Raw genomic sequence first — 55243 nt, forward strand, 5'->3', positions numbered from 1 at the left:
CTTTTGCCAAACCGCCTAAAGCTCAGTAAATTCAGCAAAGTTCAGGGTTTTGGGGGTTAGAGGCATGCTCATCTCTTCAGAGGTCTATCCCGGATCCCTAGCTTAGGGCAGCGCCGAAGAACTCCACCGCTTCTGCCAACACGTCCAAAAAGCGATCCACCTCCGCCAACGTGTTGTACAGGTAAACACTGGCTCGGGCAGTGGATTGTACTCCCAAATAGCGATGGAGGGGTTGAGTGCAGTGGTGCCCCGCTCGAACGGCAATGCCTTGCTCATCCAGCAAAGTAGACAGGTCATGGGGATGGACAGCCTCCACCGAAAAGCTGACCAGCCCTGCCCGTCGCGCCGGATCCTTGGGGCCATAAACCGTAATACCCGCTATGTGCTGGATCCCGTCCAACAGGTGGGCAATCAACCTTTGTTCATGGGCATGAACCCGCTCCAGACCGATCTGGCTCAAGTAATCTACGGCTGCCCCCAGCCCCACCGCCTGGGCAATCGCCGGCGTACCGGCTTCAAATTTGTGGGGGATATCCGCATAGGTGGCGTGATCCCAGTACACATCGGCGATCATCTCTCCCCCACCCAAAAAAGGGGGCATCGCTCGCAGCAGCTCCCGCCTGCCGTAGAGGACGCCAATCCCCGTTGGGCCACACATCTTGTGCCCCGAAAAGGCCAACCAATCGCAATCCAGCGCCTGGACATCCACAGGCATGTGGGGCACGCTCTGGCAGGCATCCAGCAAAACCTTGGCTCCGTAACGATGGGCCAGTTCAGTAATCTCCTGAACGGGGTTGATGGATCCCAGCATGTTGGAGACCTGGGTTACCGCCACCAAGCGGGTGCGGTCGCTGAGCAAAGACCGGTAGTGCTCCAGATCCAGCTCTCCCTCTGGCGTGATCTGGATGAACTTGAGGTGGGCTCCCGTCTTCTGGGCCACCCATTGCCACGGGATTAGGTTGCTGTGGTGCTCCATCACCGAGAGGACGATCTCATCCCCCCGCTCCAGATGGCTCAAGCCCCAACTGTAGGCCACCAGATTGATGGCTTCGCTGGCATTGCGGGTGTAGATGATCTCCTGAGGAGAAGGCGCGTTCACAAACCGAGCGATCTTTTCCCGCGCTCCCTCATAGGCATCTGTGGCTTCGTTGCTCAGCGTATGGACCCCACGATGCACGTTGGCGTTGCAGTGTCGATAGTAATGATCCATCGCCTGCATAACCGCCAGTGGCTTTTGAGAAGTGGCGGCATTGTCAAAGTAGATTAGCGGGTGGCCGTTGACCTGGCGCTGCAAAATCGGAAAATCTGACCGCACCTGGGCAGCCAGATCGAAAGAATGGTCAAGCTTGAGAGAAGAAAGGGGGGATACCGCCATGGTCTGCGCAAAAAGCCTGCTTCCCTCAGTATGACATCGCTTCCGGCCAGCCTTCGGCAAACCCATCCGCCCAATCCCTTCCAGCATCCAGGGATCCCTTCCTCCCTGACCTGAAAGCGAAGCTTGTCACAAAATGTAACTTTGTGTTAAGTTTGGTTACAGCAACCAATACGAGGTATTAGCAATGCAATCGTCTCCCAGAATCCCTTCTCGTCTGGACTCCGCTTCTGTTGCCCAGTACTACGACACCACCAACGACTGGATTCCGGGCTGGACAGAGCAAGCGGAGCGTTGGAATGGACGCTTGGCCATGTTGGGCTTGGTGATCAGCATTGCTACAGAAGCGGTGCTGGGCCACAGTGTTTTTGCCAGCACTCTCGCCCAGTGGCTAGGTCTGCAATAACCTGCAATAATTTGTCGAAGAACTTTTCGGTAGAGCCACATTGGACATCTCACAGACTTTCTCTTCGGCTTTGAGATGTTACAGCTCTACCCTTTTTGGGAGCTTTTTCACCCTTCAATCCCTATCTCGACAGTCCGATGATGCTTGACAATCCCTTCCTCCCCTACATTGCCGTCATGGTGGCCGGGCTGGTGGCCGCTGTTGTGATTGGTTCGATGGCTTTCTTCAACTCCAAGCGCCCTGCTGGCTGGGAAGGCGCCGGTCGCCCGCGGTATGTGCCGCAGTACGGTCAAGATGGCGATACCCCGCCGGAGTGGGAGATTGGCTGGACGGAGAAGGCCGAGCGATGGAACGGACGGCTGGCCATGCTGGGGTTTGCCATAAGTGTTGTGGTAGAGGCCATTGTGGGCCACAGTGTGTTTGCCTCTGCACTGGGGATCCACTGATCCAAGTTGAAAGCTGTCCGGCGCCCAGTCGTCTCGAGGAAATAAAGGCGGAAGCTATGGAAGCCTGCTTTTTCCTCATGCGTGCTCTTTGTCTTTGCCGTGCAGTACTACCTCGCTTATCTCCTGGAAAGGCTGTACCCAAAGATCGGTGCCTCCTCCATTCGGTTGGTGTCTAGCCATCTGTTGCCTGTCTAATATGATTCTCAAAGGTGAGACGTGCTGGAAGCTCAGAAAGGTTCATAGGGATACCCACAAGCTTGAGTGTCTTGAAAAATAGATGGAAGTTATCTACCTTGTCACAGCGGAAGTAACAATCAGAGCTCTTTGTTGACCTAGACCCTGAGATAAACTCCAGGCGGAATACGTAACCATCCTCACTATCAATGCACAGCTTAATCTCTTTGATAGCCTGGATCCTAAATAACAATCGCTCTGAAGAACCGAAATCCTCGACTCTAACGTACTCCCTACTTATGGCAACGCATCCAAATGAAACCTCTTGTCCACGCTCAATTGCTTCTCTCATGCCTTTCCAGCGCGTGGAGCAAATGTAGCTGGCTACATACCTCATCAAAGGCAAAGACGGGGAAGATATAGATACGACAGGATTTCCTTGGCAATTGATGTAGTAGCTGTAGTATGGGTAGCATTCTGATTTGACAAAACCGACACTCTTCTTTCTGAAGTCCACGTTCACTGAGACAATTTCGTTATACCTATAGGCAAGTCTGTTCTGCTTTCCTAGGATGTCACGATAGATGTCATGATAAATGAAGCCATTGCTCAAAATAACAACCCTAGATTTATAGGGTTGATTTGAGTACCAATAGTACCAAAGAAGCATCGATAAACCACCCAACAATCCAGAAAAAGCCATAGCAATAGGAGGTATGCCACTGGCCAAAGTGCTAGGGATCCATGTCCCTAAGGCAGAAAGTATTGCCGATAGAACTGCGAAGATAGGAAGTCCAATAAGTAGCAATGTAGATAAAGATACCGACACAACACGCATCAGCAAAGTAAAAGGGCTCCATTTCTCGATTGGCGTTTCTTCTGTTGTTACGAGGTATCCCAGTGACTTATCCCGTACCAGCTTTGTCTCGGCCTCTAATAACATCACTTATCCCCCCTCACTTCTTGGATAAGCTCCATTGGCAATCTATGCCAAAGTAGTGTTTAGAGACAAACTCATAATCTATTCTGTTTCACCACTGGATAATCTTTTTCTGAACGGCTGTCATACACATGGCAACGCGAGCATTGATCTCATCCTCAGAGCCGAAAATATCCAACTTTTCTTTGAGCCTCTGGATACAGTTTTGTACGGTCTTCTTGCTGGTGTGAATGCGATCGGCAATGGCTTGGTCGGTGAGGGCTTCTTTGCAGAGCAAATTCAAGACCTCAATTTCTCGTTCCGTCAGCTTCGTAAGACCGCGCAACTCCCGCGGCATGCGCAATTCTCCATTCAGGGCGCTTTTGGCCCCCTCCAAAAACACGGTGCGCCGTTCCATTTTGTTGACCGCGGCAAACCCACCCTGGTGTTTGCTGATCAGGCCCACCAATGGAGTTAGCAGCAGCGGCTCGCTGGAATAGGCCATCACATTCAAGGTGGGGTAGTTCTCAAAGATATGGCGCAGGAACTCTAGGCCAGGCTCGGCAGACTGCTCTCCGCTGGTTTGACCGTAGAGCAGATCGGCTACAACCAAGTCTGGTTGTTCCCGCTGCAGGCGCAGGATGGCGTCCATGGGATTGGTGACCGTAATGCACTGAGCATCGGCTGCAATCCGTTGCAGCCACTCACAGTTGTTCTGGGCCACCTCTGGATGATCTTCGACGATCAAAAACTTGAGCGGGGCAGTGGCGCTTTCAACCTCGGGCATCAATCCACTCCTCTAGTCCAGCCTTGCAGTTTATCCTCTGCCGGGCGGGCTTGACTGAAAACTGAAATAGGTTCACCAGCAAAGCTCCCAGCAGGTTACCCTAGTGTAGCCTCAGGTAGGGGCTTAGAGGTGAGCCTGGGGGGGTGGGAAAGGACAGGTTAGGCTAGAGGGTGACGTCGACTGGATCTTAACTGTGGTACCCCTGCAAGATCGCAACCCAACCACCCGCACAGCCTATGTCACTTATGCCCTGGTGATCGTTAACATCTTAATTTTTCTGTACCAGCTAACCCTGTCGCCACAAGAGCTGGCAGCTTTTTTCCGGGAGTGGGCAGTGGTACCGATAGAGTTGACGGCCAGTTTTCGAGGGGAGATCACCTCTTCGTCGCGTCCAGAATGGGTAACCCTATTCACCTCACAATTTCTGCATGGGGGTTTTCTCCACATTGGCGGGAACATGCTTTTTTTGTGGGTTTTCGGCAACAACGTTGAGGATCGCTTGGGCCATGTGCGCTACCTCATCTTCTACCTGACTTGCGGAGCTTTGGCTGCATTAACGCAGTGGTTTTTCGATATGGGATCCCCCATTCCTTCACTGGGGGCAAGCGGCGCTATTGCTGGCGTATTGGGAGCCTATATTTTGCGTTTTCCACGGGCCGAGATTCTGACCCTGGTGCCCTTGGGTATTTTCATCACAACCCTCTACGTTCCGGCTTGGGTGTTCCTAGGCTTTTGGTTCATCCAGCAAGCTTTCTACGGCATTGCCAGCCTACAGACGCCTACCAATATCGGTATGCAGGGTGGGGGAATTGCTTACTGGGCCCATGCGGGCGGTTTTGTGTTTGGGGCCATTTTGGGGCCGCTGATGGGGTTGTTTTCCGGCAAAAGCCCTTATGACCGCCAAATGACTTGGCAACAACGTGACAGGGATCTGTTTTGATTTGATCAGCTTTGATACTTTCTCAGTCTATTGTTAATCGGATAGCAGCGTGATGGGAGAAAGCCATGGTCAGTCTATCTGCCAAGCCTCTAACTCTGGAAGACTTTCTCCAACAGCCGGAAACTCAGCCCGCCAGCGAGTTCATCAAAGGAGAAATTATCCAGAAGCCCATGCCACAGGGAAAACATAGCCGTCTCCAACTAAAACTGGGTAGCTTCATTAACGAGATGTTGGAGCCTTCTCAACTGGGAATGGCATTTCCAGAGCTGCGCTGCACCTTCGCCGGATATGCGATTGTACCGGATATTTCTGTAATCGCCTGGGATCGGATCCCTGTGGATGAAGATGGCACCATTCAAAATCTCATCCCCTTTTGCCCTGATTGGATGATCGAGATTCTCTCTCCCAATCAAAATCAAATGAAGCTGGTCAAAAAAATCCTGATCGGTTTGGCCCACGGCTGCCAAATGGGATGGGTGGTGGATCCCGAAGAAAGGGTTGTTTTCGCCTACCCTGCCGGGCAGCAGCCGACGGTGCATGAGGATCCCCAAGAGGTGATCCCCACTCCTGCGTTTGCCCAAGGGATCCAACTGACAATCGCAACTTTGTTCGGCTGGATGCAAGTTCAAGCTGGCGAGAGCCACAAGTCCAATGCGGGATAGAAAAAGAGTGGATCTCCTTCCATCCCTCAATTCTCAATTCAAATTCAACATTCAGTTGTTGTAGAGGGCAGGAGCTTGGGCAACCGTCTCACCAGTTTGAGGTAGCTCCTGCCGCAGCAGCGCCACCAAGGCGTTGGTGGATTGGTCGTAGAGGCTGGTCACCAGCTTGGGGTAGAGCCCAATGCCGATGATGGGGATCAACAGGCAGGCGATGATGAACACCTCGCGTGGCTCAGCATCTACCAATTCTTCGTGTTCGGTGAGCTCTTTGTTCTCTGGGCCAAAGAAAATCTGCCGCAACATCGACAGCAGGTAGATGGGGGTCAGGATCACCCCAACTGCTGCCAGGAAAACCACCACCAACCGGAAGGGGAGAGAGTAGGCATCGGTGGTGGCCATGCCGATAAACACCATGATCTCGGCCACAAAGCCGCTCATGCCGGGTAGGGCTAGCGAAGCCAGGGAGCAGGCGGTGAACATGGAGAAGATCTTGGGCATCTTCAGGCCAACGCCGCCCATTTCCTCCAGCTCCAGCGTATGGGTGCGGTCGTAGGTGGCCCCCACCAAAAAGAACAGGCTGGCCCCGATCAGCCCGTGGGAGATCATCTGCAGCATGGCGCCGCTCATGCCGATCTCCGTCAGGGATCCGATACCGATGAGCACGAAGCCCATGTGGCTGATGGAAGAGTAGGCGATCTTCCGTTTCAGGTTGCGCTGGGCAAAAGAGGTGAGGGCGGCAAAGATGATGTTCACCACCCCCAGCACGATCAGCACCGGCGCAAAGTAAAGATGAGCATCCGGCAGCATACCCGCATTCATGCGCATCAGGGCATAGCCCCCCATCTTGAGCAGGATCCCGGCCAGCAACATGTGCACCGGCGCAGTGGCCTCGCCGTGGGCATCGGGCAGCCAAGTGTGCAAGGGGAAAATGGGCAGCTTCACCCCATAGGCAATGAGGAAGGCCCCATACATCAGCAGTTGGAAGGTGAGCGGATAGGTCTTGTGGGCCAGATCCGTCATGTCAAAGCTGATGGGATCCCCGTAGAAGGCCATGGCCAGACCTGCCACCAAGATAAACAGGGAGCTGAGGGCCGTGTAGAGGATGAACTTGGTGGCCGCATAGAGGCGGTTTGCCCCACCCCAAATGGAGAGGAGCAAGTACACCGGGATCAGCTCCAATTCCCACATCAGGAAGAAAAGCAACATGTCCTGCACGGCAAACACCCCGATCTGCCCGCCATACATGGCCAGCATCAAAAAGTAGAAGAGGCGAGGCTTGAGGGTGACCGGCCAAGCGGCCAAGATGGCTAGGGTAGTGATAAACGCCGTGAGCAGGATCAGGGGCATGGAGAGGCCATCAGCCCCCACCGACCAGCTCAAGCCCACCTGGGGTACCCAGGTGTAGCGCTCCAGCAGTTGCAAGCCCGTCTGGCCGGGATCGTAGCCGACATAGAAGCCGGCCAGCAGAATCAGCAGATCCGTGACCGCAATGAACAAAGCAAACCAGCGGATCCGCTCGGCCAACTTTTGTGCGTAGGCGCGGGTACTGGGATCCCCAGCCGGTGCTGGGATCAGGGGAATAAATAGGGCGGCCAACACAGGGTAAGCGATGACCGTGGTCAGCCAAGGAAACTCGTGCAAGCTGGGCAGCGCCATGGATGTAACCTCGCTTGTGCCATACCATCAGGGGGATCCCTGCCGGCTGCAATCCGACAGCCCTTTACCAGAATCGCCCTTCCTTTACCAGAATCGCCCTTGAGTATCTATGCTTAGCAAATCTACAGGATTATCTTAAGGCTCCCTCTCCCTTTGCGTTGGGATCCCTGGGATGGAGCAGATGCATGGGTGGATGTTGTACCCGAAAATCAAAATATAGTCTTCCACTGTTCTCACAAGGTAACCGATCTCATCATGCCTCAGCCCAAACTGATCATCCACGGCGGAGCCGGCAGCGCCCTGGAAGGGGAAAGCAGCCTGGAAAAAGTGAGGGGATCCCTGCAGCAGGTGGTGGAGAGCACCTACGAGCTGCTGTTGGCTGGGCAGAGTGCCGAGGCGGCGGTGATGCATGCCTGCCAGTTGCTGGAGGATGATCCGCTCTACAATGCCGGGACGGGGTCGGTCTTGCAATCGGATGGGCAAATCCGCATGAGCGCCGCTCTCATGAACGGGGCCACCCAGTCTTTTAGCGGGGTGATCAACGTCAGCCGAGTTCAGCATCCCATCCTCATGGCCCAGGCTCTGCAATCAAGCCCGGATCGCGTGGTGGCCGAACAAGGGGCAGCAGAGCTGGCGCGGGAGCTGCAGTTGCCGGTCTATGACCCGGCCACTCTCAAGCGGGTTCAAGAGTGGGTGCAGTTGCGCCAAACCCATCCCCCAACTAGGGTTCTCACTGCTCTGGCCATGGGCACGGTGGGGGCGGTGGCGCTGGATCAACGGGGGCAAATCTGTGCCGGCACCTCCACCGGCGGGCGGGGGTTTGAACGGGTGGGGCGGGTGAGCGATTCGGCCACTCCGGCGGGAACCTATGCCAGTGCGGCGGCGGGGGTCAGTTGTACTGGTGTCGGGGAAGATATTTTGGATGAGAGCTTGGCGGCGCGGATTGTGATTCGAGTGGAAGATGGCCTCAGCCTGAAGGCTGCCATGGCCAAGTCTTTTCAAGAGGCCCGCCAACGTCGCCGCTCCTTTGGGGCCATTGCTCTATCGCGCTCGGGGGAGATTGCCTGGGATACCACCACCGACCTACTGCTGGCCGCCTATCACGATGGGCAGGGGATCGGCTTGACGATCTAAACTTCTAGCCGGGCTTGCGGGATTAGACCTGGACAAGCCTGAGGCGGTTGGATAAGAGTAGGATAAGAGTAGAAATAGTACTTAAACAAACCAAGTCTGCCCCCTGGCGGGCCACTGTAGAGCGTTTATGGCACTTCACGCGGAGTTGCACCGTCATTTGGGCGGTTCGGTTGTCCCCCGAATTCTGTGGCGCTATTTTCACCGCCAGGGATCCCCTGTGGCGGAGCGCTTTCCCACCTATGCCGAGTTTGAGGAGTTCTACACCCGCCCGCGCAACACCCTCGAAGATTACCTGGAGCTGCACACGCTGGTGGAACAGGTGCAGACCCTGGAAACCCTGCCCTATTTTATCTACCGCCTGCTGCGGGGAGCCTATGTCTTTGAGGATCTGGCCTACCTGGAGATTCGCTACACTCCCTACCTACGCACGGATCCCAGCCTGGATGAGGCGGAGCGCCTCAAGCAGATGCGCCAGGTAATCGAGACGGTGGGGCAGGCCAGCCAGCAGCGAGAGTATCCCATCGTCACCACCCAGATCGTCTGTTTGCACTCGCGCTTGCCCAGCCACATCAACCGAGCCATGGTGGAAGCTGCCGCCGAGTCGGAGTATGTGTGTGCCATCGACCTGGCCGGAGGAGACAAGCCCTACGGTGAACGGATGGACGAGTGGATTGAGCTGTTCAAGTATGCGCTGGCCCGGGGCCTGAAAACCACTGCCCACCTGTACGAAACTTTGGATGGCTGCTACCCACAGTTGCTGCCCTATGTCTCGCGGATCGGCCACGGCATTCAGATCCCCCTCCACTATCCAGAATTGCTGCCGGAGCTGGCACGGCGAGGCCAATGCCTAGAAGTTTGTCCCACCACCTATCTAAAAACGGGAACCCTGCCCAGTTTGGAGCCCCTCAAGATTGTCTTTGACCGCTGCTTTGAGGCGGGGGTGGATATCGCCATCTGCACCGACAACGCCGGCTTGCACAATGTACGCCTGCCGTTTGAGTACGAGAACCTGCTGACCCACGACATCATCGATTTCGAGCAGCTCAAACACTGCCAGGAAGCAGCCTTTCGTCACGCTTTTGCCTGGCCCTACAAGGGGCGTCCGGCCTCATTGTTGTCGGAGTTACAGCAGGGGGTATCTGCTTCTTTGGTGGCTCTCTGATCCCCTCAGCGGGACGGAGTCTTTATTCTTCATCCGAGCTTCTTGAGAATAGGGAAGGGATCCACAGCAGAGCCGGGGGCAATTTTCGCAAGGGAAATAACGGCTTGGATCCCTTGCCCAGAGCGATGTTGAGCGGCATCCGAGGGTGGATGAAGCCCAACAGAATCCAATGCTGAGTCTACTGAGCCAAGCATGAAGGTCTATATCAGTGCCGATATTGAAGGGATTGCCGGCATCAGCCATTGGGATGAGGCCACCATCGGCCAGCCGGGTTACGAGGCATTCCGAGAGCAGATGACCCGAGCAGTGATCGCGGCTTGTGAGGGATCCCTGGCTGCCGGAGCCACGCAGATCACAGTCAAAGATGCCCATGACTCAGGGCGAAACCTCATCCCCGAACGGTTGCCGGAGCCGGTGCAACTCATCCGCGGCTGGAGCGGCCACCCCTACTGTATGGTGCAAGAGTTGGATCGCAGTTACGATGCCCTGCTCCTAATCGGCTATCATGCCCGCGCCGGATCTGCTGCCAACCCCCTCGCCCACACCTACACCACCGAAGTTAGCCAAATCCGGCTGAACGGCCAGGCCATCGCCGAGTTTCACCTGGTCAGCCTCACGGCTGCCTATGAGGGAGTCCCAGTTGTGTTTGTAGCCGGAGATGCGGAGGTGTGTGCCGCAGCGAAAGCTTATGACGCCCACATCGAGACGGTGGTCACCCACAAAGGGATAGGCCAGTCGGTCATTACGCCACATCCGCAGCAGGTTCTACAGGCCATCCGCCAAGGTGTAGAGGGATCCCTGAGGCGGCTGTCGGCCTACCGTCCTCGCCCACTGCCGGATCACTTTCAATTGGAAGTGGACTACAAGGATCCCGCTCGGGCCTACCGCAAGTCTTTTTATCCCGGCTGCCGGTGGATTGCCGATTCCACGGTTCGGCTGGAAGTTTCCGAGTGGTTTGAGGTGTTGCGGGCTTTGGAGTTTATCGTGCTCACCTAGCCAGGGATCCAAGCGGCATCTGGATGAGGCGAGCAGCAGCTTCCCTGAGGCTGGTCTCGGAAAGGTCAGACAGCTCAATCCAGGCCCGAAGGCGATTGAAGTTTTGCTGCAGCCCGTGTCGATAGGTGGGGTCGTAGTGCTGCTCTAGCAACTCCTGCACAAACTGCGGCCAGTCTTGGGCGTCGATCAGCTCAAACCAACGCTGCAGGCGGGCCTGGCCAAGACGGGACTTCAGAGGCAGCAATTTTTCCTTCAGCGCTTGGGGGTGAGCAATCCAGTGGGGATAATGGGCGATCAGCCCCTTCACCCGCTCCTCTAGAGGCAACTGCACTTCGACACAGTCGGCTTGGGTAAGGGCTTGCCAAAGGGCAGGCGGCAGATGGAGCTGGCCCACTTTGGCACTCTCAGCCTCCACCCAGACTGGCTTGGCGGGATCCCACTGGAGAAAAACCTGCACCAGTTGACTTTCAAAGCTCTTCTGACTGGGCTGTGGCACCCCCCACTCGGCCCCCAGGAGGGATCCCCGGTGACAGGCCAGCTTTTCCAGATCGAGGACTTGGGATCCCTGTTGGCGCAGATGGTGAAGCAACTGGGTTTTGCCGCTCCCTGTTGGTCCGCAGAGCACTCGGTAGGTAAATTCCTGGGGCAAGATCTGCAGCTGTCGGCGCACCCAGGCCCGGTAGGTTTTGTAGCCACCTTGCAAAACCGTAACCTGCCAGCCCACCTGGGACAACACCAATGCCAAGCTGGCAGAGCGCTGCCCTCCCCGCCAGCAGTAGATTAGGGGCCGGTAATCGCGATCTTTATCGGCAAAATGGGTTTGCAAGTGGCGACTGATGTTCTGGGCCACCAAGCTTGCCCCTCGTTTGCGGGCTGTAAAGGGATCCACCTGCTTGTAGAGCGTGCCCACCTCCGCCCGTTCTGTATCGTAGAGTACAGGCAAGTTGATGGCTCCCGGCCAATGATCCTCTGCGAACTCTGCCGGAGAGCGCACATCGATAATTTCGCTGTAGGTGTGCAGCCAGGGCTCTGCAGTGAAGTGAATCGGAGGAGACACAAACCTGTGGATGGAAATGGCAAGCTAGCGCAATCTTGAACAGTTTCTAGCTTAGCCAACGCTGCTGCTCAAGGAAGCCCAGGGCTAACCCTAGCCTATCCCCTCGCAGGTGGACTTCTCGCTTTTCCAGAAGTTTAGGCAAGGTCTCTGGAACATGCAGGATGCCATTTGCCGCTCTCAAAAAAGTTATAGAGGTTTTCAGGCTCTCCAGGTGCCACCTCAGATAGAAAGGTGAGCTCGGACTTTTTCTTCGTCCATTTGGTCAGTCGGCCCCTCCATGATAAGGGATCCATTTTCCATAAGATAAAAGTAATCGGCTAGGCTTTGGGCAAACTCAAAATACTGCTCCACCAGCAACACCGAAACGCCCCGCTCCTTTTGAATGCGGCTGATGGCTTCTTCGATCTCGATAATGATAGAGGGCTGGATCCCTTCTGTGGGCTCATCCAGGAGCAAAAGTTTGGGCTCCGCCACCAAAGCTCTGGCGATGGCCAGTTGCTGCTGCTGCCCACCGCTCAAATCCCCACCCAGCCGTTTAAGAAAAGAACGCAGAATTGGGAATAGGTCATAGACAAACTCAGGTATGATCCGTTCTCTGTCCGGTGCCGCTTCTAGCCCCACCAGCAGGTTTTCCTCAACCGTTAGGCGGGGAAATATCTCTCGACCTTGGGGTACATAGCCAATACCGGCGCGGGCTCGCCAATTGGGAGGGTAATGGTTGATAGGACGGCCCTCAAAAGCAATTTTGCCTGTGCAGTCTTTCAGAAGTCCCATCAAGGCTTTAAGTGTGGTGGTTTTGCCCATACCATTGCGGCCCAGAAGGCAAACCGCTTGGCCGGGAAAGATCTTAAAAGAGAGATCCTTCACAATTAAACTCTGACCATAGTAAACCCTCAAGTTGGAGACCTCCAGGAGAGGCCCGGATCCATCTCGGGATAAGTTTTGTGTTGCGGTCGCGTTTTCCGTATTCATAGGCCTGCGCATGAGTCGATTAGATACAGAACTATAGCCTCTTTGCTTAGTTTTTCCCCTTGTGGGATCCGAGATAGACCTCAATCACTCTCGGGTCGTTTTTCACATCCTCAAAGGTACCTTCGCACAGCACCGAGCCTTGGTGTAAAACGGTAACCTTGCGGGCAATTTGTCGGACAAACACCATGTCATGTTCGATCACCAAAATGGTGTGGCTTTGGGCTAAGGATTGAATTAACTCTCCTGTAGCTTCTGTTTCTTTGTCCGTCATCCCGGCCACGCATTCATCCAGCAGCAGCAAATCCGGATCTTGAGCAATCACCATGCCGATCTCCAGCCATTGCTTTTCTCCGTGGGAAAGCAGCCCTGCCGGAACCCGATCCTTACGGCTGAGGCCAATGGTTTCCAAAAGAGCATCCGTTTTTTCTCGCAGATGCTTTTTGCCCAATAGGGTGGAAAAAACCCTTTTGTCAGGGTTGAGGGATAGCTCCAAGTTTTCTCGCACGCTCAAGTTTTGATAGACCCGCGGCGTCTGAAACTTGCGCCCAACACCCAAAATCGAGATCTCATGTTCCTTGAGCTTGGTCAGATCTTTTCCTTTAAACAGCACCCGGCCTCGAGTAGGCTTAACCTTGCCCGTCAGCACATCGAGAAACGTAGTCTTGCCTGCCCCATTGGGGCCGATGACCACCCGCAGCTCCCCTTCCTCCAGAGAGAAGTTCAGCCTGTCCAAAGCCTTGAAGCCATCAAAGCTGACGGTGAGATCCTGAGTTTGTAAAATTTGTCGGGTGGCGGTGGGAGCTGCAGTGAGCATAGGGATCACATCCAAGAACGGAAAGGCCAAAGGTCAAACCGGATTCTCAACCCATCAAATAAACCCATCAAATAGGAGAGGAAACTTGGCATCGCTGGCTCACCCATGGGATCCTCTTACCTTAAACTTATATCTTGCACATAACTGACATCCTCAAGAGAAAGCCAGATTTAGGCTGGAGAAGTATTTGCCAAACGCCTGCGCCAAAGCTGAACGGTGACCCAAAGTTGCCTGCCTTGGGTGCGCACCCAACCCACCAGTCCATCCGGCAGCACCAGCACCACCAACAGGAACAATCCCCCCTGGAAAAACAGCCAAATCTCCGGAAAATTTTCGCTCAGCAAGCTCTTGGCAAAGTTGACCAACAGAGCCCCCAGCACTGCCCCCACCAAACTGGCCCGACCGCCCACCGCCACCCAGATCACCATTTCAATGGAAAAGGGAACGGCCATCGCATTGGGGGAGATGATCCCAGTTTGCAAGGTAAACAAAGCTCCGGCAATGCCTGCCAGGGCAGCAGACACGGCAAACACCAGAACTTTAAAGCCGGTGGGATCGTAGCCGGAAAAACGAACCCGCGGCTCGTCATCTCGAATGGCTACCAGGATCCGACCGAATAGGCCGCTGGTCAGCCAACGACAGAGAAGGTAAGCCAAAACCACCGCCAGAACTGTAGTGACATAGACAGCGAAGCGCATCTCGGACGAGTTGACATCCAGGCCAAACAAAGTCTGGAAGTTGGTCAGGCCGTTGGTGCCGTTGATTAAGCGCTGTTGGCCGTTGAAGAAGTTAAAGAAAATAATCGTGGTGGCCTGAGTTAGAATGGAGAAATAAACCCCTCGAATGCGATTTCTCACCACCAAATATCCCAGGGCTGCTGCCACCAAAGCCGGGATCAAGACCACAGCAACAGCCGTAAACGGAAACGAATAAAAGGGATACCAAAACCAGGGCAATTCCGTTACCCCGTAGAGGCTGAAAAACTCCGGTATCTGACCTTCCGGCAATTGCAATTTCAGGTGCATCCCCAGAGCGTAGCCCCCCAAGGCAAAGAACACCCCATGCCCCAGGCTGAGCATGCCGGTATAGCCCCAGATGAGGTCGATCCCCAAAGCTACAATGCTGAGGGCCAGAAACCGCCCCAACAAGTTGAGCCGAAAGCCAGACAGCACAGTTGGGGCCACAAAGATCAAGGCCAGCACCAAAACGATGAGGATCCCGGCCTCCCACAGAAGCTTGCGAGAAGAATTGGGATCCCCACCCGCGGCGGGAGCAGCCACTTCATGATCAGCACGGGGGGAATGAACCAGTTTCATGGGCTTTGTGAGGGAGTAGAAGATGGAGAGTCTGGTCCTAGAGTTTTCGCCAAGCGAGATCATTCCCTAGGCATCCACCATACGACCTTTTTCGGGGAAAAGGCCCCGAGGTCGCACCTGCAAAAAGGCCACGATCAAAGCAAAGACCATCACCTTGGCCATGCTGGTGGTGGCAAAAAAGTTGAGGGTATCGGTCAGGATGGGCACGTTGGAAAAGATCAAAGCCAGCGTCCCTGAGCCGATGACAAAGTTGGCAATCCCGATCCCAAGCGCCGCCACAATACTGCCTAAGAGCTTACCAACACCCCCCACGACGACCACCATAAAGGTATCCACGATGTAGTTCTGGCCGGTGTTCGGCCCCACGGATCCCAGCAGGCTGACCGCCACGCCGGCTACTCCCGCCAGACCCGAACCGATGGCAAAGGTAAGGGCATCCACCTTTTGCGTAGGGATCCCTACACAGGCGCTCATGGCCCGATTCTGGGTAACCGCCCGGATGCGCAGCCCCCAGCGGGTGCGCTGCAAGAAGAAGTACAGCCCTAGGATGCAGAAGACAGTGAGGGCGATGATAAACAGGCGGGTATTGGGCAAAAACAGGCTGCCCACCGGGATCCCACCCCCCAGCCAACGGGGAGCAGTCACATCTTTGTTCTGGGCTCCAAACCAGGGTTGAGTGACTGCTAAAGCATAGGTTTGCGCCAGCACCCGCCCCCCCACCGCTGCAATGGCCGTGGAAAGCACCAGTAGCAGCGCCAGCGTCCACCCTTTGAGGCGCGGCCAATCCGTTCGCCTGGCCAAGAGCCACCAGCCGCCAAAAAAGAGCACCGCGAAGGCCCCCAAGCGGAAAGCCAGCACCCAATTGACGCTGCGCACAAACTGCTGCAGGATCAGGCTCACGCCCCAGGTGGCCAAAAGGGTCTCCAAGGGTCGGCCATACAAAAAGCGGATCACCCCCCGCTCCAGGGCTAGTCCCACCAGAGCCGTGACGGCAAAGGCAGCTACCAAAGCCGGGAAGATATACAGATCCCGCCAGGGATCCCCTAGGGGACGAAAGGCATTTTGAACCACAAAAGTGGTGTAGGCCCCCAACATCATCAGCTCCCCATGGGCCATGTTGATGACCCCCATGAGGCCGAAAACAATGGCCAAGCCCAATGCGGCTATTAGCAAGACGGTGCCGATGCTAATGCCGTTGAACAAGCTGTCCAGGAGCAAGGTCATGGGCAGGGGATCCTCCTTCCAACTAAACTAGGGAGGCTAACCGAGCATCTAGGCGGGATCCCCGACCCTATCCAAACGGCAAGGGATCCCAGCCCTGGCCAGGACTAGCTGACTTTGTAGCGACCGCCCTTGGCCGGATCTGACCAATCGCAGGCAAAGCCCTTGGTCTCTGCCACAAACTGGTTCCAGGGCTGCGGCTCCACGGCATCCGTAGAAAAGATGACATCAAACAAACCGTCAGAGCGCACCTGGCCGATCCGCACATACTTGGTCAGGTGGTGATTGGTGTTCATGGTTACCAAGCCTTCTGGGGCATCAAAGGTCTGGCCATAGGCTGCCTGCCGCACGGCGTCGATTTCCACTGTTCCCGCTTTTTCCACTGCCTGCTTCCAGATGTAAACCATGATGTAGGCGGCTTCCATCGGGTCGTTGGTGACGCGGTTTTGGCCGTATTCTGCCTTGAAAGCTTCCACAAACTTCTTGTTGGCAGGCGTATCCACCGTCATAAAGTAGTTCCAGGCGGCGAAGTGCCCTTCCAAGAATTCGGGGCCGATGGCCTGCACCTCTTCTTCAGCAATGCTGACGGACATGGAAGGATAGCGATCTGGCCCCAGCCCTGCCCCTTTCAACTGTTTGAAAAAGGCCACGTTGCTGTCGCCGTTCAAGCTGTTGTAGATCACACCGCCATTGGGAAGAGCGGCCCGGATCTTGCTGATGATGGGGGTAACTTCTGTGTTGCCCAAAGGCAGATAGTCTTCACCCACCACTTTGCCCCCCAGGGCTTCCAACTGGGCCTTGATGATGGTGTTGGCCGTGCGGGGGAACACATAGTCGGATCCCACCAGGAAGAACTCTTTGCCCTTGTTCTTGAGCAGCCATTCCACCGAAGGCTCGATCTGCTGGTTGGGGGCAGCGCCGGTGTAGAAGATGTTTTTGGAGCACTCTTGTCCTTCGTACTGCACGGGATACCAGAGCAGGTGCTGCTTGGATTCAAACACCGGCAAAACCGCTTTGCGACTGGCCGAAGTCCAGCAGCCGAATACCGTTGCCACCTTGTCCACATCGATCAATTTGGTGGCTTTCTCGGCAAAGGTTGGCCAATCGGAAGCCCCATCCTCGATAATCGGCTCGATCTGCTTGCCCAAAACCCCACCGGCGGCATTGATCTCTTTGATAGCCAGCTTTTCCGCATCCACCACGCTGGTTTCTGAAATGGCCATGGTGCCGCTGAGGGAGTGCAAAATGCCAACGCGAATGGTCTCTCCCTGGGCGTAGGCGGGCACAGACCGCTTCACCCAGATCTGCGGCCCCAGGGCCGCCCCGGCTCCGGCCAGAGCGCCCATTTTCAGCACTTGACGACGATTAAAAGATTGAGCCATCGGTGATCTCCGAAACGAAGTGAGTGCAAAGGGTGTTAAGAAGTCCAGTTGTTGCAGCAGCCCGGCCAACGGGGGGAAGCACCTAGCTCATCACCTCGCCCATGTGTTGAACCTGCCCAACTGCGCTCAGCTGAGGCTTTCACCGAATGCCTTCCCAACGTCAACAGGGGAAAGGCTAATCCTGCAGTCGAGAAAGCGTTGTGCATCCCTGTTGCCTTAACGTGTTCCATCAAACCCATTCGGCCCGGAGAGAATTGTATCGCGGGATACCTTTTCCCAGAATCCGAGCCTGTTCTCGGCTCCCTTTCCCCACAGGCTGTAGGCAAAGGCAGGGATCCCTTGCTGCCGGCATAATAGGGGTTCTGGGGTCGAGAATTAGTTGAGAGTTAACAGCTTATGGTGCAACAGGCTGGCTATGGATCTTGGCGATCCCCGATTACCGCTGACCTGGTGGTGACGGGATCCCTGCGCTTGGGACAGATGGTTTGGGATCAGGGGGATCTCTACTGGACGGAGGGTCGCCCGCAAGAAAAAGGGCGCAATGTGTTGATGCGGCGCTCTGCCGACGGGATCCTGGTGGAGCTGACACCGGCACCTTTCAATGTGCGGACACGGGTGCATGAGTATGGGGGTGGAGCTTATTGGGTGTCGGCAGGGGTAGTGTATTTTTGCAACTTCGCTGACCAACGGCTCTACCGCCTGCTGCCGGGTTCAGATCCCCAGCCCCTGACGGAAGCAGGCCCCTATCGCTATGCAGATGGGGTGGTGGATCGGGCGCGTGGACGCATCCTCTGTGTGCGGGAAGATCACAGCCGCCAGGGAGAGCCGGAAAACAGCCTTGTCTCGATTGACTTAGCAAGTCGATCCCAGCAGATTTTGGCTTCTGGGCACGACTTCTACGCCAGCCCGCGCCTCAGTCCAGACGGCCAGACCTTGGTATGGCTGACCTGGGATCACCCCCAAATGCCCTGGGACGGCACAGAGCTGTGGCGGTCTGAGGTGAACCCTGACGGCAGCTTGGGAGAACCTCAAAAGCTGGCCGGTGGCCCTGCCGAGTCGATCTTCCAGCCCCAGTGGTCACCGCAAGGGGATCTCTACTTTGTTTCCGATTGCAGCGGCTGGTGGAACCTCTATCGCTGGGATCCCCAGGGCCCCATTCCCCTCTGCCCTATGGAAGCAGAGTTTGGAGAGCCGCAGTGGGTGTTTGGCCTGAGCACCTACGGCTTTGCTGGGGATGGGCGCATTCTGGCCTGCTACCAACAGGGGGGTCTGTGCCATTTGGCCTACCTGGATCCCCAGTCGGGGCAACAGGAAGAGATCCCTTTGCCCTACACCGAGATCCACAATCTGCAGGTAAGTGGGGAAAAAGCCGCTTTCCTGGCCGGATCCCCGACGGAAGCCACTGCCTTGGTCTGCCTAGACTTACCCTCCAGCCAAGTGGAGGTGGTGGCCCGTTCCAGCAGCGTGGCGGTGGATCCTGACTATCTGTCGATCCCAGAGCCCATTGTTTTTCCCACCGGTGGCGGCAAGGAAGTGGCCTACGCCTTCTTCTATCCCCCCAAAAACCGAGACTTTGTTGCCCCTGCTGGCGAAAAGCCACCCCTGCTGGTAAAAAGCCACGGCGGGCCCACCGGGGCGACGGCAGCCGTGCTCAACCTGGGGATCCAATACTGGACCAGTCGGGGGATTGCCGTTTTGGATGTGAACTACCGGGGCAGCAGCGGCTACGGACGGGCCTATCGGGATGCTCTCAAAGGCCGGTGGGGCCTGGTAGATGTGGAAGATTGCATTGCCGGAGCTCAATTTTTGGCAGAACAGGGCAAGGTGGACGGGGAACGGCTGCTCATTCAAGGGGGCAGCGCTGGTGGCTATACCACGTTGGCGGCCTTGACCTTCCACAGGGTCTTCCGGGCGGGTGCCAGCTACTACGGGGTGAGCGATCTGGAAGCCCTAGCCCAGGAGACCCACAAGTTCGAGTCTCGCTACTTGGACAGCCTTATTGGCCCCTACCCAGAGCGACGGGATCTCTACCGGGAGCGTTCCCCCATTCATCACCTGGAGGGCCTCAATTGTCCGGTTATCTTCTTCCAAGGGTTGGAAGACGCCATCGTGCCCCCCAATCAGGCGGAGAGGATGGTGGCAGCCCTACGGGCCAAAGGGATCCCGGTGGCCTATGTGCCCTTCGAGGGAGAGCAACACGGCTTTCGCCAGGCGGCCAACATCAAACGGGCCTTGGAGGCAGAGCTTTACTTTTATGCTCAGGTGCTGGGGTTTCCGCTGGCAGAACCTCTTGAGCCGGTTCGGATCGAAAACCTAGACACCTGATGATGACTGCTCAATGGGTCGAATAGAAAGGGATCCCGTCCCATCTATGGCCCATTGTTGCTCCACAACGCTGTCGCGACAGAGCAGCCCCTCTATGATGGACTTACCAGCCAACCCGGATGGAGTCATCGATATTGCTCCGCAACACTGTCGCGACTGCTGGTAAGAGAGCTGGTCATGAGCGTCAGTAGCCCTTCCTTCCGTGAACTGCCCATCTTAGAAAGCGGCGATCGTCTCACCCGCGATGAGTTTGAACGGCGCTATCAAGCCATGCCTCAGCTCAAAAAAGCCGAGCTGATTGAGGGAATTGTTTACGTGGCATCTCCCCTCAGATATCGCCGACATGGCAGACCACACAGCCACATCATGGCCTGGCTGGGAGTTTATGAAGCAGCAACGCCGGGGGTTGAGTCGGCGGGCAATCCAACCGTTCGCCTGGACTTGGACAATGAGCCGCAGCCAGATGCCATATTGCGGATGCACGAATCTTGTGGGGGACAGTCCCGCATTAGCGAGGATGACTACATTGAGGGTGCACCGGAGCTGATTGTGGAGATTGCCGCCAGCACAGCTTCCTACGACCTGCATGATAAGCTGCGGGCCTACCGGCGCAACGGCGTGCGGGAATATCTGGTCTGGCTAACCCAAGAGCAAGCCTTTCGCTGGTATGTCTTCCAGAATGGAGAGTACGTGCTGCAACAGCCCAATGAGTCGGGCGTCTTGTACAGTCGGGTGTTTCCGGGGTTGTGGTTAGCCGTGGACGCGCTGCTGACGGGCAACATGCAGCAGGTGTTGGGTGTGCTGCAAAGGGGAATTGAGTCGGAGGAACACCGAGAGTTTGCAGCGCGGTTGGTAACCAGAGGAGCAGAGGGTGGGGCCTAGGCCATAGGTCTGAGGGACGGGTTTGTGCTCAGAAAGGCCCAGGTTAATGGCTGTGGGCCAACAGGTTGGGCTCGAAGACAGCCATCTCCAACCGAAACGGGATCCCCATGTGGGCCAGCCAGTCCTGCAGGGGATCATCGGCCAGCGCCAGGATCTGTCCTTGGAGGGAAACGTGGGCCGGGCGGTGCCAATTGCCCAGTTGATGAATCACCTGGCCCATCTGGATGGGGTTTTCAGGTTGAATCAAGAGCACCGGTTCGGGTTGGGCTCTGACCCGAATGTGTCGCTGCGCATCCGCATAGAGCAGATCCCCATCGTGAAGATGGGTGCCCCGAGGCAGCATCAACTGGATCTCGGTGCCCCAGTCGCTCACCAGCCGTTGCCGGGATCGCTGGCGGTCGTGCCAAGTGAGGGCAACCACTTCCAATTGGCCGGGGATCCCCTCTGGCGGCTCGTCCAGCAGTTGCGTCACCGTAATGGCCGCGGGCTCCTCTCCCGCAGCATGGGCATCTTCGCTCATGTTAGGGACTCCAGATACTGGCTGAGGTCTTCTTGAAGGCGAGAGAACTCCACCTCAGTGGAAAAGCGCAGCCCTTCCGTTTTCACAGTAACCAAGACCTTGGCTGCGTGGGGGCCAGCCCAGATGTTGGGGTTGCAGAACATCTCCAAGCTGAAATCTTCAGTAGGGTAACGAAACTCAACCGGCTCCTGAGGCTGCTGTCGGGAACGGATCTTGAGTCGCTCCAAGAGGATTTGCAGAGCCTTGTGCCATTGTTGTGCCGCCTCAGGCGAAAGGGAGAAACTGGCCGAGCCGGTTGCGAAGTTGAGGGCAAACTGAGGAAAATGGGTAGTCATGGAGGCCCGTACCGTTCGCGAAGTGTCCTCTGGAGGGCAGCATTGGAAAACAACAGTATCTTACGTCAGCTCTTGCTAATGGGCGTGGGCACAACCACTCTGCTGGCAGAACAGTTGAGAAAGGCTGCCGACGACTTGGTGCAGAAGGGGCAGCTCAACCCAGAAGAGGCATCCAATGTCATCAACAACCTGCTCAACCAGGTGAAAGCCGAGCAGAGCAACTTTGAATCCTATGTTCAGCGGCAGGTGCGCAACGTCCTGCAGGATCTGGGCGTGCCCCGCCAATCGGAAATGGACGAGCTGCGCGGGCGGCTGGATCGGCTGGAGCGGCAGGTGCGCAATTTGGAAAATCAGGTTTACCGCCGGTAGCCGAGCTGAGCCTTCCCCTTTTGCCGGCTTTCCTTTGCCGTTGGGCAGGGTTTTGCCGAACGTTGCGATACCCTGAAGTCCTCTCTGGGAGAATTCATCAAGTTCCTATGTCAAGCGAAGTTTTGACCGTCACAGGCCGAGGGATCCCCCTGCTGGGCAACGACATCGACACCGACCGAATTATTCCGGCCCGCTTTTTGAAGTGCGTCACCTTCGACGGCTTGGGCCAGCACGTGTTTGCCGACGACCGCGCCCAGGATCCCGGCCAACACCCCTTCGATCAACCCCAGTACCAGGGAGCCCAGATCCTTGTGGTCAATGCCAATTTTGGCTGTGGCTCCAGTCGGGAGCATGCGCCCCAAGCGCTGGCCAAGTGGGGGATCCGCGCCCTCATTGGCGAAAGCTTTGCCGAGATCTTCTTCGGCAACTGCTTGGCTCTAGGGATCCCTTGTGTCACGGCACCCCCGGCTGTGATTCAAGCCCTGCAGAAGGCGGTGGCGGAAAATCCCCAGCTCCAGTTGACGCTGGATCTGCCCAACAAACAGGTGCGCTGGGAGGCAAATACCGCTGCTGTGGAGATCCCCCAGGGAGCCTGGCAAATGCTGGTGCAGGGCACCTGGGACGCCACAGGACAACTGCTGGCCGCCCAAGCCCAGATTCAGCAAGTAGCCGCTTCTTTACCCTACGTGCGTTGGCAGCGAGCCCGTTGAGCAATCCTCTCCCCCCTGATACCCATACATGGCTGGGCAGTGCTGACCCAGATTTTCTGGATTTGGCGATCCGGGAGATAGAAGCTGCGGATCCAGAGGCTGCCGTGCAGCGGCTAAAGGAAGCACCTGGCTTGGTATGGGTGTGCAGCCAACGCTCATTTGCTGACCTGGCTGAGGCTTGGCAAGCTGACCCGCCCATTTTTTTACGCCACATCTGCCCCATTCACCAAGAACGGCGGCTGGCTGAGGGATCCCCAGTTGAATTGCGCCTTGATGGGGAAATGTTGGCAGCCATTGACCCCACCCTCAGCTTTTCGGTTCAGACGCGCCTGTTTGGAGAGCCGGCTCTCAAGCCCTTCCAGGTCAATGAAACCCTGGCCGAACAGGTGATGGCAGCGGTGGGATCCCCCCTGGAGGTCAAAGACCCACAGCAGGTGATCTCGGTGGTGATCCTGGCTCAACCGATGGGCATTTGCGCTTGGCTGGGCCTATCCTTGGCTGCCCAGAACCTCTCCAACTGGGCCGGTGGGATCCATCGCTTTCGGCGGGATCCAGAGCAAATCAGCCGCTCCGAGTTTAAGCTGCTGGAGGCCATCCAGGTGTTTCAGATTCCCTTAGTGCCGGGGGGACAGGCTCTGGATCTGGGGGCAGCACCGGGGGGATGGTCGCGCATTTTGCGCCTATATGGCCAGCAGGTCACGGCAGTGGATCCGGGGGACTTGGACGAGCGCCTCAGCCAAGATCCGGGGATCTGCCACCATTGCCTCAGCGCCCAAGCCTACTTGGCCCGTGGCCCAGGCCGGTTTCACCTCATCCTCAACGACATGCGCATGGATGGCCCGGCTTCCGCCCACCTGATGGTGGCTTTTGCTCCCCATCTGGAGCCACAGGGGAGAGCTGTGATGACCCTGAAGCTACCCCGCCAACACCGCCTGCGGGTGCTGCGGCAAAGTCTGGAGATTTTGGGTAGTGCCTTCCCCTTGGTGAGGGCCCGCCACCTGTTTCACAACCGCAGCGAAGTCACCCTCTACTTGGGGATCCCTGCCCCTTAATCTGCCGTTTCCACCACCTGAATCTCCCGGCGGAGCACCATTTCGCGAATGGACTCCAGCAAGCCCATCTCCTCAGGGGAGATTTTGCCGTCGGCCCGGATGGCGCTGACGATTTGATCCACCTCTGTGCGGGTGAGCTTTTTGTCTTCCAGCGCTCGGTCCACCAGCGCTTGCAATTGCGAAAACTCCATAAGGCTCCTCTTGCTTGAACAGGTCTTGTCGCCTCATCTCCTCATCCAAGCTACCCGCCCTGACCCAAATCTCCTGCAAGCGCAAGATTCTCTTCAGGTATCCTAAAGAAAACGTGAAACCCACCGAGAGGAAGACATCATGGCTGGCCCGGATCCCAGGAGCACCGCGCACGATTGCGCCACCCTCTGTCGAGATGGCTGTGTCTTGGGAGAGGACTGCCCCCACCGAGAGGCAGCTCGCCAAGCCGTGGCCTTTGTCATGAGCACCGACTGGGAGACCTTGATGCGGATCGCCGAATCCAAGAACCTACCCAAAAGCTCCCCTCAGGAAGAGATGGATCCCCTGCAGTTTTTGGAGAACTACCGCTTGGGCGGGTAGGCCCCAACTGAGTCTTCTCAAGGGATCCCTGCTGAGGATCCAGGGGTTTTGAGCCATACTGAATTTGGTGGGATCCCTGGATTCTATGGTTTGGCCTTGGATCGTCATCGGGTTAGTCCTCATTTCTGCCGAATTGTTTTTGCCAGAATTGGTTGCCGGCTCGGTGGGGCTGGCGGCGCTCTTGGCGGGGCTTTTGGCTTATTTGGGGCTGCCGATCTGGGTACAATTTGCCAGCTGGATTGGGGCATCGGTGGTGTTGATTATCCTCAGCCGCCGTCTGGTGCCCCATGGATCGGTTCAGGTAGAGGAATCTCGCGAGGCGCGGGCAATCACCCCCATTCCCCCAGGCGAACGGGGGCGGGTTTCTTATCTGGGTTCCACCTGGAACGCCAAGTGCAGCATTCCCAACCTGGAAATCCAAGCCGGGCAGGAGCTCTACGTGGTGGAGCGACAGGGGAATACCCTCATTGTCATGCCGGCCAAGATGCTCAAGTCCTGACCTGGACAAATGTTTGTTTCCCTTGTTGCCTTGAGCGAGGGATCCCTGCTTGGGTGTGCATCAGAGGCGGGGATCTGGCATAATCACAAAAGCTAAGCCGGGATGTAGCGCAGCTTGGTAGCGCATCTGCTTTGGGAGCAGAGGGCCGCAGGTTCAAATCCTGTCATCCCGATCCTGCCTGCGACGGGAATTGAGCCGTTTACGCTATTGACCGAGAGTTTCCCACCTATCCAGAGCCCCGCAGCCAAAACCCGCATCTATCGGCAGGGGTGCAGTCTTTGTCTTGAAGGCGCAAGAAGCAAACTCTTCGATTCTTCGATGCCATGAAAGAAATGGGCGGATCAGGCAGCCAAGCGGGATCCCTTGTAGCCAGGCTGAGGGAAAAAAGAAGCAAGCACAAAAAAGGCAGGGTTGACTTGCCCCTGCCGAGAAGATCGAGAGCTGAGAGCCTGCTCTCCTTGTCGCAATCGTTGCATCAAGGCGCGGTTCCGTTTGTCCAGTTGGCGCTTGCGTGCCGATCCCCCACGACCGCGACGGTTTCTGCCCTGATGGCGAGGAGATTCATGAGATTTCAACAGCATGGGATTCCCCTGATAAACTAAACAGTCCTGCCTGATTCTAAACGAAACCTCAGCAACTGGCCACAAGACTGGCGGCGCAAGCTGCGGCATTTGCGGCTGGGGATAGGCCGTCTTTGTCAATTTATTCGCATCATTCGGCATGGAGGACTCCTTGGGACAGCCAGTCTTTTAGGCGGTGGGTAGCCCGGCAGTCATCCTCGTTGTAGATAAGCGAGTGCTCCAAATATCTGCGCTCCCGAGTTTCCAGCCATTGGCTATACCAATAAATGGACTGGGCGCCATTGGCATCAGGCAGACGCCACTGAAACCCCAACCAGCGGGCGATGTTTTTCAGGGAATAGCTCTCGATCGGCAGCACCACCGAGCGTTGCACCCAGGCCTGTAAATCCACAAAGCGCTGCAACAACTGCCGCAGCTGTCGGGGATCCGTGCGGTATTGCTCCCCCAGCCGTCGGCAGGTCTGCACTTCAAAGCCGTGAAAGTGGTAGATGGGAGCGTCAGGATAGCGTTGTGCCAGTTGCAAGAATTGCTCCCAAGCTTGCCTTTCTTCCCGCGGCTCGGCAGCCAGGCAACTGTGATAGCTCGCAACCTTTTTCCCCTCGGCTTGCTCCACCACCAGCAGGCCCAGCAGATAGGCGACGTTGTGGCGGGGATCCGCCTCGATATCGAAGTACAGCTCTACGGGTGTGGTGGGCAGGGTTTCCGGGGGGGATTGAATCCAGAGAGGCTGCCGGCTGAGGGTGGCACGGGCTTGCAGCTGCAGTTGCAGGGCCACGCCGGATCCCAACTTGGGAATGGCTTGCAACCTATCCAACTGAGCGTTGGCCAGGGCTTCAATCGAGTGGATCCCCGCCTCTTGCAAAAGGGGATAGCGGGATCCCGTTACGCCCGGCAGCAGGCTGAGGGGTTGAGCGGCGGCGTTCAACTGCCGACAATGCTCCCGCCAGTGGCAAAGATGACAGCGGCTGCGGGCCATAAACACCTGGGGCGGTTCCGGCTGGCTGAGGGAGTGCAGATACTCCTGCAGCAATTGCCGCACCTGTGCTCGTCGGCGGCTCAGGTGGACGGGGTGCCACTTCCCATCTTTCAGGATCAAAATGCCCCGCTTGGGAACGTTTCCCTGCAGGGATCCGAGCAACTCTGCCTGCAAAGCCAGCAACAATTCGTATTCCGGTTTGGGGCGTTTGCCGATACGAATATGAACCGGCAGGTAAGAGGATCGGGCGGCGTGGCGACTTCTGCCAACGAGAGCGGGATCCCGAATCAGCAGATCCAGGGAGCTGCTCACCCAAACTGAACGTCCCTCTGGAACAGCTTCAGGCGGCAACGCAAGAGCGGGCACCATCTCGCAGTCTTCTGGGGCAGGGATGGGATCCCTTGGAGAGGAGGAGTGAGGGACAGGTTCAGAAGCAAGCTGCAACAGCTCTGCCTCAGCAGTACAGTTGAGATCTTCCTGCGGTTGCCAAAACAGCTCTGCGGCAATCCGTCCGCCGTAGATCCGCTCCGCCCCGTCGGCCATGGCTGCCAAGAGAGCTTCATTGCCTGGCGCAACCCGTTCTCCGGGGAATCGCTCAAACACAGCGGCTGCCAGGGCTTGGCGATCCCGCCGCCATTGCTCCAGCAGGTTGTCCGGCGGCAGCTTGGCCTCTTGAGGGCCAAAGCGATCCAGGTAAGGCAAGCGTCGGCAACGAAAGAAAGCAAGCAGCTCCTCAGCCTCAACAGAACCCTGTCCTGCTGCTGCAACCTGGCACTCCAACGGTGGAAAACCTCAGCTCTGCTGCCATTGTGGCACGCCCCCAGGCTGCCTTTGGGATCCCTCAAGACTTGGGATCCTGAGTGGGCAGGAGATGGGCAATAATGCGCTCAATCGTCTCAGATTGGCGACGAGCTGTATCGGCTTGCTGTTGACATATCGTCTTTAACTCTCCCAGCCAGGTGTTGTGCTCCTGGGATATCAGCACCTGTTGTTGAACAACAGCTTTCAAATGGGTTAGGTCATCCTTGACGAAGCTGACGGTCTCGGCCAGGGTCAACACAGCCCCAACCAGGCGATCCAGCCGGAAGTCAATTTGGTCGAATCGGTCTTTGCTCTGCATTTTCCTTACATTGGTTAGTAGAGGTTATCGGTGGGCGCTGAAGGGAAGTCACTTCACCAAGAAAAAGCCCCAAGCCGAACAGTCAGCCCGCTCAAGCTTGTGTCTTTATTGTTACCCGTACGTACAGATACAGCACTAGCTATTTAGTGCGACTTCCCCTATCTGCTGTACGATCACGCCCTGCCCTGCGGACGTAACTCACCCTTCAGGTGCAATGTGCACTATTTTGCAGAGCTTGGAGAAAAACCACAGGGAACGAGATCACAGCCACGGAAGACTTGAAGGGATAGCATAAACTACTGCCAAGGGCAGGGATCCCTGATAAGACCTGCAGCTTGCTGACACGGCTGGCGTATGCTGGAGAATAAAGATTTCTTTACACTTTACCGGAGCGGACTGTGACAGCTCTTTCGACGGCCCCAACCTTGCCCCAAACCAAGACAGTGGCGGTGGAAATGCAGGGGGTGTGGAAGCGCTTTGGGCAGCAGGTTGCCGTTCAAGATTTGAGCCTGCAGATCCCCCAGGGGGAAGTGTTTGCCCTGTTGGGGCCCAACGGCGCCGGCAAATCCACCACCATCCGCATGCTTACTAGCCTTACCCGACCCAGCCAGGGATCCATCCGGGTGGGGGGGTATGACGTGGTGCGGGATCCGGTGGCGGTGCGGCAGCAAATTGGCGTAGTTCTGCAGCCTATCACCCTAGAGGCAGAGCTGACCGTTTGGGAAAACCTGGAGTTCCACGGGCGTATGCACCACATCCCCAACCCAGAGCGGCAACGGCGCATCGATGAATGGCTGGAGTATGTGCGGCTGGCGGATCGCCGGCAAGACAAAGTGAAAACCCTCTCAGGGGGAATGAAACGACGCTTGCAGGTGGCCAGGGCGTTACTGCATCGCCCCCAGATTTTGTTTTTGGACGAGCCCACCGTCGGGTTGGATCCCCAGGCGCGGCGGCTGTTGTGGGAGATCTTGCGGGATCTCAATCGGCAGGGCATGACCTTGCTGATTACCACCCACTACATGGAGGAGGCAGAAGAGCTGTGCGACCGCATTGGCATCATGGATGGGGGAAGGTTGATCGAGTTGGGCAGCACCGAGCAATTGCGGGCTAAGTACGGAGAGGCTCTGTTGGTGCGCTCCTGTCCTGGCCGGGAGGTGGAGTACACCTTTTTCCCCAGCTTGGCGGAAGCTCAGCGGCAGTTGGAAGCTGAACCTGACAAAACCGGCCTCATGGTGCGCCCGGCCAACTTAGAAGACATTTTTGTGCGTTTGACAGGCCGCCGCTTGGATTAACGGGCCCTCACCCCTGGCCCCTCTCCCAACGTGAAGAGGGGAGAGTTACTTGGGGGTTAAGGTTTTTCCTCTCCCCATCCCTCCTTCGGAGCGGGGGGCTCAAACTTGTAGCCAACTCCACGCACGGTGCGGATCAACTCCGGTTGGCTGGTATCGGTTTCCAGCTTCTTGCGAATTTGGCCGATGTGGACATCGACCACCCGCTCATCTCCCTCGTGGTTGAAATCCCACACCTCTTGAATCAGCTCAGCCCGTCGCCAAACCCGCCCCGGATGTCGAGCCATAGCGTAGAGCAAATCGAACTCCAGAGCTGTTAAGTTGATCGAACGCTGCTCGCGGATGACTGCTCGGGTTTCCGGGTCGATTACCAAAGAGGCAAAGGTCAAGACCGGTGCGCTGGCAACTTCGGTCTTCATGCGTTGCCGCCGCAGAATGGCTTGCACTCGCGCCTGTAACTCCGGCAGGCTGAAGGGCTTGGTCAGGTAGTCATCTGCCCCCAACTGGAATCCGTGCAACTTATCAGCAGGGCTGACGCGGCTGGTCAACATCAACACGTACACGCCGGTCTCTTTTTGCATTTGCTGGCAGAGATCGTAGCCGCTCACATCCGGCAAGTTCAGATCCAAAATTACCAAGGCCGGCTGAAAAGCGCGCAACTGCTGTAAGCCCTCGGCCCCCGTCATCGCCACCTCAACCGAATACCCCTGCCGCTGCAAGTACCGCTGCAGTAGAGCACAAATGCTGGGATCATCATCGATGATGAGGATGCGTGACATGGCAGCTTGGCACTCTCGAAGTCAGCAGGAGACAAGGTTGCAGGGCGTTGGGGTGTGGGGATCCCTTCGGCAGCTCATGGGCAACAATCGTGCAGAGGCGATGGGCCCTCGGCTCGCGGGTGAATAAAGAGCCCTCTCAACAGGGCAAGCTTGACCCCAACCTCGGCTGGAAAGGGCCACAGGCGCAGGCAATTCATGAGTGATTGAACACTTAAATCTTATTTCAAGTCTTTACGTATGGGGTCACAGGGGGAGTTCATCCTTGTCAAGGCTGCCCTTCTCTCCAAATTAACGGAGGCTTATCCAAGAATCTTGGGCATTATCTTAACTGAATTGCCCAAGGGGAAAAGTAGCGTAAGGAGGATCCGTCAAGCAAGATCCTTAGCACCTGGAGTTAATCTGGAAGCTGTGACGCTGCTGTTCCTGTCTCAAAGTCTCGCTTTAGTGTGGCAGGTGGCAGTTTATCCCGGAGGCTTATGTACACCAATCCCGATGAAGTCTTCCGCAAAGATGTCTGGTTGGCCCTCTTCACGTGGGGGATCCTAGAGTTGGCTTGTTTCGTGATTATCCCCTTTACCGGAGCCTACGCATTCTCGCAAGTGGAGGCTTGGCTGTGGCCCTCTTTGGTTTTGGGGCCGGTGGGGGCGGTGGTGGTGGCTTTTTGTTCTAAAGTGGTGCTGGCTGCTAACAACATCCCGGATCCCAGGAGAAAACAAGCCCAGCGGCAAGTGGCTCAGGTGGTCAGTCTTTTTGGCTTTCTGGGCTTGGCATTGCCCCTCCTTCTGGCAGGATGGGTATTTGGCCGAGAGATTTTGACGACCGACTGGCAGAATAAGTTCACCAACACCAATAAGTAGAAGCTAATCTCCGACGCCCTTGCCCTCTGGGGTCGCGTCGCCCCGTCAGCGTTGCGATTCCTCTGCACAGGCCTAGCAAGAGCGCTGCGGAACACGATACATTGGGATGCAATCACGTCAGCGTTGCGCAGCAGTCGTGCTCTGGCTTTCGTAAATCCCCGGTTTTGACGGGGATCCCATCTTCTCTGCGGATTCTTGCCTGCAGCATTGCGGGAAGGTATTTCGGATGGCTAACTACCCGATGCGAGGCCGTTCTTCTCCTGCTTCTGGCGGTTTTCCCTTGGGCACCTTGGTGGTGGTGAGTGTCTCGGTTGGGGCTCTGGCCGCCTTGGCTTGGCAGTTGTGGCAGCTCGTCGCCCCCATGTTGGCCCCCCCTGCCCCGCCTCAATTTCCGCAGGCGGTGCGCTTGGATCCCTTGCCCCGCCCAGCCAGTTTTCCCTCTCCCCCCTCTGGCCCTGCTGCAGGCACTGTTGACCCTGAGGGATTTCCCCCCGGCAGCCGTGGGCGGGTGATCGAGCCCATTGGCCTGGCAATCCGCAGCCAGCCCTCTGTTGATGGAGCCTACCAAGGGGGAATTGTGGTGGGGGAAACGGTGACGGTGTTGGAGTACAGCGCCGATGGTCGTTGGCAACGGGTGCGGCGGGAGTTGAACGGACAAGAGGGCTGGGTGCGCGCCGGCAATTTGGGCCCTGTGGATGGTGCTTCAGCTTCAACTTCTCCAGCTCCCACAGTTGAACCCAACCCTGAATCAACTCCTTTGCCGACTCGACCCCCCACGGCAGCAGTGGTTTCCCCAGGTGAGCGGGGACGGGTGATCGAGCCCATTGGCCTGGCGCTGCGGGCCACTCCAGAGCGGGAGGGAACCTACATTGGCGGTGTGCCCATGAACGAGGTGGTGACGGTGCTGGGCCTCAGCGAAGATGGTCGTTGGCAGCGCATCCGCCGTCAGAATGGGCAGGAAGGTTGGGTGCGGGCGGGGAATCTGGCGCAGGAGTAGCCCTTGCCATAGGCATAGCCCTACAGATGCCCTGGTGGGGGATTGTAACACCAGGGAAGCCTGTGTTTCGCTAGAGCAGTGCCGTTTGCGTCATCGGGACCGAGTCCTTGGCAGGGGAACTGGTGAAACACACTCCATTTCGGCTTGGTGCTTCAACAAGGGATCCCTGGGGCAAGGGGTTAGCTTTACCCTTTCTGGCCCTTGGGTTGGCCTTCTCTCTAGGCGCCTGCCGACCGGCTTCTAACGCTGGAGCGGAAAAGGTCAGGCAGGAAGCACCCCTAGCCCAAGCAAAGGCAGAGATGGGTACTCTGGAGTTTTGGGCCAACGGCGAGGACTTCATTCGGGAGGGGTTTGTCTCCAAAGACGGCTGGGAACTGAGCTTTGAGCACGTGTACGTGACGCTGGCGGACATAACCGCCTACCAAACCGATCCGCCCTTTGATCCGGAAGGAAATGCAGATTTGCTGGCACGGGCATTGGTCAGCCTCTCCGGCCCCATCACGGTTGATTTGATCACGGCTCCCCCGGCGGAGCGGGCCTTACTGGGATCCCTAGAGGCACCCCCTGGCCACTACAACGCCCTGGGGTGGCGGCTGGTGCCAGCACTGGAGGGGCCGGCAAAGGGCTATTCCCTCTGGATCGAAGGCCAAGCCCGACCGACAAAGGAAGGGGCTGGGGAGATGCCGTTTGTGCTCAAGTTCAGCCCTGAGGTGGCCTTCACCTGCGGAGAGTATGTGGGGGAGGAGCGCAAAGGCTTTGTGCGCGTCGGCCAGGTGGCAGATCTGGAGGTCACCTTCCATTTCGACCACCTGTTTGGAGATGGAAGCTTGCCCCCCAACGACAGCCTCAATCAAGCAGCTCTGGGGTTTGCCCCTTTGGTGAAGTTGGATCCTGTCTCCCTGGAGCAGCGGCTGGCCGCGTCAGCGGCGCGGAGCACTGGGGGGGGATCCGACCTTCTGGAAGTGGACTGGGGGGATCTGCAGGAGGGATCCCCTGCGGCTAAGGCCGTATTGGAGATCCTGCACCACTTGGGCCATGTGGGGGAAGGCCACTGCCGCGCTGCCTCTGGCCCTGCCCAGACAGAGTCTTCGCCCTGAAGTCTTGGCTTTTCTAAGACCGGTCGCCTGCAGAGCGTAGAGATTGTCGTCTGTCCTCAGCTAACCAATGAACCGAGTCTGGCCAAAACTTTGGATCCCTTCCTGCCGACTGAGCCTGATTGCGGCGTCGCGTCAGCGATGCGGAGCACGGTTGAGCTTGCTGGCTTTCGGCCTGCTCCTGTCTGCTCCCGCTTGGGGCCACGGGGTGGAGGCCTCTTGGCGGGCAGTTCCCGCTTTTGAGATCCAGGCCCGCTACGATTCTGGCGAACCGATGCGTTCTGCGCAGGTAACGGTGTTTGCGCCAACGGATCCCACTACCCCTTGGCAGGAGGGACAGACGGATGCGCGGGGACGATTTCTGCTGCAGCCGGATCCCAACCTGACGGGCCTCTGGCAGGTGCGGATTCGCCAGGCGGGGCATGGGGTGTTGGTCAACGTGCCGGTGGGCGAGGAGTTCCCTCAGACAGAAGGGATCCCCAGCGCTTCCCCACCCTTTGGGCCTTTGCAGCGGGGGGTTATGGCCGCCTGTGTCATTTGGGGCTGTCTGGGCACAGCTCTGTTCTTCTCCAGGCCCCGTCAATCTGGTTACGCAGCGGTGGAGAGCCCACCGGTTTCGGGATCTCCAGGGTCAGGAATCTCAGGCTCCCAGGCTGGCTCCTCTGCTCTGGAGTAGGACTGACCATGCACATCAGCGATGGCATTTTGCCAGCACCGCTTTGGCTAGGGGGTTATGGCATCACCGCCCTGATCACCAGCTACAGCTTGCGGCTTCTCCGTCGCGCCGGCGTTGCCGAGCAATGTCCTTGGTGGGAACGGGATCCCCGCCATATTGCTACGCAACGCTGTCGCGACCAGTTGCCCAAAGCGGCTTTGCTCACGGCTGTCTTTTTTGTGGCCTCTTCGATTCACCTGCCCTTTCCCCCGGCCAGCCTGCATCTGGTGCTGAACGGGTTGATGGGTCTGATGTTGGGGGCTTTGGCCTATCCGGCGATTGTAGTGGGCTTGTTTTTTCAGGCGGTGGCCTTTGGCCATGGGGGCCTGACCACATTGGGCATCAACGCCGCCATTATGGGGATCCCGGCGCTCCTGGCCGGTGGGATTTTTCGGGCAGGCCGTCGGGTGATGGGGGCCGGAGTGTCTGCCTTCTTGGCGGGAGCGGTTGGGGTGGGTCTAGCAGTGCTGTTGTTTTACGGGGTGGTCATGGCTGCTGTGGTTGACGCTGGCAGCGGGATCCTCTCCACAGAAGCCGGTCGTCTGGCTCTTGGGAGCTTGGTGGTGGCCCACATCCCCCTGATGGTGGTGGAGGGGTTGTTCGCCAGTTGGGTGGTGCTGTTTTTGCAGCGGGTACAACCGGCGCTGCTGGGAGAGTATGGCAAGAGATGAAGCCGGCTCAGGGATCCCTTGCTGCTGGCGCGGTCAACAATCCCATCCTCACCCCTCCAAACCCCTTTCCTGGCTGCACCGGTGGCAACCTCTGCCCAAGGTGCTGGGCCTGATGGCGCTGATGGCGGCTTTCGCCTCGGTGAGGTGCCTGGCCCTCTTGCCGCTCATCTGGGCGCTGGTGGCTGGACTGTGGAGCCTGTCGGGATTGCCTTGGAGCCTCGGGCTGAGGCGGCTGGCAGCCCCAGGGCTGTTGGTGGCAGGGTTGATGGGGATCCTACCCTTCTGGGCGGGGGAAACCATCCTGTGGCGCTGGGGATCCCTGGCTCTGCGTTGGGAGGGGCTGCAGATGGCGCTTCGCATTGGGGGGAGAGGGCTGGCCCTATTTGCCCTCACGATGCTGCTGCTGGAGACCACCCCCACATCGGAACTGTTGGCAGCTTTGCGGGCCCTGGGGATCCCAGACCTCCTGCTGGAACTGGCCTGGCTCACCCAGCGCTATTTGCAGGAGGTGGCCGCTCAGTGGCAGCAGATGCAACGGGCAGCCCGGCTGAGGGGTTGGCGACCGCGGGGATCCCTGTGGCGTCCTGGGCCGTCTCTAAGACAAGATCTGCCCTTTCTGGCCGCTTCGGTGGGCACCCTGTTGGTTCGCAGCTACGAGCGCTCCGAGCGCACCTATCAGGCGCTGCGACTGCGGGGCTACGGACGGGCACCTCTGTTTTCGACGGCGGCTGGCGGGGATCCCTACAGTTGGGCGGCCACCGCGTTGGCCGTGGCTACGGCTCTATTGCTCCGCAACGCTGATGCGGCCCTCAACTAGAATAGATAAGCCTCTGGCAAGCTGCCCCCTTTTTGATGCTCAGTCCATGAATGGGTTAGAAGCGACCGTCTCCAGTTTCCCATCCGTTAAGGACTCCGTCCCGCTTACGCGAACAGCGGTGCAGCGTACAAAGGCGTCGGTTGCCGTTTTACACCTGGGCTGCGAGAAAAACCGGGTGGACACCGAGCACATGCTGGGCTTGCTGGCTCAAGCAGGCTACCGGGTGGATGGGGACGAAGAGAGTGCTGACTATGTGATCGTCAATACCTGTAGCTTCATTGAAGCAGCGCGGCGGGAGTCGGTCAGCACCCTGATGGAGTTGGCAGTACAGGGCAAGAAAATCGTTATTGCCGGCTGCTTGGCGCAACACTTCCAAGAGGAGCTGCTGCAGGAGATCCCGGAGGCGGTGGCTATCGTGGGTACGGGCGACTATCACCAGATCGTCCAAATCATCGAGCGGGCGGAGCGGGGAGAGCGGGTCAATGCCGTTACTTCCAGCTTGGATTACATTGCCGACGAGACCGTACCTCGCTATCGCACCACCCATGCGCCTGTGGCCTACCTACGGGTAGCCGAGGGCTGTAACTACCGCTGCTCCTTCTGCATCATTCCCCACTTGCGGGGCAACCAACGCTCCCGCTCCATCGAGTCCATCCTCCGGGAAGCAGAACAACTGGCCGAAGAGGGGGTGCAGGAGCTGATTTTAATTTCCCAGATCACCACCCACTACGGGATCGATCTCTACGGGGAGCCGCGCTTGGCTGAGCTTATCCGCGCCCTGGGCCAGATCCCCATTCCCTGGATCCGCATGCTCTACGCCTACCCCACGGGCATTACCCCCGCCGTGGTGGAGGCCATTCAAGAGACCGCCAATTTCCTGCCTTACCTGGATCTGCCTTTACAGCACAGCCATCCTGAGATCCTCAAGGCCATGAATCGCCCCTGGCAAGGGCAGGTCAACGACCGGGTGATCGAGCGGCTGCGCCAGGCGTTGCCCAATGCCGTGCTGCGCACCAGCTTTATCGTCGGCTTTCCTGGGGAGACGGAGGAGCACTTCCAGCATCTACTAGACTTTGTCCAGCGCCATCAGTTTGACCATGTGGGGGTGTTTACCTTTTCTCCCGAAGAGGGCACCCCTGCCTACCACCTCCCCCATCAGGTTCCAGAGGCTGTCAAACAAGAGCGCCGCGCCCGTCTAATGCAACTGCAGCAAGGCATTGCCTTCCGCCGCAACCGCGAGCAGGTGGGCCGAGTGGTACCTGTACTTTTGGAGCAGGAAAACCCCAGAACCGGCGAGTGGATTGGCCGCTCCCCTCGCTTTGCCCCCGAAGTGGACGGGGTGGTGTACGTGCGTGGGGAGGGCTCTCTGGGATCCCTGGTGCCGGTGCAGATCACCCACGCCGAGCCCTATGATCTCTTCGGTCGGGTGGTGGCAGCGCCGGAGGGTTTTAGCTGGAGCGGGCGGTAGCGGTGCAAAGCACTTTGGTAGGATCTTCATCCACGGGAGAGGAGCTGGGAATGACTACCCTTGGCGGCAGCGGGACCGAGTCTTTAGATGAGCTGAAACAGGCGGCAGCCCGGGCTGCAGTTCAAAAGGTGCAGTCGGGAATGGTGGTGGGGCTGGGCACGGGATCCACAGCCGCCTTTGCTGTCAGCGCCCTAGCAGAGCGGATGCAAAGCGAGGGTCTGCAGATCCTCGGTGTGCCCACCTCCGAGCGCACGGCTGAACAGGCCCGCTCCCTGGGGATCCCGCTGGCTACCCTAGAAGAGCAGCCGCGCCTGGATCTGGCCATCGATGGGGCCGACGAGATTGAAGTGGGATCCCTGAACCTGATCAAAGGGGCAGGAGGGGCCCTGTTGCGGGAAAAATTGGTGGAGGCCAGCGCTGCCGAGCTGATCATCATCGCCGATGCCTCTAAAAAAGTCCCGCAGTTGGGCATTCGCTTCCCGGTGCCGGTAGAGGTGGTGCGCTTTGGCTGGAAAACCACCTTGGCGCGGGTAGAGGCTCTGGGGTGCACAGCCACCTTACGGCGGAATGCCAACGGGGATCCCTACTTGACGGACGAGCAGCACTACATCCTCGACTGCCAATTCGGCCCCATGGCGGATCCTGCCAAGATCGCCGATCAACTCAAAGGGACGGTGGGGGTTGTGGAACATGGCCTGTTCATCGGCATGGCCAAAGAGGCAATCATCGCCCTCCCGACTGGGATCGAAACGCTGCAACCCAGCTGACAACTTCCTATACCCAGTCGTGTATTGGCGTTGCCCAGGAACTGGGTTTACAGCTTTTTCCGACTTCATGGGAGTTCCGTAGCCAAGCGGGAGCCTTCCCACGCAAGAGATTGATTGACACTGGCTGTGGTAAACAACGCTGAAAAAAGCTGTACAGCTATCCCCAACTCCCCTCTCCCCCTGGGAGAGGGGCTGGGGGTGAGGGGGAGCGCTTGGGAAATGTCTCAATCGGGTCTGAAATGACCATAGACGAAGAGGCTGTAGGCGAATTGGAGTTTCTGCCCGATGCTGACCTTACGAACTGTGGCTGACCTGCTGCAAACTCCCCTGCAGGGGGATCCCCATTTGTTGGGTCTTCCCGTCCAAGCCATTTGCACCGACAGCCGCCAATTGCAGCCGGGGTCAGTCTTTGTGGCGCTGCGGGGGGAACGGTTTGATGGACACAACTTTATTCCACAAGCTTTGGCAAGGGGGGCCGTTGCCGTCATCAGCCAGCGTCCGGTGGCTGGGCCCCATTTTCAAGTCTCAGATACCCTAGCTGCCTACCAGCGCATTGCCAGAGGCTGGCGGGAGCAGTTTCCCCCCTCCGTAGTAGCCATCACGGGCTCAGCAGGCAAAACCACCACCAAGGAAATGCTGGCGGCTGCCCTATCCCGCTACGGCACAGTTCTCAAAAGTGAGGCCAACCACAACAACGACATCGGGGTTGCTCAAACCCTGCTCCAGATGCGACCGGAGCATCAGTTTGTGGTTCTGGAAATGGCCATGCGAGGCCCCGGAGAAATTCGCCGCCTGGCTCAGATGGCTCAGCCCACCCACGCCTTGATCACCCATATTGGCACCGCCCACATCGGCAGACTGGGATCCCGCGCGGCCATTGCTGCTGCCAAGTGCGAGCTGCTGCAGGAGCTAGGGCAGGGGGTGGCTCTGCTGAATGGAGAAGATCCCTTGCTGTTGTCTACCGCCGCCAGCCTGTGGTCGGGACAAACCCTTACCTATGGTCTGGATCGGGGGGACTTACGGGGAGAATGGGATCCCCAAGCCCAAACGGTAACTGTGGAGGGCCTAACGCTGCCGGTGCCCTTGCCGGGAAGACACCATGCCCTCAACTGGATGGGAGTGCTGGCTGCTCTGTGCAGCTTGGGGCTGGATTGGGAGCGGCTCCGAGAACCCATCGCCTTGCCCACCCATCTGGAGGGGCGCAACCGCCATCTCAAGCTGGCAGGAGATGTGGAAATCTGGGACGAAACCTACAACGCCTCGCCGGAAGCGATGATCGCGGCTCTACACCTGCTGGCCCAAACCCCGGGAAAACGGCGCTGGGCCATTCTCGGCCCGATGCGGGAGTTGGGAGAGCATGCACCTCAGCTCTATGCAGAGGTGGGTCGGGCGGCTGCCCCTCTGGGGCTGGATCGGATCTTGCTCTTGGATCCCGAAGGAGAAATGCAACCGCTGCTCGACCAAAAACCGGCAGCCCAGACAGAACGCTGCGAGGAGGTATCCGAACTGCTGGAAGTCTTGCTGCATCAGGTACAAGCCGGGGATCGGCTGCTGTTCAAGGCAGCGCGAGCTGTTGAGCTGGATCGGGTGCTGCGCCGCTTTTTGCAGGAGTGGCAGGCATAGGCTAAACTGAGGGATATATAGATGGAAAGCCCGCGTCCCTCGGTTGAGAGGAGATCAATCCAAGCCGAGTTCATTCCTCGTCGATAACTGCCCTTTTTCCGTACGGCATGTACTACCACAATCCCTCTCTGCGCGAAGAGCCCCGCGATCAGCCGCCAACGGTGGTGCCCTCTCCTAGCAGCCTCTCCATTCTTGACTGGTTGCGCAAAGAGGGCCGGTTGATCGAGCAGCCCATTGAGGTCCCTGAGATGATTTTGGAAGAAGACATCGACGATATCGACGATTTGATCGGGGACGACTACGACGAAGACTTCGAGCCGGAAGAAGAGTAAGCACAACTGCCAGGATTATTACGAGCTCGTTAACTCATTTATCCCTTTGCTCGGCACCGTGAGGGTGTTATTTTTTGTGCTGCCGCTGGATAGACAGCTCGAGCAAACAAAACAGTACAGTCGTTTCAGGTTAGAGTGAGACGCCTGAGCTACCAAGAAAAGTCTTCCAGCCCCGCGCATTCAACGCTTCAGGTGTGGGTGCAGCGTTTTAGTTTGAATCAGAATGACTATAGATGCAGACAAACGTAACTGATCCCTCAGCCTCAAGGGATCCTTTTTCAGCCTGTTTTGGATTGCTCACCACCACCCTGCGATGATTGTTGCAAATCTAACCTTAGTGGAAGATACCCCCGCAGCCTTTGTAAGAAAGCATCTTGGGGCAGTAGAAACATCTTTTTCGGGGACTTTTTTCGATTTCTCACTTACCATGCAGTGCCCGGCAAAGTTCTCTCTACCTCTTTGGAAGCTGGGGAAGTGGTTACGGTCGAGGGATCCCCTGTGGAAATCTCTTTGGCTGATGGTGTCAAGGTCAACGATGCCAATGTGGTAACAGCCGACATTGAAGCTTCCAACGGCGTGATCCACGTCATCGACAAGGTGATCCTGCCCCCGCAAAGCTAACCTGTCGGTACTGAGGTTCTAAATCCTGCGGGGTCTAGTCCTCTGGCAGCCCCTGCCCCTAGTGGTGGGGGCTTTGCGTTGTCAGCCCGGCGATACTCAAGGGATCCCTGACCTTGGTCTGCTCTATAGGCTCTATAGGTCGATGCCAACGCTGGAAGCGTAGATCGCCTCCACCGACACGCCGGACACCCGTTGAGGACGCACGATCATGTACTCATTGTCCATTTGCTTGGGCAAGGTGATGAACTCTTCGCCGCCCACCATGAGGTTGTTGATCAGCTCGGTGTATTCTCTGGCTTCTTTGACCCGTACCTGCATGGTTTGTCCACCTTCCAGCATGATGTGGACAAGATATCCGTCAGGTTTTCTGGCCATGGATGCTCCTGCTGGGTGAACCGAAGGACGAGACGAGGGGTGTTCTTATGAACATTATTCCCCCTTTCGAGACCCCTAACCAACCCCTGACTCTTCCGTGAAATCTAGAATTGAGCTGCGCCAAACCGAATTCCAAGCCGTAGCATAGTGAAAGTGAAATGTGCCCATTTTAATCTTCCTCGCGCTCCATGCCCCATTTGCCTGATGTTTCTGCCGCCCACCGTGAGCTGGAGTGGAACGGAGTTCCTTCCACGCCGACAAACGACGCCCAACCCCTAAGCCGCCCTACTGTGAAGGATCCCATCACCGCCCGTTCCGACATCATCGCCGTCGGGGGAGCAGAGGATAAGGAAAATGAGCGCCACATCCTTTGGGAGTTCTTCCGCCGAGCGGGGGGAAAGTCTGCCCACATCACCATCGTGCCCGCGGCTTCTGGGATCCCGGCGGTGCTGGGGGAGATCTACGCCAACATTTTTCAGCAGATGGGGGCAGCCAGCCTCCAAGTTCTGGATATCCGCAGCCCGATGGAGGCAAGGGATCCCGATAACGTCGAGAAAATTCGCTTCTCCACCGGCATCTACTTCACGGGTGGGGATCAGGAGCGGCTGGCAGAGGTGCTGGCCCACAGCGAGCTGATGGAGGCCATTCGACAGCAGTGGCAGCGGGGGCAGACGGTAATTGCCGGAACCAGCGCCGGAGCTTCTGCGTTGGGGCAGCAGATGATCTCCCGCGGCTACAGCGGGGAACCGCCCACGCCGGCAATTGTAACGGTGAAGACGGGCTTGGGCCTTTTGCCTCGCGTCATCATCGATCAACATTTCCATCAGCGCAATCGCCTGGTGCGGCTGGTTACGGCGGTGGCCCACTACCCCCAATGTCTGGGCATCGGCATTGACGAGAATACGGCGGTGGTGATCCAGGCCGACGATGTGATGGAGGTGATCGGCTTGGGCACAGTGACAATTGTGGACGGGACACAACTGTACTCGACTGTTCAGGAGGCGGCAGCGGATGAGTATTTTCGGCTGCACAATGCCCGCATTCACTTTTTGCCGCCGGGATCCCGATTCGATCTCAACACCTTGTCTCCACTCTGACTGCTGAAATGTGACTGCTGAAAACTTTGTCCTGCCAAGGCGGCTGGACTGGCGCAACCTCAACACCCTCTGGGGATCCCTATTGGCCGAAACCTTGAGTCGGCTGGGTTGCCGTTTGGCGGTGGTGTGTCCGGGATCCCGCTCAGCCCCCCTGACCTACGCCCTGGCCCAGCACCCCGACATCGAGGCGATCCCGGTGCTGGATGAGCGGTCGGCAGCCTTTTTTGCGCTGGGATTGGCCCAGCAAACCCGGCGGCCCATTCCCCTGGTGTGTACTTCCGGCAGCGCTGGCGCTCACTTTTTCCCAGCTCTCATCGAGGCGGCAGAAAGTGGCTGGCCGCTTTTGGTTTTGACGGCGGATCGGCCCCCGGAGCTGCGCCACTGCCGCGCCGGCCAAGCGATTGACCAGGTGAAGCTCTACGGCCATTACCCCAACTGGCAGGCGGAGTTGGCCCTGCCCAGCGCGGATCCAGAAGCCCTGGCCTACTTGCGCCAGACCCTGGTTCACGCCTGGGAGCGCACCCTTTACCCTTTTCCCGGCCCGGTGCATTTAAATGTGCCTTTCCGGGATCCCTTGGCTCCCATTGCCGATGGCAGCACTGCGCCTTTGATTCATTTGCAGGAAGATCCGGAGTTTGAGAAGACCTTTTTTCGTGGGGTTGCTCCTCCATGCACCGGCTCTTCCTTCCAGGCGGTGCGGAGCCCTTTTCAGACGGAGACGGTTTCTTTTTGGCAGGAGTGGCGCAGCTGTGAGCGGGGGGTGATCTTGGCGGGGCCGGCTCAACCGCTGGATCCCCAGCGCTATGTGGAGGCAGTGGCCCGTTTGGCGACGGCTTTGGGCTGGCCGGTTCTGGCCGAGGGGCTCTCTCCCCTGCGCAACTACGCTTCCCTCAACCCCTATCTCATCACCACCTACGATCTCATCCTGCAGCGGGATGATCCCCAGCTTTGGCCGGAGCAAGTCATCCAACTGGGATCCCTGCCCACCAGCAAAGCGCTGCGGCAAACCCTGGCCAAGGTTGCTCCCCGCGTTTGGCGGTTGGATCCCCGCCCTGAGAATGGGGATCCCCTGCACAACCCCACCACCCACTTGCCTTTCGCCGTAGAGGAGTGGGTCGCCGGGATCCCGGAAGCACCGGCCAAGCAAACAACTTTTCTGCAGGGCTGGCTGACAGCGGAAGCACAAATCCGTGCTGCCCTAGACCAGGCCGTGACTGACCTATCGGAGTGGTTTGAAGGCAAGGTTGCCTGGTGGCTGGCCCGCCACCTGCCGCCAGAGACGCCGCTATTCATTGCCAACAGCACGCCGGTGCGGGATGTGGAGTGGTTTTGGCCCCCCAACGACCGCCGCATCCGTCCCTACTTCAATCGCGGCACCAACGGCATCGATGGCATTCTCTCTACCGCCCTTGGGGTGGCCCACGGCTCTCACAAACGCCCAACGGTGCTGCTGACCGGGGATCTGGCCTTTTTGCACGACTGCGGCGGCCTGCGGCTTGGCCCTCACCTGCAGGGATCCCTGACCATTCTCCTCATCAACAACCAGGGGGGTGGGATTTTCGAGCTGCTGCCCATCGCTGAGGTGGGCCCACCCTTCGAGCCCTATTTCGCCACGCCCCAGGCGGTGGATTTTGCCCTGCTCTGTCAGGCCCACCACATTCCCCATCGCCGAGTGGAAAGCTGGCAGGAGCTGGCCGAAGCTCTGGATCCCTTACCTGCCCAAGGGGTGCGGGTGTTGGAGATCCTTACGGATCGAAAAGCCGATGCTCAGCGGCGGCGGGACTGGTTTCAACAGTGGTCGGAGCTGCCATCCAAGCCTTGACCTGCTTCCAGATCTGCTCCGGCAAATCCTCAGCTTCGCAGTCCAGCCACTGGATCCCTGGCAGGGCCCGGAACCAGGTCATCTGCCGCTTGGCAAATTGGCGGGTGCGCCGCACAATCAGGGGTTGCAGTTCGGCTTCCGGGATCCGCCCCTCCAGATAAGCGCCGATTTCCGCGTAGCCCAAAGTATTCAAAAGGGGCAGGTGGGGCCCATAGCGCTCCCGCAGGGTTTTCACCTCCTCGATCCACCCCCGCTCCATCATCTCCGCCGTGCGCCGGGCAATGCGTTGTTCCAAACGGGGCATTGGGCAGCGCAGCCCCAGGATCAAGATGGGGTAATGGGGGGGATGAGCCCGCCTTAGGCTGGAAGCCGGCTTCCCGGTGGCGTAAACGATCTCCAAAGCACGCAGCGTGCGCACTGCGTCATGGGGATGAATGTGCTGGGCGGCAACGGGATCCAACTGCTGCAGCCAGGCGTAGCGGATCTCAGGGGGCCAAGTTTCCAGTTGTCTTCTCAGTTGGGGCTGCGGGGGTACAGCAGGGATCCCCAGGCCGGAGGTTACCGACTGGATGTAGAGACCGGTGCCCCCCACCAGGATGGGCGTCTGTCCCTGCCGATGGGCCTCGGCGATGCGGGTTTGGGCCGCCTGTTGGAACTCGGCCACCGTGTAGGTGTGGCGGGGATCCACAAAGTCAATCAGCTCGTGGGGCCAAAGGGCCTGCTCGGCGGGGGTAGGCTTGGCTGTGCCGATGTCGAACTCGCGGTAGACCTGGCGAGAGTCCGCATTCAACAACGGGGATCCCAGCCGTTGGGCCAAAAGCAGTGCCTGTCGAGATTTCCCGGTGGCCGTGGGGCCGGCAATGACGATCAATCCCGGCCATTCCGTCCGGTCGGAAGCTGCTGCAGCGGGAATGCCATTCTCGAGGGTAATGCGCATTCGCTACCCAAACCATCGGCAGGGCAGACTGGCAAGCAACTTTCCTCAGAGACCAGATTAAGATTCTCGAAGAACCTTGTCTCTTTGGGTTAGGATCGGTTACTTACTACCCTGCTTTTTTGCTGTGCTGATCTCATCCTACATTCCTGCTTCGACGGTTTTGAGGGGCAATGAGCCACAGCCGCAGCCAGTGGCGCAGTTTTTACCTCTCCGGCTAGAGCTGTTCGCAAGGCGCGGCCTCAGCCAGATTGGACGGGCAATTGGAACAGGGTTGCTGATGGCTATGCTCATAGGTGTCCCTTGCTCGGCGCGGGGGGAGACCTTGGTGCTCAAGCAGGGAGAAGTGCGCACTCTGCCCCTGTTGCAAACCCGGGCCCGGCTGCCCTTGCAAATGGAAATGCTCTATCTGGGCATGGTCGAGGAGCGCTTCTTGAGCTACGCCCGCGCCAACAATTGGGAGACCATTTCCAGCGACCGGGAGGATCCCCGTTGGAGCCGCTGGCAACTGCGCCCTGGGGGGGAGGCTCTTTATCTGCCCGATTCTCCCCCGTCCCAGAATTCCTCGGAGCCGCCCATCTACGCCCGTGGGTTTTATGTGCAGGCCTATTTTGTCGGCGGGCGCCTGGCGGGAATGCACCTGATTCGCAACCCCGAAGAGCCGGGCTTCAACTTGACAGCCCTGCAAAGGGTGATCCGCGCCTGGTTTCCCGATAATCGCCTGATGTTGCATTACCAAATACTGCCAGAGGATCCCGAGCAGCAGGTGCTGGGCGCCTATCTGGGCACCATTCCTCCCCCCTACCTTGCCGATATTCGGCGCAACCGCGTGCCTTTTTGTCAGACTTTTTTCAGCCCCACTTTGCCCCAGCCGATCATCCCCCCCTCCGTCGATGGGCCTCCCCATTGCCTGGGCACAACTGCCGTCAACAGCGGGACGGGGCCTTACGCTGCCCAGAAAGGGGCTGCGGCTATGCGCTAGTTGCAACAGTGTTGCGTAGCAATAAGGTTGTGAGGCTAAAACCATTCCCCCTCTGTGGACGAAGAGCCGGGAGTGGGGGGCCAGATTAAGTCAGCGGCGCAAAGCGCCAGGGCCAAGCTGGATTTTAGAAGGGAGCAATTTCCTTCAAATCAAACTGTCACCAGCTCGGGACGGCGGCTGTTGCGAATGCTGCGAATGGCTTCGGCATAGTCTTTGGCTTTGAACACTGCCGAGCCGGCCACAATGGCGTTGGCTCCTGCTTCAATCACCTGCCAAGCGTTGCTGGCTTTGATGCCGCCATCCACCTCGATCCAGGGATCCAGGCCGCGCTCATCACACATGGCCCGTAACTGGCGAATTTTGGGCACCACTGCCGGAATGAAGCTTTGCCCGCCAAATCCGGGGTTGACACTCATGATCAACACCAGATCCACCAGATCCAGCACGTATTGGATCAGCTCCAAAGGGCTGGCCGGATTGAGCACCACGCCCGCTTGCTTGCCCAGATCTTTGATTTGGCTGAGGGTGCGATGCAGGTGAATGGTGGAGCTGGACTCTGCGTGCACGGAAATGATATCGGCCCCTGCTTTGGCAAAATCCGCCACATAGTTCTCCGGCTCTACAATCATCAGGTGGACGTCCAGGGGCTTGGCTGTCACCGGGCGCAGGGCTTCCACCACCAACGGGCCGATGGTGATGTTGGGCACAAAGCGGCCATCCATCACATCCACATGGATCCAGTCGGCCCCCGCCTCATCCACTGCCCGTACTTCCTCCCCCAACCGGCTGAAATCGGCTGAAAGGATGGAAGGGGCGATGACAATCGGCTTTTGCCCAGAGGTCGCTGACGGCTGCACCATGGTGAGTCCTGGGGATTGAAAACAGAGAAACGGAGAAACCTGCTCCTCTATGGTACGGGGTTTGATCCCCTTTGCAAAGCGTCATATCCCCTCTCAGCTTGGCACTCAAGGCTCCAGGGGGGACGTGGACTCTCGCGACAGGATCCCGTTCGCGTTGGCGGAACGGAGTCCTTTCAAGCTCGCATCGCCGGGCCACAGACCCTGCAAGACTTGGGCAACACGGTGCCAGGGATCCAGCCGTTCCGTTCGCGTTGGCGGGACGGAGCCCTTGCTGCTTTGAGGCTCTGGAGAAGACTGCTCAGAGGGAGCGGGATCCCTTTCCTCCAGCCTCAGGGAAAGCTGCTGCAACTGCATGTAGATGCTGTTCACGGCCAGCATGGCCAAGACCGTGCCGAAAAACTTGGTGCGGGATCCCATGGGCCAACCCCTGTGCGAAAACAAAGATACGGTTGTTGCGGGTGCGCTAGCTCCACCTTAGCTTACGGGTTTGGCTTGCCGTTCGGAGAAAATATTGATGTTCGCGTCGGCCTTGCAAAGCCCCACGGTCAAGATTTCCCAACAAGACAATGACTGCCCCCCAAAAGCCAACCTATCATCACCTGCACACCGCCCTTTGGGTGAGCGATCTGGCCAGAGCCGAACATTTTTACGGAACGGTGCTTGGGATCCCCAAGGTGGAACGGTTGCCGTTTGACTTTCCCGGCGCTTGGTATCAAGTGGGTTCCTCCCAAATTCATTTAATCGTGGCCGAGGAGCCGATGGATCCACGGCAGCGAAGCGGAACGGGATCCTCAAAGTGGGGGCGTAATCCCCATGTGGCGCTGGGGGTGGATGACTTGGAAGCGGTGAAGGCTCGCCTGCGGCAGGAAGGGTATGAGGTGCAACCGAGCGCTTCCGGGCGAGCGGCAGTGTTCGTCCGGGATCCGGATGGGAATGTGATAGAGCTAAGCTCGATTAGCGCAACTTAGCCATGAGCCATCTCCCCTCAGCAATGCCGCCGGTTGCAACAGCGTTGCGTAGCGATATGGGTTCTCGTTGCCAGTTCGATCCGGCCATCAGCCTGGTCAGTTCCGCACAGATGCAGCGCATTGAGGAGCAGATCTTCTCTGCCGGCATGCCCGTTGCCGCTCTGATGGAGAAGGTGGGGCTGGCCGTTGTTGCTCAGTTGCAGAAGGATTTTCCGCAAGCCCATCGCATTGGGATCCTCTGTGGGACAGGGCACAACGGTGGCGATGGGTTGGTGGTTGGGCGGGAGCTATGGCTGGCCCAAAAGTCGGTGAAGGTGTGGCTGGGCAAGCCAGAACTCAAGCCCCTAACGGCAGACCACGCCCGCTATCTCAAGGCGCTGGGGGCGGAGTTTGTGGGGCAGCTTGAGGAGCTGGCCGATTGCGATTTGCTCATCGATGCCCTGTTTGGGATCGGTTTGAACCGGCCTTTGGGGGAGCCTTGGGCGGGGGCGGTGGGGTGGGCCAATGGCAGTGGGATCCCCATCCTTAGCCTGGATTTGCCGTCTGGCCTCAACGACCAAACCGGGGAAGTCTGGGGCTGCTGCATTCGCGCCAGCCATACCTATGCCCTTGGCCTTTGGAAACGGGGGTTGTGGCAGGAAGCAGCTCTGCCTTGGGTGGGACGGCTGCGCCGCATCGAGTTCGGGATCCCCGCTTGGGCCTGCCCAGAGGATGAGGTTCCCCGGTTGTTGCTGCGGCCTTGGCAGCACTTTCCTGCGGATCCCCCTTTGGATACCCACAAATACCGCCAGGGATCCCTGTTGTTGGTGGCAGGCTCGGCAGCCTATGCTGGAGCAGCGGTGTTGGCGGGGCTGGGATCCCGCGCCAGCGGGGTGGGCATGGTGACGATGGCGGCGCCGGCGGAGTTGAAAGGACTGATCCACAGCGCCTTGCCAGAGGTTTTGGTTCATGCCTGGGAAGGGATCCCTTCTCTGCCGCCGGTGGCTGATCGCGACAGCGGGACGAAGTCCTTGAAACCCTTTCAGGCGGTGGCCGTGGGGCCGGGCTTGGGAGAAACCCGTTTGCCCCTGCTGGAGATCCTGCTGCGGGATTGGGCCGGGATCCCCTGGGTTATCGATGCCGATGGCCTCAATGCTCTGGCGGAGATGGGGGTAGAGCGCTTACGAGAAAAAGGGAGCCAGGCCATCCTCACCCCCCACCTGGGGGAATTTCGGCGGCTTTTTCCGGGGATCCCGCTTGGGGATCGCATCGAGGCAGCCCAAAGGGCGGCAGCCCAGAGTGGAGCAGTGGTGGTTTTGAAAGGGGCGCGGACGGTGATCGCCTCTCCCACTGGGGAATGCTGGGTGAACCCGGAGAGCACACCGGCTTTGGCCCGCGGTGGCAGCGGCGATGTCTTGACTGGCCTGATTGGTGGCCTGGTGGCCCGCCGAACGGCCCAAGTGGGTCGGCCCTTGGAGATTGCTGAGCTGCTCAGTTGCGCCTGTGCCGGGGTGTGGTGGCATGCCCAAGCGGCTATCCAGCTGGCGCGGGAACGCGGTCTAACAGGGGTGGATCCGGCCCACCTGGCGGAGCACCTGCCCAAGGCGCTGCAGAGCCTGCGGGAGCAAGGGTGAAGGAAGGAGCTGCAAAACCCAGCCTAGGGTTTCAGGAACCCCAGGGCCAACCCCAAGAAAATGAACAGGCCAAAGCCAATCCGATAGACGATGAACAGCCAGGTGCTGCTGCGCTGCAAAAACTGAATCAGCCAATCGATAGAGAGATAGGAAAAGACAAAAGCAGAAAGAGTGCCCAACCCCTGCGACAGCAGCGCCTCTGCCCTGAACTCAGAGATCAACTCTTCTACCCCCGCCAAAAAGAGCGCCGGGATCCCCAGCAAGAAGGAGTAACGGGCGGCAGCCGAGCGCTGCAAATGGAGAAACAGCCCTGCCGTCAGCGTCGAGCCGGAGCGCGACACCCCAGGGATCAGGGACAAAGCTTGGGCCAGCCCCACCCAGATCCCATCCCCAATGCCCAAGCTGTGAAGGTCTCGCTGGCGTTTGCCCGTTTGCTCTGCCCAGCCCAACAACAAAGCCAAGCCAATGGCTGCAGTGGCGATCACCCACAACTGGCGGGGTGGGGATCCCCAAATGGCCTTGATGGCCCAGCCGGCAACCACAATTGGCACTGTTCCCACCAGGATCCCTACCAGCAGCCGCCAAGGCTCCTGCTGAAAATCTCGTTCTCGCCAAGCCTTCCAAGAGCCGAGGATCAACTGGCGCAGGTCAGAGGCAAAGTAGATCAGCACCGCCCCCAAGCTGCCCAACTGGATCACCGCCGTAAACGAAGCTCCCGCATCCGGCCACCCCACCAAAGCCGGAAACACCCGCAGATGGGCCGTGCTGCTAATGGGCAGAAATTCGGTGATCCCTTGCACCATGCCCAAAATTAGAGCCTGCCACCAATCGGGATACCAAGTGTCAGCAAGCAACAAGGTAAACACTCCCCCACCCAAACTTGCCGGATTTGCACAATCCCCATTCTTAGAAAAACTCAGAACTCCGGCTTTTTCCAGCAGCCCATACCACGGCGAACAAACACTTGCAGAGGGATCCCACCCCAACTGGCCGGGAACTTGGGTGTCGCTGTCCCAGACCCGCGAAAGGGCTGTGCCTATAGGATCGCCGCAAAGATCAACAGTAGGTCAGATCATCGGGTCAATAGATCAGAAGCCAATCCGCTCTGGGTCTTCAATGGTAATCAGCCAGTTGCCCACATTCCGGAAGAGGGGGTTGGGTTCCGTACCCCGTACCCGCGCCTCCACACGGTAGATACCGGCAGATGAAGGGTTGCGCACGTTGGAGAGCACCAGACGGATCTCCTGACCGGCAGCAATGGGTTGACGGGCCACCACCTCTAGAGAGCGAAACTCCTCGTTCCAGTACACTTGATCCAGCTCTACAGGCCGGCCTTCTACCTCCAGGCGGACACTTTCCGGATCGATGCGGCCATCGAAATTCCTGTCCCCGTTGATCTGCACTTCTGCCACCGCCACATTCTGGGGGGGAATGGTCAGGCGATAGCGATCCAAACGACTGCGAACCCCGCCAAAATCGAGCCGATAGCTGAGGACAGGTACCCCTTCACTGCCGGTGATCACCAAACCCGACTGCGCCTCTGCAGAATGGGGCACCATCAGGGATCCCAGGCTCCCCATCAACAGGCCCGCCAAGGCCAGCCTCATTCCTCGCCGAGCAAGGCCAAGTTCCTGCGAACATTTCCCTGCTCTCATCACTGCTCTCAACACCCAAACCTCCGCTGGTTGAAACACCTCAGCACCTTCAAAGCTCACTAGCGCGGCCTGTAGACAGCCTGACCGATGGCAAGCAAGGCCGACGCCTCGCCGTCCATTGTAGAGGATGGGATCCCCTCTACCGAGAGAGCCTAGGGCTCACCGGGGTGCGCAAGTACGCAGTTCTGGCAGAGATCTCAACAAGAACTTTGGGCCGCCACACCCACGGTGCAGCTCCCACGCAACGCTGATTGCGACCACAAGGTGACCTTCGGTGGATTGGCCCTCGCCCTTCTACGGCTTCACTTGAGGAAACTCAGCACCCCCACCCCGATCACCATCAGCACCCAGAGCAGGGATCCCACCAAAATCACATTCTTGGCCCGGCTCCAGTCGCTGGCTGAGCTGTAGAGCACCGGCACCGCCACCACCAAGAGCAAGCTGTAAAGCACCAACACCAACAAAGCAATTTGGAAAACGAGCATCATCTTTCGGATCCCTCACAAAAGTCTTGTCTTGGATAAAAGCTCCCGGTAACACCGGACGGCAGCAGGATAGAAAGGATAACGCTTTGACTATACCAAAATGGGATCCCTCTCAAGGCCAGATCCGTTGAGGCGGCTGATGGATTCATCTAGACACAGGCTGGAGGCGGAAGGGGTTAAAGTCGGTTGCCACATCGAAGTAGTCTTCTTGTTCTTGCTGCTTTAGCCAGCCGGTAATGGCATAGGTCAGGGGCGTGAACGCCGCCTCAACGGCACACTTGAACACATAGTTGGAGAGTATTAAGCTGCCCAGGCCAGGGAACACCCCCCAGAAGGCCAAGGTGACAAACAGTCCAGTATCCACCGCTTGGCCCACCAGGGTAGAGCCGATGGTGCGTGTCCACAGCCACCGTCCCCGCGTCCACACCTTCATCCGGGCCAGTACATAGGCGTTGGCAAAGCTGCCTCCCCAATAGGCGATTAAGCTGGCCAGCACAAGGCGGGGCGTCAGGCCCAGAATCTGGTCGTAGGCTTCTTGATAGGGCCAGTCGGGGGCGGCCGGCAGGGATCCCACGATCATGAATGTCACCGACATGAGGGCCGCCGAGATAAATCCCAGCCAGATCACCCGTCGCGACCGGGCATAGCCATAGACTTCGGTGAGGATGTCGCCGAAGATGTAGCTGAGGGGGAAGAGAATGGTGCCCCCGTCAAAGGTAAAGGGCCCCAGAAGAACGATCTTGGTCGAGGCGATGTTGGAAATCAGCAGCACGGCCACAAATAGAGCCGTCACCGCATCTAGGTGTCGATAAGCTCGCTCAAAAACCCTCTCAGACATCAGGATCCTCCTAGAAGTTTACGGATCTGTCGCAGCTCCTTGACGATCAAGGCCAAACCCTGGGCATGTCGCTCCACTTCGCCGGCGAGCTTGCTGATCTGGGTCTCCAGATTGCTGCTGCGGGATTCCTGACGCGCCAGGCGTTGGTTGATCCCAGAAAGCCGCGCCACCACCTCCCGCTGGATCAAGTTTTCCGTACCTTGAATCAGCAGCGTCTCGATGGCGGTGAGCCGGTTCAGAATCAGTTGGGTGTTGGTTTCGGATCCCGGCTCCGGTGCAGCGGCAGGGGCAACCTGGAGGACCTTTTGGATAAGAGCCAAAAGGGCATCTGCCTCAAACGGTTTCTCGATGAAATCAAAATCGACAAAGGGCTCAGGAATGCGGGCAGTCACCTGTTCCTTCAGCCCCGACATCATGATGATAGGAGTATTTTTCAGACTGTCTTCGCGGCGGATGGCCTGCAAGGTGTCGTAGCCATCCATCTTGGGCATGACAAAATCCAGCAGGATCAGGTCGGGGTGATGTTTTTTGGCCGCTTCCAGCCCTGTCAACCCGTCTTTGGCCTCCACCACTTGGAACTGATCGGCCAAGATGCTGGCCACCATCTTGCGAATCATGATGCTATCGTCAATGACCAACACCGTCTTGGTTGTCATGCTGAGGCGCTCCCTCTTCCCATTATCAAATCGACCTGATCAGCCCCTTCCTCCAGCTCATAGGGCAATCGGGGACATCCTTTTGAGGACACCACTAGAGTACTCCCCTGCTTGGCCAGATGGGGTGTGCTCAGGGATCCAATTCCGCCAGGTTTTCCCCGCGCCCAGCGGCTGCCGGCCCGGCGTGGCCGCCTTGCTATAATTAAGTGTAAACAAACGTTAAGCCTTCATTCTTCATTCGCACCTTGCAGGGTTATGAGCCTACAACTAAGTCCTGAGCTGTCGCTGCCGATCCCATCTCCAGTCGGAGAAGCTGCCTACCGCGCTTTTCAGTGGGGCAAAAACATCTTCGGCTTTGCCCACAAAGCGCTCTCCACCCAAGCTTCAGATCTGATGCTCTCCGTGCTCAGGGATCTGCAAAGCTTCTCCTCCGGGAGGACCCCGCCGCCGCGGGCCAAGGTGCGGGTGAGCGCTGACACGCTACAGGTGTTGCGGGCCCGTTACGAACAACTCCTGCAAGCGGACTGGCAAGATGCTGAGGCAGGGTACTACCCGCACGCGCTCTTGTTCGACAACCCCTGGCTGGACTTTGCCCGCTATTACCCACAGGTGTGGTTGGATTTGCCGCAAATTACTCGGCGGGTTCACAGCAAGCGTTACCAAGAGTTTTCTCAAGACATCTCCACCGAGGGCTATCCGAAATACTACCTGCAAAATTTCCATTACCAAACCAACGGCTACCTGAGCGACAGCTCGGCTGAGCTTTATGACCTGCAGGTGGAGCTGCTGTTTGGGGGCACAGCGGACGCGATGCGCCGTCGGGTGATTCGCCTGCTCAAAGATGCCTTGGATCCCACCTTGGTCAGCCCCCACATCCTCGATGTAGCTTGTGGCACGGGGCGGATGCTGCGCCTACTGCGGGGATCCCTGCCCAAAGCGGCTTTGTACGGTCTGGATCTTTCTCCTGCCTATCTGCGCAAGGCCAACCGACTGTTGCAGGAGCTGCCGGGGGAGCTGCCCCAGCTTATCCGCGCCAACGCCGAGGCCATGCCCTATGCCGATGCCACCTTTGACGCCGTCATCAGCGTTTTTCTCTTTCATGAGCTGCCTGGCCCGGCCAGACAAAATGTCATCAACGAGATGAGTCGGGTGGTGAAGCCAGGGGGCGTGGTGGTCATCTGCGACTCGGTGCAACTGCTGGATTCGCCAGAGCTGAAGGAGACGATGGAAGCCTTTATGCAAACCTTCCACGAACCCTACTACCGCGACTACATCCACGACGATCTGGGGGTGCGCCTGCAACAGGCAGGCTGTGCGGTGCTGCGCCGGGAGACTCACTATGTCAGCGCCTACACCCTAGCCCGTAAGGGTTGAGCGCCCTTTCCACAAGCTTAAGAGGAAGAGTAAATCGGCGGTCACTTGTCCAGAGGGTGTATAGTAGTTTTAGACACGAAACCTTGGATGAGAAGACGGGCCACTGACTGGATAACCTTCAGGTGCAAGTCCGTCCGAACTCTTTTCTTGTACTTAGGCTCATGTCCCACCCCCATGGATCCCTCCGCGCCGGTATCACTGCTCTCAAGCAGGAGCGCTACCTGGAGGCGATCAACCTTCTCGAGTCCTTCTGCTACTGCTGTTCCATCCAAGAGAGACAAGAGAGTTTGTCCCGCCGCCTGAGCGAGCGCAATGGCTCTAGGGCAGATCCGGAAGAATGCGTTTTGGCTCGTGTAGCTCTGATCATGGCATATCAAGGCAGTGGTGACTTGGAGCGCTCAACTGCCCTTTGCCAAGAGCTGTTGGAGGAGAAGGAAACTCCTGAGTCCGCTTCCTGGGCTCGGGAATGGGCAGCTCAGGCTCTACCTACCCTCAAGCAGGCTTCAGAACACTCCATGCCCCCTGAGGAAGTCATGGCGCGGCTACCCGTTCTCCGGCAGTTGGAAGACTGTCAGCCGCTGTGTAGCTCCCGCGATCCGGCTCCGCATCTGCTCAAATCTGCCTCTCTCTGAGGGAGAGGATCTGCAAGGAGCGGTGGACGCCCGGCTCTAGCCTTTATTCTCAACACAGTTCCACAGCAATCTTATGTCTGCTGCCGAACCGACTACCTATCATTTTGTCGTTGCCAGCCTGTCTTTCTTACGTTCTGAGCCTCTGGAAGAGGTGCTGGAGGAGCGTCGTCGATACTGCGAGGAGCGCCATTGCCCTGTCGATTTCTTCTGGGTGCCCCAGCCGGCCTTCATGGAAGCTCCAGAGTTAAAGCCCCTGCGGGACAAGTTGAAGGAGCCCCTGGGGGCAGTGGTATCCACCAACGCGGATTTTATTCGTTGGCTGAGCCTGCGCTTAACCTTTGTAGAGAAGGGCAGCTTTGTGGCTCCCAGCGAGTCGATCCCGGATCCCTTGCGCTCCTTGTCTGCCGCAGGAAGCTAGGCCTGCCGATTCCCAAGATTTGGGTTGGTGGATTGGAAGGCGGGCCAAGATAAGATCGGGGCACCCCGTTTCCACTTTTGTTTGCTGACGGGATCCCATTCTGTTGTGGGGCCGACGTCGGGGAAATGGGCAGGTCACCTGGGGAGCATCATGACTTGGGAGCAACGATGGGATTGGCCACAAGGAGGGGCAGGGATCTGCCACCCCAGTTCCCCTCTCCGGGATCTACCTGCATCAACGCCAAGTTGGGGACTGAAGTCAGAAGCTCTCTTGCCTGAGCCGACAGCAAGCCCCGCCCTCAGCTCGCCGGAGTGTTCTCCTGGGGATCCCCTGCCGGAGCCACCCCCTGAGGATCCCGAAAAGGGGCAAAAAGCAGAGAAGGAAGATCAAGGTCTGTCTGAGCCGGGCCTGAGCAACTTTGTAACCGTGCTGCGCCGGCGCAATTTCCTGCTGCTGTGGATGGGGCAGGCGTGTTCCCAGTTGGCGGACAAGGTGTTGTTGGTGCTGCTGATTGGGTTGGTTGCCCGCGAATTTCAGCCGGAAGGGGCTTCCATCAGCGGTTGGGTCTCGGCCATCATGCTGGCTTTTACGCTGCCGGCGATGCTATTGGGCAGCCTGGCAGGGGTATTTGTGGATCGCTGGCTGAAAAAAGGGGTGTTGGTGCTCTCCAACCTGGGGCGTGGGATCCTAGTGCTGCTGTTGCCGCCGCTGCTTTGGCTTACCGCTGGGCGCGACCTTTGGCCAGGGATCCCCTTGGGGTTTGCGGGGCTGTTGCTGGTGAGCTTTGCCGTCTCGGTTCTGACCCAGTTTTTTGCTCCTGCCGAGCAGGCGACTTTGCCGCTGATCCTGCCGAAGCGAGAGCTGCTGGCGGCCAACTCCCTGTACACCACCACGATGATGGCTTCGCTGATCGTCGGGTTTGCCGTGGGGGAGCCGCTGTTAACCCTGGCAGATCGTTGGGTACGCCATTGGTTGCCGGGCTGGGAAGTGGGGCCGGAGCTGTTGGTGGGGGGAGCCTACCTCTTGGCGGGATCCCTGCTGTTGCTGCTACAACCCCATGAGAAGCTGGAGCCCCGGCGTTGGGAAGTCCCTCACCTCTGGGAAGATCTCCGGCTGGGCCTGCACTATGTCGGCCAGGTGCCCCTGATC

General features: G+C 58.1%; 61 protein-coding genes and 1 tRNA gene (1 of these 62 cut by a window edge). 36 read left to right on the forward strand and 26 right to left on the reverse strand.

The features are described from left to right. Window positions 1–97: 97 nt before the first annotated feature. A complete protein-coding gene (locus NW840_RS03280) occupies window positions 98–1375 on the reverse strand; it encodes a cysteine desulfurase (RefSeq protein ID WP_414342384.1) in 1278 nt (425 codons plus the stop codon). Between the two features lie 184 nt (window positions 1376–1559). Between NW840_RS03280 and NW840_RS03285 the strand changes: the two genes are divergently transcribed. Both NW840_RS03285 and psb35 read left to right on the forward strand, forming a co-directional pair. Further along, entirely contained in the window at window positions 1560–1778 is a 219-nt protein-coding gene (locus tag NW840_RS03285; RefSeq protein ID WP_011433585.1) for a hypothetical protein, read from the forward strand. 137 nt (window positions 1779–1915) lie between these two features. Continuing rightward, window positions 1916–2224 carry a photosystem II assembly protein Psb35 gene (gene psb35 / locus NW840_RS03290; RefSeq protein ID WP_414331646.1) on the forward strand — a complete coding sequence of 103 codons (309 nt, stop codon included), beginning with the start codon at window positions 1916–1918 and terminating at the stop codon, window positions 2222–2224. Between the two features lie 172 nt (window positions 2225–2396). Here the strand turns inward: psb35 and NW840_RS03295 are convergent, their stop codons facing one another. Both NW840_RS03295 and NW840_RS03300 read right to left on the reverse strand, forming a co-directional pair. Next, window positions 2397–3341, reverse strand: a complete 945-nt coding sequence (locus NW840_RS03295; RefSeq protein WP_414342385.1) for a hypothetical protein — start codon at window positions 3339–3341, stop codon at window positions 2397–2399. Between the two features lie 88 nt (window positions 3342–3429). After that, window positions 3430–4104, reverse strand: coding sequence for a response regulator transcription factor (locus tag NW840_RS03300; RefSeq protein ID WP_414342386.1), 675 nt, complete (start codon window positions 4102–4104; stop codon window positions 3430–3432). 193 nt (window positions 4105–4297) lie between these two features. Between NW840_RS03300 and NW840_RS03305 the strand changes: the two genes are divergently transcribed. Together NW840_RS03305 and NW840_RS03310 are read left to right on the forward strand one after the other, a co-directional pair. Then, entirely contained in the window at window positions 4298–5044 is a 747-nt protein-coding gene (locus NW840_RS03305) for a rhomboid family intramembrane serine protease (protein WP_414342387.1), read from the forward strand. A gap of 65 nt (window positions 5045–5109) precedes the next feature. Next, window positions 5110–5706 carry a Uma2 family endonuclease gene (locus tag NW840_RS03310; protein WP_414342389.1) on the forward strand — a complete coding sequence of 199 codons (597 nt, stop codon included), beginning with the start codon at window positions 5110–5112 and terminating at the stop codon, window positions 5704–5706. A gap of 51 nt (window positions 5707–5757) precedes the next feature. On the opposite strand, the gene NW840_RS03315 is transcribed toward NW840_RS03310, so the two are convergent. Further along, complete coding sequence (locus tag NW840_RS03315; RefSeq protein WP_414331642.1) at window positions 5758–7362, reverse strand: NAD(P)H-quinone oxidoreductase subunit 4; 1605 nt, start codon at window positions 7360–7362, stop codon at window positions 5758–5760. Between the two features lie 255 nt (window positions 7363–7617). Between NW840_RS03315 and NW840_RS03320 the strand changes: the two genes are divergently transcribed. From NW840_RS03320 to NW840_RS03330, 3 genes are all read left to right on the forward strand, one after another. Then, window positions 7618–8496, forward strand: a complete 879-nt coding sequence (locus NW840_RS03320; protein ID WP_414342391.1) for an isoaspartyl peptidase/L-asparaginase — start codon at window positions 7618–7620, stop codon at window positions 8494–8496. Window positions 8497–8623: 127 nt separating this feature from the next. Then, complete coding sequence (locus NW840_RS03325) at window positions 8624–9658, forward strand: adenosine deaminase (protein ID WP_011433593.1); 1035 nt, start codon at window positions 8624–8626, stop codon at window positions 9656–9658. 192 nt (window positions 9659–9850) lie between these two features. Beyond that, window positions 9851–10654 (forward strand): M55 family metallopeptidase, encoded by an 804-nt coding sequence (locus tag NW840_RS03330; RefSeq protein WP_414342392.1) that lies wholly within the window; start codon window positions 9851–9853, stop codon window positions 10652–10654. On the opposite strand, the gene mnmH is transcribed toward NW840_RS03330, so the two are convergent. From mnmH to urtA, 6 genes are all read right to left on the reverse strand, one after another. Next, window positions 10647–11711: a tRNA 2-selenouridine(34) synthase MnmH gene (gene mnmH, locus NW840_RS03335; RefSeq protein ID WP_414342393.1), complete on the reverse strand. Its 1065-nt coding sequence runs from the start codon at window positions 11709–11711 to the stop codon at window positions 10647–10649. The genes NW840_RS03330 and mnmH overlap by 8 nt on opposite strands. A 219-nt stretch (window positions 11712–11930) precedes the next feature. Then, on the reverse strand, window positions 11931–12695 hold the full coding sequence (gene urtE, locus NW840_RS03340) for an urea ABC transporter ATP-binding subunit UrtE (protein ID WP_414331328.1): 765 nt from the start codon (window positions 12693–12695) through the stop codon (window positions 11931–11933). Window positions 12696–12729: 34 nt separating this feature from the next. Beyond that, window positions 12730–13497, reverse strand: coding sequence for an urea ABC transporter ATP-binding protein UrtD (gene urtD / locus NW840_RS03345; RefSeq protein WP_011433599.1), 768 nt, complete (start codon window positions 13495–13497; stop codon window positions 12730–12732). A 170-nt stretch (window positions 13498–13667) separates the two neighbouring features. Further along, window positions 13668–14876: an urea ABC transporter permease subunit UrtC gene (gene urtC, locus NW840_RS03350; protein WP_414342394.1), complete on the reverse strand. Its 1209-nt coding sequence runs from the start codon at window positions 14874–14876 to the stop codon at window positions 13668–13670. Between the two features lie 3 nt (window positions 14877–14879). After that, on the reverse strand, window positions 14880–16037 hold the full coding sequence (gene urtB, locus NW840_RS03355; protein ID WP_414342395.1) for an urea ABC transporter permease subunit UrtB: 1158 nt from the start codon (window positions 16035–16037) through the stop codon (window positions 14880–14882). Between the two features lie 104 nt (window positions 16038–16141). Beyond that, window positions 16142–17416 (reverse strand): urea ABC transporter substrate-binding protein, encoded by a 1275-nt coding sequence (gene urtA / locus NW840_RS03360; protein ID WP_414342396.1) that lies wholly within the window; start codon window positions 17414–17416, stop codon window positions 16142–16144. Window positions 17417–17812: 396 nt separating this feature from the next. On the opposite strand from urtA, the gene NW840_RS03365 reads away from it, so the two are divergent. Together NW840_RS03365 and NW840_RS03370 are read left to right on the forward strand one after the other, a co-directional pair. Then, on the forward strand, window positions 17813–19741 hold the full coding sequence (locus tag NW840_RS03365) for a S9 family peptidase (protein WP_414342397.1): 1929 nt from the start codon (window positions 17813–17815) through the stop codon (window positions 19739–19741). Between the two features lie 177 nt (window positions 19742–19918). After that, window positions 19919–20623 carry a Uma2 family endonuclease gene (locus NW840_RS03370; RefSeq protein WP_414342399.1) on the forward strand — a complete coding sequence of 235 codons (705 nt, stop codon included), beginning with the start codon at window positions 19919–19921 and terminating at the stop codon, window positions 20621–20623. Between the two features lie 43 nt (window positions 20624–20666). Here the strand turns inward: NW840_RS03370 and NW840_RS03375 are convergent, their stop codons facing one another. Together NW840_RS03375 and NW840_RS03380 are read right to left on the reverse strand one after the other, a co-directional pair. Next, window positions 20667–21143 carry an urease accessory protein UreE gene (locus tag NW840_RS03375; protein WP_414342400.1) on the reverse strand — a complete coding sequence of 159 codons (477 nt, stop codon included), beginning with the start codon at window positions 21141–21143 and terminating at the stop codon, window positions 20667–20669. Further along, window positions 21140–21478, reverse strand: a complete 339-nt coding sequence (locus tag NW840_RS03380) for a hypothetical protein (RefSeq protein WP_414342402.1) — start codon at window positions 21476–21478, stop codon at window positions 21140–21142. Before NW840_RS03380 ends, NW840_RS03375 begins: the two co-directional genes overlap by 4 nt. Window positions 21479–21520: 42 nt before the next feature. On the opposite strand from NW840_RS03380, the gene NW840_RS03385 reads away from it, so the two are divergent. From NW840_RS03385 to NW840_RS03395, 3 genes are all read left to right on the forward strand, one after another. After that, window positions 21521–21847 carry a phasin family protein gene (locus NW840_RS03385; protein WP_414342403.1) on the forward strand — a complete coding sequence of 109 codons (327 nt, stop codon included), beginning with the start codon at window positions 21521–21523 and terminating at the stop codon, window positions 21845–21847. Window positions 21848–21954: 107 nt separating this feature from the next. After that, on the forward strand, window positions 21955–22557 hold the full coding sequence (leuD, locus tag NW840_RS03390) for a 3-isopropylmalate dehydratase small subunit (protein WP_414342404.1): 603 nt from the start codon (window positions 21955–21957) through the stop codon (window positions 22555–22557). Further along, entirely contained in the window at window positions 22554–23609 is a 1056-nt protein-coding gene (locus tag NW840_RS03395) for an SAM-dependent methyltransferase (RefSeq protein ID WP_414342405.1), read from the forward strand. Before leuD ends, NW840_RS03395 begins: the two co-directional genes overlap by 4 nt. Here the strand turns inward: NW840_RS03395 and NW840_RS03400 are convergent. Further along, entirely contained in the window at window positions 23606–23800 is a 195-nt protein-coding gene (locus tag NW840_RS03400; protein WP_414342406.1) for a hypothetical protein, read from the reverse strand. The two genes, NW840_RS03395 and NW840_RS03400, sit on opposite strands and share 4 nt — an antisense overlap. A gap of 139 nt (window positions 23801–23939) precedes the next feature. On the opposite strand from NW840_RS03400, the gene NW840_RS03405 reads away from it, so the two are divergent. From NW840_RS03405 to NW840_RS03415, 3 genes are all read left to right on the forward strand, one after another. Then, window positions 23940–24179 (forward strand): hypothetical protein, encoded by a 240-nt coding sequence (locus tag NW840_RS03405; protein WP_011433611.1) that lies wholly within the window; start codon window positions 23940–23942, stop codon window positions 24177–24179. An 85-nt stretch (window positions 24180–24264) separates the two neighbouring features. Further along, window positions 24265–24678 carry an NfeD family protein gene (locus tag NW840_RS03410; protein ID WP_414329493.1) on the forward strand — a complete coding sequence of 138 codons (414 nt, stop codon included), beginning with the start codon at window positions 24265–24267 and terminating at the stop codon, window positions 24676–24678. A gap of 98 nt (window positions 24679–24776) precedes the next feature. Then, window positions 24777–24850, forward strand: a tRNA-Pro gene (locus tag NW840_RS03415). Window positions 24851–25019: 169 nt separating this feature from the next. Here the strand turns inward: NW840_RS03415 and NW840_RS03420 are convergent. From NW840_RS03420 to NW840_RS03430, 3 genes are all read right to left on the reverse strand, one after another. Continuing rightward, window positions 25020–25259 (reverse strand): hypothetical protein, encoded by a 240-nt coding sequence (locus tag NW840_RS03420; RefSeq protein ID WP_414342407.1) that lies wholly within the window; start codon window positions 25257–25259, stop codon window positions 25020–25022. A 130-nt stretch (window positions 25260–25389) separates the two neighbouring features. Next, complete coding sequence (locus tag NW840_RS03425; protein ID WP_414342409.1) at window positions 25390–27015, reverse strand: TM0106 family RecB-like putative nuclease; 1626 nt, start codon at window positions 27013–27015, stop codon at window positions 25390–25392. Window positions 27016–27076: 61 nt separating this feature from the next. After that, window positions 27077–27355, reverse strand: coding sequence for a hypothetical protein (locus tag NW840_RS03430; protein ID WP_414342410.1), 279 nt, complete (start codon window positions 27353–27355; stop codon window positions 27077–27079). A gap of 443 nt (window positions 27356–27798) precedes the next feature. Here NW840_RS03430 and NW840_RS03435 point away from each other — a divergent pair, with 443 nt between their 5' ends. After that, on the forward strand, window positions 27799–28647 hold the full coding sequence (locus tag NW840_RS03435; protein WP_011433616.1) for an ABC transporter ATP-binding protein: 849 nt from the start codon (window positions 27799–27801) through the stop codon (window positions 28645–28647). A gap of 56 nt (window positions 28648–28703) precedes the next feature. Here NW840_RS03435 and NW840_RS03440 read toward each other — a convergent pair whose 3' ends face one another. Then, entirely contained in the window at window positions 28704–29423 is a 720-nt protein-coding gene (locus NW840_RS03440) for a response regulator transcription factor (protein ID WP_414342411.1), read from the reverse strand. 476 nt (window positions 29424–29899) lie between these two features. Here NW840_RS03440 and NW840_RS03445 point away from each other — a divergent pair, with 476 nt between their 5' ends. The 11 genes from NW840_RS03445 to NW840_RS03495 all read left to right on the forward strand — a co-directional run bounded on the left by NW840_RS03445 (window position 29900) and on the right by NW840_RS03495 (window position 39385). Next, window positions 29900–30280, forward strand: a complete 381-nt coding sequence (locus NW840_RS03445; RefSeq protein WP_414342412.1) for a hypothetical protein — start codon at window positions 29900–29902, stop codon at window positions 30278–30280. Between the two features lie 226 nt (window positions 30281–30506). Continuing rightward, a complete protein-coding gene (locus tag NW840_RS03450; RefSeq protein ID WP_414342414.1) occupies window positions 30507–31277 on the forward strand; it encodes an SH3 domain-containing protein in 771 nt (256 codons plus the stop codon). 299 nt (window positions 31278–31576) lie between these two features. Next, window positions 31577–32374 carry a hypothetical protein gene (locus NW840_RS03455; RefSeq protein WP_414342415.1) on the forward strand — a complete coding sequence of 266 codons (798 nt, stop codon included), beginning with the start codon at window positions 31577–31579 and terminating at the stop codon, window positions 32372–32374. Between the two features lie 151 nt (window positions 32375–32525). Continuing rightward, complete coding sequence (locus tag NW840_RS03460) at window positions 32526–33047, forward strand: hypothetical protein (protein WP_414342416.1); 522 nt, start codon at window positions 32526–32528, stop codon at window positions 33045–33047. Window positions 33048–33055: 8 nt separating this feature from the next. After that, entirely contained in the window at window positions 33056–33757 is a 702-nt protein-coding gene (gene cbiM, locus NW840_RS03465; RefSeq protein WP_414330636.1) for a cobalt transporter CbiM, read from the forward strand. Then, entirely contained in the window at window positions 33744–34574 is an 831-nt protein-coding gene (cbiQ, locus tag NW840_RS03470; RefSeq protein ID WP_414342417.1) for a cobalt ECF transporter T component CbiQ, read from the forward strand. Before cbiM ends, cbiQ begins: the two co-directional genes overlap by 14 nt. A gap of 46 nt (window positions 34575–34620) precedes the next feature. Next, window positions 34621–36042 carry a 30S ribosomal protein S12 methylthiotransferase RimO gene (gene rimO, locus NW840_RS03475; RefSeq protein ID WP_414342419.1) on the forward strand — a complete coding sequence of 474 codons (1422 nt, stop codon included), beginning with the start codon at window positions 34621–34623 and terminating at the stop codon, window positions 36040–36042. Between the two features lie 50 nt (window positions 36043–36092). Beyond that, entirely contained in the window at window positions 36093–36809 is a 717-nt protein-coding gene (rpiA, locus tag NW840_RS03480; RefSeq protein ID WP_414342421.1) for a ribose 5-phosphate isomerase A, read from the forward strand. A gap of 285 nt (window positions 36810–37094) precedes the next feature. Then, entirely contained in the window at window positions 37095–38432 is a 1338-nt protein-coding gene (locus NW840_RS03485; protein ID WP_414342423.1) for a UDP-N-acetylmuramoyl-tripeptide--D-alanyl-D-alanine ligase, read from the forward strand. A gap of 107 nt (window positions 38433–38539) precedes the next feature. After that, the gene (locus NW840_RS03490) at window positions 38540–38764 is read left to right on the forward strand and encodes a DUF3134 family protein (RefSeq protein ID WP_011433626.1); all 225 of its coding nucleotides are present in this window, start codon (window positions 38540–38542) and stop codon (window positions 38762–38764) included. A 288-nt stretch (window positions 38765–39052) separates the two neighbouring features. After that, on the forward strand, window positions 39053–39385 hold the full coding sequence (locus tag NW840_RS03495) for a fasciclin domain-containing protein (protein WP_011433627.1): 333 nt from the start codon (window positions 39053–39055) through the stop codon (window positions 39383–39385). Between the two features lie 132 nt (window positions 39386–39517). On the opposite strand, the gene NW840_RS03500 is transcribed toward NW840_RS03495, so the two are convergent. Further along, window positions 39518–39760 (reverse strand): hypothetical protein, encoded by a 243-nt coding sequence (locus NW840_RS03500; RefSeq protein WP_011433628.1) that lies wholly within the window; start codon window positions 39758–39760, stop codon window positions 39518–39520. Window positions 39761–39948: 188 nt separating this feature from the next. Here NW840_RS03500 and NW840_RS03505 point away from each other — a divergent pair, with 188 nt between their 5' ends. Next, on the forward strand, window positions 39949–40857 hold the full coding sequence (locus NW840_RS03505) for a cyanophycinase (protein WP_414342426.1): 909 nt from the start codon (window positions 39949–39951) through the stop codon (window positions 40855–40857). 10 nt (window positions 40858–40867) lie between these two features. Beyond that, window positions 40868–42679 (forward strand): 2-succinyl-5-enolpyruvyl-6-hydroxy-3-cyclohexene-1-carboxylic-acid synthase, encoded by a 1812-nt coding sequence (gene menD / locus NW840_RS03510; protein WP_414342427.1) that lies wholly within the window; start codon window positions 40868–40870, stop codon window positions 42677–42679. On the opposite strand, the gene miaA is transcribed toward menD, so the two are convergent. After that, window positions 42603–43616: a tRNA (adenosine(37)-N6)-dimethylallyltransferase MiaA gene (gene miaA, locus NW840_RS03515; RefSeq protein WP_414342428.1), complete on the reverse strand. Its 1014-nt coding sequence runs from the start codon at window positions 43614–43616 to the stop codon at window positions 42603–42605. The two genes, menD and miaA, sit on opposite strands and share 77 nt — an antisense overlap. 277 nt (window positions 43617–43893) lie before the next feature. On the opposite strand from miaA, the gene NW840_RS03520 reads away from it, so the two are divergent. After that, window positions 43894–44595 carry a hypothetical protein gene (locus NW840_RS03520; protein WP_414342429.1) on the forward strand — a complete coding sequence of 234 codons (702 nt, stop codon included), beginning with the start codon at window positions 43894–43896 and terminating at the stop codon, window positions 44593–44595. A 149-nt stretch (window positions 44596–44744) separates the two neighbouring features. Here the strand turns inward: NW840_RS03520 and rpe are convergent, their stop codons facing one another. Together rpe and NW840_RS03530 are read right to left on the reverse strand one after the other, a co-directional pair. Then, on the reverse strand, window positions 44745–45455 hold the full coding sequence (rpe, locus tag NW840_RS03525; RefSeq protein ID WP_011433633.1) for a ribulose-phosphate 3-epimerase: 711 nt from the start codon (window positions 45453–45455) through the stop codon (window positions 44745–44747). 105 nt (window positions 45456–45560) lie between these two features. Continuing rightward, window positions 45561–45872: a hypothetical protein gene (locus NW840_RS03530; RefSeq protein ID WP_414342430.1), complete on the reverse strand. Its 312-nt coding sequence runs from the start codon at window positions 45870–45872 to the stop codon at window positions 45561–45563. 149 nt (window positions 45873–46021) lie between these two features. Here NW840_RS03530 and NW840_RS03535 point away from each other — a divergent pair, with 149 nt between their 5' ends. Beyond that, complete coding sequence (locus NW840_RS03535) at window positions 46022–46423, forward strand: VOC family protein (protein WP_414342431.1); 402 nt, start codon at window positions 46022–46024, stop codon at window positions 46421–46423. A gap of 56 nt (window positions 46424–46479) precedes the next feature. Next, window positions 46480–48036 (forward strand): NAD(P)H-hydrate dehydratase, encoded by a 1557-nt coding sequence (locus NW840_RS03540; RefSeq protein WP_414342432.1) that lies wholly within the window; start codon window positions 46480–46482, stop codon window positions 48034–48036. A 23-nt stretch (window positions 48037–48059) separates the two neighbouring features. On the opposite strand, the gene NW840_RS03545 is transcribed toward NW840_RS03540, so the two are convergent. From NW840_RS03545 to NW840_RS03565, 5 genes are all read right to left on the reverse strand, one after another. Next, the gene (locus NW840_RS03545) at window positions 48060–48893 is read right to left on the reverse strand and encodes an undecaprenyl-diphosphate phosphatase (protein ID WP_414342433.1); all 834 of its coding nucleotides are present in this window, start codon (window positions 48891–48893) and stop codon (window positions 48060–48062) included. A gap of 231 nt (window positions 48894–49124) precedes the next feature. Next, window positions 49125–49643: a DUF2808 domain-containing protein gene (locus tag NW840_RS03550; RefSeq protein WP_414331896.1), complete on the reverse strand. Its 519-nt coding sequence runs from the start codon at window positions 49641–49643 to the stop codon at window positions 49125–49127. A gap of 350 nt (window positions 49644–49993) precedes the next feature. Then, entirely contained in the window at window positions 49994–50179 is a 186-nt protein-coding gene (psbZ, locus tag NW840_RS03555; RefSeq protein WP_011433643.1) for a photosystem II reaction center protein PsbZ, read from the reverse strand. Between the two features lie 142 nt (window positions 50180–50321). Continuing rightward, on the reverse strand, window positions 50322–51014 hold the full coding sequence (locus NW840_RS03560) for a queuosine precursor transporter (protein WP_414342434.1): 693 nt from the start codon (window positions 51012–51014) through the stop codon (window positions 50322–50324). Then, a complete protein-coding gene (locus tag NW840_RS03565) occupies window positions 51014–51670 on the reverse strand; it encodes a response regulator (protein WP_414342435.1) in 657 nt (218 codons plus the stop codon). Before NW840_RS03565 ends, NW840_RS03560 begins: the two co-directional genes overlap by 1 nt. A 255-nt stretch (window positions 51671–51925) precedes the next feature. On the opposite strand from NW840_RS03565, the gene NW840_RS03570 reads away from it, so the two are divergent. The 4 genes from NW840_RS03570 to NW840_RS03585 all read left to right on the forward strand — a co-directional run. After that, window positions 51926–53044: a class I SAM-dependent methyltransferase gene (locus NW840_RS03570; RefSeq protein ID WP_011433647.1), complete on the forward strand. Its 1119-nt coding sequence runs from the start codon at window positions 51926–51928 to the stop codon at window positions 53042–53044. Between the two features lie 161 nt (window positions 53045–53205). Next, on the forward strand, window positions 53206–53676 hold the full coding sequence (locus NW840_RS03575; RefSeq protein ID WP_414342436.1) for a hypothetical protein: 471 nt from the start codon (window positions 53206–53208) through the stop codon (window positions 53674–53676). Window positions 53677–53749: 73 nt separating this feature from the next. Continuing rightward, the gene (locus tag NW840_RS03580; protein ID WP_414329330.1) at window positions 53750–54094 is read left to right on the forward strand and encodes an MgPME-cyclase complex family protein; all 345 of its coding nucleotides are present in this window, start codon (window positions 53750–53752) and stop codon (window positions 54092–54094) included. 270 nt (window positions 54095–54364) lie between these two features. Next, window positions 54365–55243: the 5' portion of an MFS transporter gene (locus NW840_RS03585; RefSeq protein WP_414342438.1), read on the forward strand. Its footprint extends 543 nt past the window's final position; the window shows 879 of its 1422 coding nt (coding positions 1–879); the start codon lies at window positions 54365–54367; the stop codon falls past the right edge of the window.

The organism is Synechococcus sp. R5-13 (genome assembly GCF_047462015.1).
GTDB lineage: Bacteria > Cyanobacteriota > Cyanobacteriia > Thermostichales > Thermostichaceae > Thermostichus.

Bases quoted from the DNA above. Each gene is read 5' to 3' on its own strand.
- NW840_RS03280 (WP_414342384.1), bottom strand. From the start codon at position 1,375: ATGGCGGTATCCCCCCTTTCTTCTCTCAAGCTTGACCATTCTTTCGAT.
- NW840_RS03285 (WP_011433585.1), top strand. From the start codon at position 1,560: ATGCAATCGTCTCCCAGAATCCCTTCTCGTCTGGACTCCGCTTCTGTT.
- psb35 (WP_414331646.1), top strand. From the start codon at position 1,916: ATGATGCTTGACAATCCCTTCCTCCCCTACATTGCCGTCATGGTGGCC.
- NW840_RS03295 (WP_414342385.1), bottom strand. From the start codon at position 3,341: ATGTTATTAGAGGCCGAGACAAAGCTGGTACGGGATAAGTCACTGGGA.
- NW840_RS03300 (WP_414342386.1), bottom strand. From the start codon at position 4,104: ATGCCCGAGGTTGAAAGCGCCACTGCCCCGCTCAAGTTTTTGATCGTC.
- NW840_RS03310 (WP_414342389.1), top strand. From the start codon at position 5,110: ATGGTCAGTCTATCTGCCAAGCCTCTAACTCTGGAAGACTTTCTCCAA.
- NW840_RS03315 (WP_414331642.1), bottom strand. From the start codon at position 7,362: ATGGCGCTGCCCAGCTTGCACGAGTTTCCTTGGCTGACCACGGTCATC.
- NW840_RS03320 (WP_414342391.1), top strand. From the start codon at position 7,618: ATGCCTCAGCCCAAACTGATCATCCACGGCGGAGCCGGCAGCGCCCTG.
- NW840_RS03325 (WP_011433593.1), top strand. From the start codon at position 8,624: ATGGCACTTCACGCGGAGTTGCACCGTCATTTGGGCGGTTCGGTTGTC.
- NW840_RS03330 (WP_414342392.1), top strand. From the start codon at position 9,851: ATGAAGGTCTATATCAGTGCCGATATTGAAGGGATTGCCGGCATCAGC.
- urtE (WP_414331328.1), bottom strand. From the start codon at position 12,695: ATGCGCAGGCCTATGAATACGGAAAACGCGACCGCAACACAAAACTTA.
- urtD (WP_011433599.1), bottom strand. From the start codon at position 13,497: ATGCTCACTGCAGCTCCCACCGCCACCCGACAAATTTTACAAACTCAG.
- urtC (WP_414342394.1), bottom strand. From the start codon at position 14,876: ATGATCTCGCTTGGCGAAAACTCTAGGACCAGACTCTCCATCTTCTAC.
- urtB (WP_414342395.1), bottom strand. From the start codon at position 16,037: ATGACCTTGCTCCTGGACAGCTTGTTCAACGGCATTAGCATCGGCACC.
- urtA (WP_414342396.1), bottom strand. From the start codon at position 17,416: ATGGCTCAATCTTTTAATCGTCGTCAAGTGCTGAAAATGGGCGCTCTG.
- NW840_RS03365 (WP_414342397.1), top strand. From the start codon at position 17,813: ATGGTGCAACAGGCTGGCTATGGATCTTGGCGATCCCCGATTACCGCT.
- NW840_RS03370 (WP_414342399.1), top strand. From the start codon at position 19,919: ATGAGCGTCAGTAGCCCTTCCTTCCGTGAACTGCCCATCTTAGAAAGC.
- NW840_RS03375 (WP_414342400.1), bottom strand. From the start codon at position 21,143: ATGAGCGAAGATGCCCATGCTGCGGGAGAGGAGCCCGCGGCCATTACG.
- NW840_RS03380 (WP_414342402.1), bottom strand. From the start codon at position 21,478: ATGACTACCCATTTTCCTCAGTTTGCCCTCAACTTCGCAACCGGCTCG.
- leuD (WP_414342404.1), top strand. From the start codon at position 21,955: ATGTCAAGCGAAGTTTTGACCGTCACAGGCCGAGGGATCCCCCTGCTG.
- NW840_RS03400 (WP_414342406.1), bottom strand. From the start codon at position 23,800: ATGGAGTTTTCGCAATTGCAAGCGCTGGTGGACCGAGCGCTGGAAGAC.
- NW840_RS03405 (WP_011433611.1), top strand. From the start codon at position 23,940: ATGGCTGGCCCGGATCCCAGGAGCACCGCGCACGATTGCGCCACCCTC.
- NW840_RS03410 (WP_414329493.1), top strand. From the start codon at position 24,265: ATGGTTTGGCCTTGGATCGTCATCGGGTTAGTCCTCATTTCTGCCGAA.
- NW840_RS03420 (WP_414342407.1), bottom strand. From the start codon at position 25,259: ATGCTGTTGAAATCTCATGAATCTCCTCGCCATCAGGGCAGAAACCGT.
- NW840_RS03430 (WP_414342410.1), bottom strand. From the start codon at position 27,355: ATGCAGAGCAAAGACCGATTCGACCAAATTGACTTCCGGCTGGATCGC.
- NW840_RS03440 (WP_414342411.1), bottom strand. From the start codon at position 29,423: ATGTCACGCATCCTCATCATCGATGATGATCCCAGCATTTGTGCTCTA.
- NW840_RS03445 (WP_414342412.1), top strand. From the start codon at position 29,900: ATGTACACCAATCCCGATGAAGTCTTCCGCAAAGATGTCTGGTTGGCC.
- NW840_RS03450 (WP_414342414.1), top strand. From the start codon at position 30,507: ATGGCTAACTACCCGATGCGAGGCCGTTCTTCTCCTGCTTCTGGCGGT.
- NW840_RS03455 (WP_414342415.1), top strand. From the start codon at position 31,577: ATGGGTACTCTGGAGTTTTGGGCCAACGGCGAGGACTTCATTCGGGAG.
- cbiM (WP_414330636.1), top strand. From the start codon at position 33,056: ATGCACATCAGCGATGGCATTTTGCCAGCACCGCTTTGGCTAGGGGGT.
- cbiQ (WP_414342417.1), top strand. From the start codon at position 33,744: ATGGCAAGAGATGAAGCCGGCTCAGGGATCCCTTGCTGCTGGCGCGGT.
- rimO (WP_414342419.1), top strand. From the start codon at position 34,621: ATGAATGGGTTAGAAGCGACCGTCTCCAGTTTCCCATCCGTTAAGGAC.
- rpiA (WP_414342421.1), top strand. From the start codon at position 36,093: ATGACTACCCTTGGCGGCAGCGGGACCGAGTCTTTAGATGAGCTGAAA.
- NW840_RS03485 (WP_414342423.1), top strand. From the start codon at position 37,095: ATGCTGACCTTACGAACTGTGGCTGACCTGCTGCAAACTCCCCTGCAG.
- NW840_RS03490 (WP_011433626.1), top strand. From the start codon at position 38,540: ATGTACTACCACAATCCCTCTCTGCGCGAAGAGCCCCGCGATCAGCCG.
- NW840_RS03500 (WP_011433628.1), bottom strand. From the start codon at position 39,760: ATGGCCAGAAAACCTGACGGATATCTTGTCCACATCATGCTGGAAGGT.
- NW840_RS03505 (WP_414342426.1), top strand. From the start codon at position 39,949: ATGCCCCATTTGCCTGATGTTTCTGCCGCCCACCGTGAGCTGGAGTGG.
- miaA (WP_414342428.1), bottom strand. From the start codon at position 43,616: ATGCGCATTACCCTCGAGAATGGCATTCCCGCTGCAGCAGCTTCCGAC.
- NW840_RS03520 (WP_414342429.1), top strand. From the start codon at position 43,894: ATGGCTATGCTCATAGGTGTCCCTTGCTCGGCGCGGGGGGAGACCTTG.
- rpe (WP_011433633.1), bottom strand. From the start codon at position 45,455: ATGGTGCAGCCGTCAGCGACCTCTGGGCAAAAGCCGATTGTCATCGCC.
- NW840_RS03530 (WP_414342430.1), bottom strand. From the start codon at position 45,872: ATGGGATCCCGCACCAAGTTTTTCGGCACGGTCTTGGCCATGCTGGCC.
- NW840_RS03535 (WP_414342431.1), top strand. From the start codon at position 46,022: ATGACTGCCCCCCAAAAGCCAACCTATCATCACCTGCACACCGCCCTT.
- NW840_RS03540 (WP_414342432.1), top strand. From the start codon at position 46,480: ATGGGTTCTCGTTGCCAGTTCGATCCGGCCATCAGCCTGGTCAGTTCC.
- NW840_RS03550 (WP_414331896.1), bottom strand. From the start codon at position 49,643: ATGAGGCTGGCCTTGGCGGGCCTGTTGATGGGGAGCCTGGGATCCCTG.
- psbZ (WP_011433643.1), bottom strand. From the start codon at position 50,179: ATGATGCTCGTTTTCCAAATTGCTTTGTTGGTGTTGGTGCTTTACAGC.
- NW840_RS03560 (WP_414342434.1), bottom strand. From the start codon at position 51,014: ATGTCTGAGAGGGTTTTTGAGCGAGCTTATCGACACCTAGATGCGGTG.
- NW840_RS03565 (WP_414342435.1), bottom strand. From the start codon at position 51,670: ATGACAACCAAGACGGTGTTGGTCATTGACGATAGCATCATGATTCGC.
- NW840_RS03570 (WP_011433647.1), top strand. From the start codon at position 51,926: ATGAGCCTACAACTAAGTCCTGAGCTGTCGCTGCCGATCCCATCTCCA.
- NW840_RS03575 (WP_414342436.1), top strand. From the start codon at position 53,206: ATGTCCCACCCCCATGGATCCCTCCGCGCCGGTATCACTGCTCTCAAG.
- NW840_RS03580 (WP_414329330.1), top strand. From the start codon at position 53,750: ATGTCTGCTGCCGAACCGACTACCTATCATTTTGTCGTTGCCAGCCTG.